Annotated in this window: 40 protein-coding genes and 2 pseudogenes (1 of these 42 running past the window's edge); 9 read left to right on the plus strand and 33 right to left on the minus strand. The window is 45.5% G+C overall.

Features of this window, described 5'->3' with window-relative positions; genetic code table 11:
- Window positions 1-209 precede the first annotated feature (209 nt).
- From E5355_RS06035 to E5355_RS06050, 4 genes are all read left to right on the plus strand, one after another.
- Entirely contained in the window at window positions 210-1,580 is a 1,371-nt protein-coding gene (locus E5355_RS06035) for a sigma-54-dependent transcriptional regulator (RefSeq protein ID WP_136009590.1), read from the plus strand.
- Window positions 1,570-2,877, plus strand: coding sequence for a sensor histidine kinase (locus tag E5355_RS06040; RefSeq protein ID WP_136009591.1), 1,308 nt, complete (start codon window positions 1,570-1,572; stop codon window positions 2,875-2,877). Before E5355_RS06035 ends, E5355_RS06040 begins: the two co-directional genes overlap by 11 nt.
- 95 nt (window positions 2,878-2,972) lie before the next feature.
- Complete coding sequence (locus tag E5355_RS06045) at window positions 2,973-4,424, plus strand: potassium/proton antiporter (RefSeq protein WP_136009592.1); 1,452 nt, start codon at window positions 2,973-2,975, stop codon at window positions 4,422-4,424.
- A 115-nt stretch (window positions 4,425-4,539) separates the two neighbouring features.
- A complete protein-coding gene (locus E5355_RS06050) occupies window positions 4,540-6,207 on the plus strand; it encodes a long-chain fatty acid--CoA ligase (protein WP_136009593.1) in 1,668 nt (555 codons plus the stop codon).
- A 220-nt stretch (window positions 6,208-6,427) separates the two neighbouring features.
- On the opposite strand, the gene E5355_RS06055 is transcribed toward E5355_RS06050, so the two are convergent.
- The 7 genes from E5355_RS06055 to E5355_RS06085 form a co-directional block, all read right to left on the minus strand.
- Complete coding sequence (locus tag E5355_RS06055) at window positions 6,428-8,581, minus strand: glycoside hydrolase family 97 protein (RefSeq protein WP_136009594.1); 2,154 nt, start codon at window positions 8,579-8,581, stop codon at window positions 6,428-6,430.
- Between the two features lie 21 nt (window positions 8,582-8,602).
- Window positions 8,603-11,101 (minus strand): glycoside hydrolase family 31 protein, encoded by a 2,499-nt coding sequence (locus E5355_RS06060; RefSeq protein WP_136009595.1) that lies wholly within the window; start codon window positions 11,099-11,101, stop codon window positions 8,603-8,605.
- Between the two features lie 33 nt (window positions 11,102-11,134).
- Window positions 11,135-12,940 (minus strand): glycoside hydrolase family 66 protein, encoded by a 1,806-nt coding sequence (locus E5355_RS06065; protein ID WP_136009596.1) that lies wholly within the window; start codon window positions 12,938-12,940, stop codon window positions 11,135-11,137.
- Window positions 12,941-12,953: 13 nt separating this feature from the next.
- Window positions 12,954-14,450 carry a SusF/SusE family outer membrane protein gene (locus E5355_RS06070; RefSeq protein ID WP_136009597.1) on the minus strand — a complete coding sequence of 499 codons (1,497 nt, stop codon included), beginning with the start codon at window positions 14,448-14,450 and terminating at the stop codon, window positions 12,954-12,956.
- A gap of 22 nt (window positions 14,451-14,472) precedes the next feature.
- Window positions 14,473-15,963 (minus strand): RagB/SusD family nutrient uptake outer membrane protein, encoded by a 1,491-nt coding sequence (locus E5355_RS06075; protein WP_168354288.1) that lies wholly within the window; start codon window positions 15,961-15,963, stop codon window positions 14,473-14,475.
- Between the two features lie 14 nt (window positions 15,964-15,977).
- Window positions 15,978-18,980, minus strand: coding sequence for a SusC/RagA family TonB-linked outer membrane protein (locus E5355_RS06080; RefSeq protein WP_136009599.1), 3,003 nt, complete (start codon window positions 18,978-18,980; stop codon window positions 15,978-15,980).
- Between the two features lie 249 nt (window positions 18,981-19,229).
- Window positions 19,230-20,888 carry a DUF6377 domain-containing protein gene (locus E5355_RS06085; RefSeq protein ID WP_136009600.1) on the minus strand — a complete coding sequence of 553 codons (1,659 nt, stop codon included), beginning with the start codon at window positions 20,886-20,888 and terminating at the stop codon, window positions 19,230-19,232.
- A 205-nt stretch (window positions 20,889-21,093) separates the two neighbouring features.
- Here E5355_RS06085 and E5355_RS06090 point away from each other — a divergent pair, with 205 nt between their 5' ends.
- Window positions 21,094-22,395, plus strand: a complete 1,302-nt coding sequence (locus E5355_RS06090) for a GNAT family N-acetyltransferase (protein WP_136009601.1) — start codon at window positions 21,094-21,096, stop codon at window positions 22,393-22,395.
- Window positions 22,396-22,425: 30 nt separating this feature from the next.
- Window positions 22,426-22,893: a hypothetical protein gene (locus tag E5355_RS06095; protein ID WP_136009602.1), complete on the plus strand. Its 468-nt coding sequence runs from the start codon at window positions 22,426-22,428 to the stop codon at window positions 22,891-22,893.
- Window positions 22,894-22,959: 66 nt separating this feature from the next.
- Here the strand turns inward: E5355_RS06095 and E5355_RS06100 are convergent, their stop codons facing one another.
- The 7 genes and pseudogenes from E5355_RS06100 to E5355_RS06130 form a co-directional block, all read right to left on the minus strand.
- Window positions 22,960-24,096: an acyltransferase family protein gene (locus tag E5355_RS06100; protein WP_136009603.1), complete on the minus strand. Its 1,137-nt coding sequence runs from the start codon at window positions 24,094-24,096 to the stop codon at window positions 22,960-22,962.
- A gap of 104 nt (window positions 24,097-24,200) precedes the next feature.
- Complete coding sequence (locus tag E5355_RS06105; RefSeq protein ID WP_136009604.1) at window positions 24,201-24,740, minus strand: methylated-DNA--[protein]-cysteine S-methyltransferase; 540 nt, start codon at window positions 24,738-24,740, stop codon at window positions 24,201-24,203.
- A gap of 29 nt (window positions 24,741-24,769) precedes the next feature.
- Window positions 24,770-25,002, minus strand: a pseudogene (locus tag E5355_RS06110) (type II toxin-antitoxin system mRNA interferase toxin, RelE/StbE family).
- Window positions 24,999-28,259, minus strand: a complete 3,261-nt coding sequence (gene carB, locus E5355_RS06115; RefSeq protein WP_136009605.1) for a carbamoyl-phosphate synthase (glutamine-hydrolyzing) large subunit — start codon at window positions 28,257-28,259, stop codon at window positions 24,999-25,001. The pseudogene E5355_RS06110 and the gene carB overlap by 4 nt, the downstream one beginning before the upstream one ends.
- A gap of 215 nt (window positions 28,260-28,474) precedes the next feature.
- Complete coding sequence (gene carA, locus E5355_RS06120) at window positions 28,475-29,683, minus strand: glutamine-hydrolyzing carbamoyl-phosphate synthase small subunit (protein WP_136009606.1); 1,209 nt, start codon at window positions 29,681-29,683, stop codon at window positions 28,475-28,477.
- A gap of 113 nt (window positions 29,684-29,796) precedes the next feature.
- Window positions 29,797-31,680, minus strand: a complete 1,884-nt coding sequence (locus E5355_RS06125) for an amidophosphoribosyltransferase (RefSeq protein ID WP_136009607.1) — start codon at window positions 31,678-31,680, stop codon at window positions 29,797-29,799.
- Window positions 31,681-31,792: 112 nt separating this feature from the next.
- Window positions 31,793-32,279, minus strand: a pseudogene (locus tag E5355_RS06130) (glutamine--fructose-6-phosphate aminotransferase); the annotation flags it as partial.
- Between the two features lie 368 nt (window positions 32,280-32,647).
- Here E5355_RS06130 and gltB point away from each other — a divergent pair.
- The 3 genes from gltB (at window position 32,648) to asnB (ending at window position 40,536) form a co-directional block, all read left to right on the plus strand.
- On the plus strand, window positions 32,648-37,198 hold the full coding sequence (gltB, locus tag E5355_RS06135; protein WP_136009608.1) for a glutamate synthase large subunit: 4,551 nt from the start codon (window positions 32,648-32,650) through the stop codon (window positions 37,196-37,198).
- 210 nt (window positions 37,199-37,408) lie between these two features.
- The gene (locus E5355_RS06140; protein WP_136009609.1) at window positions 37,409-38,767 is read left to right on the plus strand and encodes a glutamate synthase subunit beta; all 1,359 of its coding nucleotides are present in this window, start codon (window positions 37,409-37,411) and stop codon (window positions 38,765-38,767) included.
- Between the two features lie 41 nt (window positions 38,768-38,808).
- Window positions 38,809-40,536: an asparagine synthase B gene (gene asnB, locus E5355_RS06145; protein ID WP_136009610.1), complete on the plus strand. Its 1,728-nt coding sequence runs from the start codon at window positions 38,809-38,811 to the stop codon at window positions 40,534-40,536.
- 68 nt (window positions 40,537-40,604) lie between these two features.
- On the opposite strand, the gene E5355_RS19370 is transcribed toward asnB, so the two are convergent.
- From E5355_RS19370 to E5355_RS06230, 19 genes are all read right to left on the minus strand, one after another.
- Window positions 40,605-40,697 (minus strand): smalltalk protein, encoded by a 93-nt coding sequence (locus E5355_RS19370; RefSeq protein ID WP_168354289.1) that lies wholly within the window; start codon window positions 40,695-40,697, stop codon window positions 40,605-40,607.
- A gap of 40 nt (window positions 40,698-40,737) precedes the next feature.
- Complete coding sequence (locus E5355_RS06150) at window positions 40,738-41,241, minus strand: HU family DNA-binding protein (RefSeq protein ID WP_136009611.1); 504 nt, start codon at window positions 41,239-41,241, stop codon at window positions 40,738-40,740.
- 210 nt (window positions 41,242-41,451) lie between these two features.
- A complete protein-coding gene (locus tag E5355_RS06155) occupies window positions 41,452-42,795 on the minus strand; it encodes a UDP binding domain-containing protein (protein WP_136009612.1) in 1,344 nt (447 codons plus the stop codon).
- A 37-nt stretch (window positions 42,796-42,832) separates the two neighbouring features.
- Complete coding sequence (locus E5355_RS06160; RefSeq protein WP_191857952.1) at window positions 42,833-43,879, minus strand: NAD-dependent epimerase/dehydratase family protein; 1,047 nt, start codon at window positions 43,877-43,879, stop codon at window positions 42,833-42,835.
- A 154-nt stretch (window positions 43,880-44,033) separates the two neighbouring features.
- Complete coding sequence (locus E5355_RS06165; protein ID WP_005837266.1) at window positions 44,034-44,621, minus strand: sugar transferase; 588 nt, start codon at window positions 44,619-44,621, stop codon at window positions 44,034-44,036.
- A complete protein-coding gene (locus E5355_RS06170) occupies window positions 44,605-45,834 on the minus strand; it encodes a DegT/DnrJ/EryC1/StrS family aminotransferase (RefSeq protein WP_136009613.1) in 1,230 nt (409 codons plus the stop codon). Before E5355_RS06170 ends, E5355_RS06165 begins: the two co-directional genes overlap by 17 nt.
- A 15-nt stretch (window positions 45,835-45,849) precedes the next feature.
- Window positions 45,850-46,173, minus strand: a complete 324-nt coding sequence (locus E5355_RS06175; protein WP_191901220.1) for a hypothetical protein — start codon at window positions 46,171-46,173, stop codon at window positions 45,850-45,852.
- Between the two features lie 2 nt (window positions 46,174-46,175).
- Window positions 46,176-46,310 carry a hypothetical protein gene (locus E5355_RS20125; RefSeq protein WP_005837269.1) on the minus strand — a complete coding sequence of 45 codons (135 nt, stop codon included), beginning with the start codon at window positions 46,308-46,310 and terminating at the stop codon, window positions 46,176-46,178.
- Between the two features lie 85 nt (window positions 46,311-46,395).
- Window positions 46,396-47,187 carry a glycosyltransferase gene (locus E5355_RS06180; RefSeq protein WP_005837270.1) on the minus strand — a complete coding sequence of 264 codons (792 nt, stop codon included), beginning with the start codon at window positions 47,185-47,187 and terminating at the stop codon, window positions 46,396-46,398.
- A gap of 33 nt (window positions 47,188-47,220) precedes the next feature.
- Window positions 47,221-48,354: a glycosyltransferase family 4 protein gene (locus tag E5355_RS06185; RefSeq protein ID WP_005837271.1), complete on the minus strand. Its 1,134-nt coding sequence runs from the start codon at window positions 48,352-48,354 to the stop codon at window positions 47,221-47,223.
- Between the two features lie 4 nt (window positions 48,355-48,358).
- Window positions 48,359-49,339, minus strand: a complete 981-nt coding sequence (locus E5355_RS06190; protein WP_136009614.1) for an acyltransferase family protein — start codon at window positions 49,337-49,339, stop codon at window positions 48,359-48,361.
- On the minus strand, window positions 49,339-50,427 hold the full coding sequence (locus E5355_RS06195) for a glycosyltransferase family 1 protein (protein ID WP_136009615.1): 1,089 nt from the start codon (window positions 50,425-50,427) through the stop codon (window positions 49,339-49,341). The genes E5355_RS06190 and E5355_RS06195 overlap by 1 nt, the downstream gene beginning before the upstream one ends.
- On the minus strand, window positions 50,424-51,494 hold the full coding sequence (locus E5355_RS06200) for a glycosyltransferase family 4 protein (protein WP_005837276.1): 1,071 nt from the start codon (window positions 51,492-51,494) through the stop codon (window positions 50,424-50,426). Before E5355_RS06200 ends, E5355_RS06195 begins: the two co-directional genes overlap by 4 nt.
- The gene (locus E5355_RS06205) at window positions 51,491-52,675 is read right to left on the minus strand and encodes an O-antigen ligase family protein (protein ID WP_005837277.1); all 1,185 of its coding nucleotides are present in this window, start codon (window positions 52,673-52,675) and stop codon (window positions 51,491-51,493) included. The genes E5355_RS06200 and E5355_RS06205 overlap by 4 nt, the downstream gene beginning before the upstream one ends.
- Complete coding sequence (locus tag E5355_RS06210) at window positions 52,672-53,592, minus strand: ATP-grasp fold amidoligase family protein (RefSeq protein WP_225982683.1); 921 nt, start codon at window positions 53,590-53,592, stop codon at window positions 52,672-52,674. The genes E5355_RS06205 and E5355_RS06210 overlap by 4 nt, the downstream gene beginning before the upstream one ends.
- A complete protein-coding gene (locus E5355_RS06215) occupies window positions 53,531-54,721 on the minus strand; it encodes a CapA family protein (RefSeq protein WP_005837280.1) in 1,191 nt (396 codons plus the stop codon). The genes E5355_RS06210 and E5355_RS06215 overlap by 62 nt, the downstream gene beginning before the upstream one ends.
- Window positions 54,718-55,830 carry a glycosyltransferase gene (locus E5355_RS06220; protein WP_225982682.1) on the minus strand — a complete coding sequence of 371 codons (1,113 nt, stop codon included), beginning with the start codon at window positions 55,828-55,830 and terminating at the stop codon, window positions 54,718-54,720. The genes E5355_RS06215 and E5355_RS06220 overlap by 4 nt, the downstream gene beginning before the upstream one ends.
- A 3-nt stretch (window positions 55,831-55,833) precedes the next feature.
- Window positions 55,834-56,889, minus strand: coding sequence for a polysaccharide pyruvyl transferase family protein (locus E5355_RS06225; RefSeq protein ID WP_005837283.1), 1,056 nt, complete (start codon window positions 56,887-56,889; stop codon window positions 55,834-55,836).
- Window positions 56,886-57,671: the 3' portion of a Coenzyme F420 hydrogenase/dehydrogenase, beta subunit C-terminal domain gene (locus tag E5355_RS06230; protein WP_005837285.1), read on the minus strand. The gene runs 360 nt beyond the window's last position; only the last 786 of its 1,146 coding nucleotides appear in the window; its start codon lies off the right edge, out of view — the gene reads right to left on this strand; it ends in the stop codon at window positions 56,886-56,888. Before E5355_RS06230 ends, E5355_RS06225 begins: the two co-directional genes overlap by 4 nt.

A 57,671-nucleotide genomic window follows, 5' to 3' on the forward strand; every position in this document is an offset into this window, starting at 1 on the left:
GACAGTTGTTGAATTATCGTCCGACAGCTGTCGGACGATAATTCAACAACTGTCGGACGATTAATTCTTAGTAAGCAAAAATATAGAATAAAGCGGCATAAGGATTTGCTAAATGAGAAGGAGAATCTTAATACTTTGAAAACTGAGAGATTTGCCGAATATAATGCAGATAAATCATTAACTTTGCCCACAGAAAACAGAAATAGTTTATGGCAAAAAAAAACGGAAACATCCTGATTGTCGATGATAACCGAGGCGTACTTACCGCCTTGCAACTTTTGTTGAAGCCATATTTTGAAGGGATAATCACACTTCCCTCTCCCGTAACCCTGCCCAGCGTATTGCGGGAAAAGTCATGGCAAGTGGTTCTTCTTGACATGAACTTCACCTCGGGCATCAATACCGGCAACGAGGGATTATACTGGCTCCATGAAATAAAAAAGCAATGTCCCGCCCTGCCCGTAGTGCTGTTTACCGCCTATGCCGACATAGACCTTGCCGTACGGGGAATCAAGGAAGGAGCCACAGACTTCGTCGTGAAACCCTGGAACAACCGGAAACTGGTGGAAACCTTGCTGAACGCCGTATCGGCTTCTGAAACAAAATCTCCGGCCAACGGCCCAAATGCCGGACGTACGGCAGAAAACAGCCACCCGCTTGCGGATACCCGCAACATGTATTGGGGAAACAGCCCCGCCATGCAACAGCTTCGTCTTTTGGTGGAAAAAGTGGCCTCTACCGATGCCAATATTCTTATTACAGGCGAGAACGGTACCGGTAAAGAGATGCTGGCACGCGAAATACACTCCCTCTCATCCCGCAACCGGCAAGACATGGTAAGCGTGGATATGGGTGCAGTCACCGAAAGCCTTTTCGAAAGCGAGCTGTTCGGCCACATGAAAGGCTCTTTCACCGATGCCCGTGCCGACCGTGCCGGCAAGTTCGAAGCAGCCAGCCACAGCACCCTCTTTCTCGATGAAATAGGCAATCTTCCCTATCATCTGCAAGCCAAACTGCTGACTGCCATCCAACGCCGCAGCATTGTCCGGGTAGGCAGCAACACTCCCATTCCCGTAGACATACGGCTGATTTGCGCTACAAACCGCAACCTGCCCGAGATGGTGGCAAAAGGCGAATTCCGCGAGGATTTGCTGTACCGCATCAATACGATACACCTCGAGATACCCTCGTTGCGCGAGCGGCCCGAAGACATCATCCCCCTTGCAGAACTTTTCATCGCCCGCTTCTGCAAGCAATATGACAAACCCTTCGTCAAGCTGACGGACGGCGCCCGCGAGAAGCTTACACTCCACCCTTGGTACGGCAATATCCGCGAACTGGAACATGCCATCGAAAAAGCCATTATCATCTGTGACAACGACACCCTTCCCGCAGAACTGTTCCAGCTGGCACGGCGAACCGGCACTCCCGAAGCTTCCGCATCCACGCTCGAAGAAATGGAAATGCAGATGATACGGAAAACACTCGACAAATGCAGCGGAAATCTCTCTGCCGTTGCCGCACAGCTGGGCATCACCCGACAGACGCTGTACAACAAAATGAAGAAGTATGGCCTCTAATTATACATTCCGTGTTGCCGTCAGTCTGGCAGTAGCGCTCCTTGCAGGGGTGATGTGGACTGTCGACATATTTTGGGGCGCTCTCTGCACCGCGCTGCTTCCCATAGTCTTGTACTGGCAGCAGAAGCTATACCGCCATCACGTGCGGAAGGTGCTTTTCATGCTCGACGCCATCGAAAACAACGATAATGCCATCCACTTCTCCGAAACGGAAAACACTGCCGACGCACGCCTTGTGAACCGTGCATTGAACCGGGTTGCCCATATACTCTATAATGTGAAAAGCGAAACAGCACAGCAAGAAAAATACTACGAACTCATTCTGGACTGCGTGAATACCGGTATCCTTGTGCTGAACGATAATGGTGCCGTATATCAGAAAAACAGCGAAGCCCTCCGCTTGCTGGGCCTCAATGTCTTTACCCACGTCAGCCAGCTGAATCGCATAGACCCGCGTCTTTCGTCCCTCCTTGCCAATTGCCGGCCGGGAGACAAACTGCAAATGCCTTTCAACAACGAGCGAGGCACTGTAAACATGTCCGTCCGCGTCAGCGACATTACAGTCCGTAAAGAGCATCTGCGCATCCTCGCCTTGAACGACATCAACAACGAACTGGATGAAAAGGAAATAGATTCCTGGATCAGGCTCACCCGCGTACTGACACACGAAATAATGAACGCCGTCACTCCCATAACCTCCCTGAGCGATACACTGCTGGAACTGACCGAGGCACAAGCCTCCAAAGAAGAAATCAGAAACGGCCTGCAGACTATCAGCAGTACGGGCAAGGGCCTGCTCTCTTTTGTGGAATCATACCGGAAATTTACCCGTATTCCCACCCCCGAACCATCCTTGTTCTACGTAAAAAGCTTCATCGAGCGGATGGTCGAACTTGCCCGTCACCAGCACCCCAATGTCCGGGCCACCTTTCATACGGACATCGCACCAAATGACCTTATTCTATATGCCGACGAGAACCTGATATCACAAGTGGTCATCAATTTACTGAAAAATGCCATGCAAGCCATCGAATCGGATAAAAATACAGATAAAGAAGGACATATCAACATACATGCCTACTGCAATGAAGCAGAAACCATACTGATAGAAATTTCCAACAACGGACCTGCCATTCCCAATGACATCGCTGAACACATATTTATCCCCTTCTTTACGACCAAAGAGGGCGGAAGCGGTATTGGACTGAGTATTTCCCGGCAAATCATGAGGCTGTCCGGCGGAAATCTATCTTTATTACCAGGTAAAGAAACCACATTTATTTTAAAGTTCAATTGAACTATTTTAGATTTGTATTTGTTAAACACATTGCATATCTTTGTACTATTATACATTAAGAAAGAGCACATTGCAAACTATATAGCATAGAATTTATGATATTTACAGCAGGAAACATACTACTTATAGGTTCCATATTACTTTTCGTCAGCATCATTGTCGGCAAGACCGGATACCGTTTCGGGGTACCAGCGTTATTACTTTTTCTTGTCGTCGGCATGCTGTTCGGCAGTGACGGATTGGGGTTGCAGTTCCACAACGCCAAAGAAGCACAGTTCATCGGCATGGTTGCCCTCAGCATTATTTTGTTCTCCGGCGGTATGGACACCAAGTTTACGGAGATAAAACCCATATTAACTCACGGCATTGTTTTGTCAACTGTAGGAGTACTACTCACGGCCCTCTTTACCGGATTATTTATCTGGTGGCTGTCTGGCATGAGCTGGACCAACATCCACCTGCCGCTGATAACCTCCCTTTTGCTTGCATCCACCATGTCATCTACCGACTCAGCCTCTGTATTCGCCATTCTGCGTTCACAAAAAATAAACCTGAAACATAATCTGCGCCCCATGCTGGAGCTGGAAAGCGGTAGTAACGACCCGATGGCATATATGCTGACCATCGTGTTGATTCAATTCATCCAGTCCTCCGGAATGGGAGTTCCCCAGATATTAAGCTCTTTTGCCATACAGTTCATTGTCGGCGCTGCAACCGGTTATTTCCTCGGAAAGCTGGCCATCCTTATGCTAAACCGGCTGAATATAGACAACCAAGCACTCTATCCTATCCTATTGCTGTCTTTCATATTTTTCATCTTCTCCATCACCGACCTGCTGAAAGGCAACGGTTACCTGGCCGTGTATATTGCCGGAATGATAGTGGGCAATAACAAAATCATGCACCGGAAAGAGATTTATACCTTTATGGACGGACTGACCTGGCTTTTCCAAATCATCATGTTCCTCTGCCTCGGTCTGCTTGTCAACCCCCATGAAATGTTGGAAGTTGCAGTCGTGGCATTGCTCATAGGCATATTCATGATTGTTGTGGGACGTCCTCTCAGCGTTTTTCTCTGCCTGCTGCCCTTTGGCAAGAGAATCACCCTCAAGTCACGGCTGTTCGTATCGTGGGTAGGATTACGTGGCGCAGTACCCATTATCTTTGCCACCTATCCCGTGGTAGCCAATGTGCCCGGTGCCCATGTCATCTTCAACATTGTATTCTTTATAACCATCGTCTCGCTAGTCATCCAGGGTACCACAGTCTCCCGGGTGGCCCGGCTGCTAAACCTCTCTACCCCGCTGGAAAAAACCGGAAATGATTTTGGAGTCGAACTGCCCGAAGAAATTGACTCCAACCTGCACGATATGACCATTACACAAGAAATACTGGACCAGGCAGATACTCTAAAAGATATGAACTTGCCCAAAGGTACACTGGTGATGATTGTAAAACGCGGAAATGAGTACCTTATTCCGAACGGGACATTAAAGCTTCATGCCGGTGACAAGCTGCTTCTTATTTCGGAAAATGGTAAGGAATAAGAATTACGGATAGGTTTCTATCCGTCCCAAGACAAGAAAAAAGCGGAAACTATTTGCTTTGCATCACTATAAGACCTATCTTTGCGCAGTTTTAACTAAAGTGTGCAACAGCTGAATGGAACAAGAACAAGGGTTCATCGATTATATAGAACAAAGCATTATTAAAAACTGGGATCGCAATGCCCTGACAGACTACAAAGGAGTTACACTACAATACAAAGATGTGGCAAGAAAAATAGCCAAATTCCATATCGTATTGGAAAGTGCCGGTATACAGCCCGGAGACAAGATTGCCGTTTGTGGACGTAACAGTGCACATTGGGCAGTCGCTTTTCTGGCAACGGTTACCTATGGAGCCGTCATTGTTCCCATTCTGCATGAGTTCAAGGCTGACAATATCCACAACATCGTCAACCATTCCGAAGCCAAATTGCTATTTGTCGGCGACCGCGCATGGGAGAATCTAAATGAAGAGGCAATGCCCCTGTTGATGGGAATTGTACTGCTGACGGATTTCACTCCGGTGGTTTGCCGAAATGAACAACTGATGGAGGCTTTCGAACACCGCAACGTCCTCTATGGCGCACGCTTCCCCAAGAATTTCCGTCCCGAGCATATCAGCTACCGCAAAGAGGAGTCGCCCGAAGAACTGGCTGTCATCAACTACACTTCAGGGACTACGGGATATTCCAAAGGGGTCATGCTCCCTTATCGTAGCCTGGAGTCCAATGTAGCCTATTGCCATGAAATGCTTCCCGTACGTCCGGGAGACCATATCGTATCCATGTTACCTCTGGGACATGTCTTTGGCATGGTGTACGATTTCCTGTACGGTTTTTCCGCAGGTGCCCATCTGTACTTCCTTACCCGTATGCCGTCTCCCAAGATTATCGCACAGTCATTCTCCGAAATCAAGCCACGGGTCATTTCATGTGTACCGCTCATCGTAGAGAAGATTATCAAGAAGGACATTCTGCCCCGGATAGACAATAAAATAGGCAAGTTGCTGCTGCGGATGCCCATTGTCAACGATAGAATAAAGGCTGACATGCGCAAAAAGGCAATGGAGGCTTTTGGCAACAATTTCGATGAAATCATTATCGGAGGAGCACCGTTCAATGCGGATGTGGAACGTTTCCTGAAGCAGATAAGTTTCCCCTACACCATCGCATATGGCATGACGGAATGCGGTCCCATCATTTGCTCCAGCCGTTGGGAAACACTGAAACCGGCTTCCTGTGGCAAAGCAGCCACCCGCATGGAAGTGAAGATTGCCTCCCCCGATCCGCAGAACGTGGCAGGAGAAATAATCTGTAAAGGTGCCAATCTGATGCTGGGCTATTACAAGAATGCCGAAGCCACCTCCCAAATCATCGATATAAACGGCTGGCTGCACACTGGTGACCTTGCAACGATGGATGCCGAAGGATATGTCACCGTCCGCGGACGTAGCAAGAACATGCTACTCACAGCCAGCGGCCAGAATATCTACCCCGAAGAAATTGAAAGCAAGCTGAACAACATGCCATACGTATCCGAATCACTCATCCTATTGCAAAAAGACAAACTTGTGGCCCTTATCTATCCCGATTTCGACGATGCATTCGCCCACGGCTTGGAGCAATCGGACGTTGAGAAGATTATGGAGGACAACCGGAATGAATTGAATCTGCAATTACCGGCCTACAGCCAGATTACAAAAGTCAAGATACACTTCGAGGAGTTCGAGAAAACAGCCAAGAAGAGTATCAAGAGATTCATGTATCAAGAGGCAAAAGGATAAGGGGAATGGGGCAAACTGCTCTTTTAACGCTTTCTTTTTGTTAACAAAAATAGAAGCAAAGGAACAAACAGCTAATAAGTGTTATAAAACACACTTTTTTATTTGGATAATTTGCACATTCTCCCAATATCCGTATCTTTGCAATGTGTTTTTCATAGTATTAGATTTAAGGTTAACAAAGGTTGGAGTACAGCGGTACTCCTTTTTTTATGCCCGTAAATCAGATATTCCCGGAAAGCCTCTTCAGTCCCTTCAATACAGATTTATCTTTCACCTCCATGATGCTGATGGCATAGCCTCCACCGGAAGCAGCTTTCAGTTTCAAGACCGTTTTGGGAGAAACTATACCTTCACGGATAACATAAGCTTGCGGATTTGTCTTATAATCAGCATCTTTTGCATCGGCATAGACGGTTGCAATATACTGCTTGTCTGCATCCAGGAAATCCAGTTTCATAGTTGAAGCATGTCCGTGCTCACTGCTGGTGCAACCGATAAACCAATCATTCGTACCTTTTGCCTTACGGGCAACAGTGATGTAACGTCCCGGCTCAGCTTCCAGATAGCGGCTGTCGTCCCAATCCACAGCCACATCTTTGATGAACTGGAAAGCATCCATGAAACGTTCATAGTTCTCAGGAAGGTCGGCAGCCATTTGTAGAGGGCTGTACATAGTGACATAGAGTGCCAGCTGACGCGCCAAGGTAGTATTGGCATGCGTATGGCTGTTCGGATTCAATTTATTGATGTCCATTTCAAAGATACCGGGCGTATAGTCCATCGGGCCGCCTTGCAGACGGGTAAACGGAAGTATCGTTGTGTGGAAGGGCTTGTTACCGGAAAAAGCCTCATACTCCGTGCCTCGGGCAGATTCATTGCCTATCAGGTTGGGATAGGTACGGCATAAACCGGTCGGACGTACCGCTTCATGGGCATTGACCATTATCTTGTGTTTGGCAGCTTCGGTCACGGCGTATAGGTAATGGTTGTTCATCCATTGTCCATAGTGATGCTCGCCACGGGGAATCATATTGCCTACGTAGCCACTCTTTACCGAATTATATCCGTATTTGTTCATCAGCCGGTAGGCGGCCTCCATGTGCCGCTCATAGTTACGGACGGAAGCCGATGTTTCATGGTGCATCATCAGACGGACACCCTTGGAATGGGCATATTCATTCAGATACTTGATGTCAAAATCGGGATAAGGAGTCACGAAATCGAAAACATAATCCTTGGAATTACCGAACCAGTCTTCCCAACCCGTATTCCAACCCTCCACCAATACCTGGTCAAAACCGTGTTCGGCAGCAAAGTCTATGTACTTCTTCACATTAGCCGTGTTGGCCGGATGAATGCCGTTCGGTTTCATCTTGGAATAGTCCGTATCATCCAGTTTCACAGAAGGGAGGTCAAAAGTATATGCCCAGGGCTTTCCCCCTGCAATCATTTCCCACCATACGCCGACATATTTCACCGGCTTAATCCAGGAGGTATCATCATACTTGCAAGGCTCATTCAGATTGAGAATCAAATTGGAGGCCAGTATCTCGCGGGCATCATCACTGACCATGACCGTACGCCAGGGAGTATGGCAGGGAGACTGCATATATCCTTTATTTCCTTGGGCGTCCGGAGTCAGCCAGGATTCAAAAACGAGGTTCTTGTCATCCAGGTTGAGATGCATGCAGGAGTAGTCCACCAAAGCTGCCTCGTGCAGGTTAAGGTACACTCCATCAGCTGTTTTAAGCTGTATGGAAGTCTGGACACCCGTCGGCGAAAAGACAGTTTGTGACGCATTGTCGCTCACAGCTCCCTGCAGCAGTCCACGGATTTCAGAGAGCCTGGACTCCGTGTAATCATATTCCTGGGTATCATAATCTCCCGGAATCCACCAGGCAGTATGGTCGCCGGTCATGGCAAACCGGGAATGCTCTTCCTTTATCACAAAATAAACCAGATTCTTCTGTTGCGGAAACTCATAACGGAATCCCACGCCGTCATCATATACCCGAAAACGGATATTCATAAAACGAGTGGTAGACGGTTGTTCAAGTTCTACCAGCAATTCGTTGTAGTGGTTGCGGATATCTTTTGTTTCCCCCCACACCGGTTGCCAGGTTTCATCGAAAGTGGAAGTAGAAGTCCTTACTACTTTGAAACCATCCATCAGGCTGGTAGCTCCTTTAAGTTCCAGTCCCAACGTACTGAGATTGATGACAGGGGCCCCTTTATAATCCACCTGATAGGCTGGTCTCCCGTCTTTTGTCAGTTCAAAATCCAGCTTCACCATGCCCGAAGGGGATGAAATGCCTTCAGCATTCCCCGCTAGGGCAGAAAAAAGCAAAGCCGCGCTAAGTACAAATTTCTTCATAATAATGATATGTTTTTTGTGTTAATAGATAAACTCAATGATATGCTCCTTTCCATCATCCGGTAACCTCAGCAGGCAGGTCTCCTGCTTCTTGTCGGGACACCAGGCAGTTATCGTAAACTCTGTCTCCCGATTTTCTTCCAGCTTTCCGACATTCGTTTTCTTGATTTTCTGACCGTCCAGCAAAGCCGTTTTCGGCATCTGTTCCGTATAGATGCAGAACATCAGGTTTCGTTGGCCGGGTAAGCTATATTTCTCACCGGTCCGTGTACCTACTTTCAGCGTATAGCCTTTGTCGGTAGTCTGGCAAGTAATAGGAGTGCGCATGAACTCTCCACGCAAATATCCTAAATCAGTTCCTGCATCTTCATAAAGCGAGAAGGTTGTTTCACTGCCCGCTGCAGCAGGAAATATCTCAAACGTAACCGGATAGACAAGTTTCTCGTCCGTATAGTTCATGACCGGCATTTGGGGTATGATGCTTCCTTGCTTTACAAACATAGGAATAGTATTGAGGGGAGCATCCACCGTCATCCATTGCTCACCGCTATATGCTGTGTGTTTGTTGTTGTAGTCAATCCAAGTTCCTTCAGGAAGATAAACATTTTTATTTCTCGCTCCTTTTTTTACTACCGGAGCAACCAGTAGCTCACTGCCAAACATAAACTGGGCATCCGTAGAGAACGTTTCCATATCTGCCGGATATTCCAGAAACATCGGTCGCATGAGGGGCAACCCCGTTTCGTGTGCTTCGCGGGCATACGTATAGATATAAGGCAAAAGGCGATATTTCAATTCGATGGCTGTCTTGGCATTCTTCTCGGACTCTTCGCCGAACAGCCACGGCTCCACAGCCACGTTGCCCTCATGATGAATGCGGCTCAGGGGATTGAAAGCGCCCATCTGTATCCACCGCGTATAAAGTTCAGCCATCGCAGGATAATCCTCTATATCTCCGCAATAACCGGTAATGTCACAAGTAGTAAAAGGAATAATTCCTAAACCGGCAGACAACAATACCGGAATCTGATTGGCCATCTGCCCCCAGCCCTGCGTCACGTCATCACCGTTTCCACAGTCACCAGTCCAGCCGAAGGTATAGCGTTGCAAGCCCGCAAAAGCGGCACGTGTCATCTGAAATACGCGACGGTCAGGATTCCGTTTTTCAAACTGCTCCTTCACCACCTTATCCCACGTAAGACCATAAACATTGTGAATCTCATCATGCATGCCCAAATGGTGTTTCATCACCAGCCGTTCCGTCTGCTCCTCATTGCTCCAGGCAGGTTCACCCATATCAGTCCAGAAACCGGCAATGCCATCATCAATGGGCTTCTGCTGATAAGCTCCCCACCAGTCTGCCACAGCAGGAAGGGTGAAGTCTACTACGCCACAATTACCACCCCAGGGCCAGGGCATGTCATAACTCCTGCCGTCGGTGGAGTCCTTTACCAGATACCCTAACCTATCGGCTTCCTCCCATTGCCGCTTATTGGCTTGTGAAATGACCGGATCTTGCGAAACCACCACCTTGAAGCCCATATCCTTGAGGTCTGCAAGCATCTTTTTCGGATTCTCGTAGTTCCCTTTCCGCCACTCGAAATCCTGCAAATATTGTGTCCAGCCGATGTCTTGGTAAATAACATCACAAGGAATTCCACGCTTACGATAGCCTTCAGCTATTTCATAAGACAATTTCTCGCTCGTCAGCAGTCCCCGGCATTGTGCAAAGCCCAATGCCCATTTAGGAGGCATTATGGGTTTTCCCGTCAGGTCGACATATTGTTTCATGATTTCCTTATAATCCTTCCCGAAGATGAAATAATAAATCATCTCTCCCCCAGGAGCCTCGAAACTGTAGTAATCGCGGCTTTCCGTACCAAACTTAAATTCGGTTTTATACGTATTGTCCAGGAAAATACCATAACGATAACTGCTCATAAAGAACGGAATACTCTTGTAGAGCGGATCCTCAACGATGCTATAACAAGGCTTGTCGCTATTCCACATCTTGTAGGCTTCACCCCGACGATCCAGCTTGCCGGTCTTTTCTCCCAGGCCGAAGAAGTGTTCATCGCGACGAAGAATCTTGTATTCCAGTTTGCGTTGTCCGTCACTGATATGTCCTTTATCGGCATAATCACTGAACAGCAGTTTCTGATACTTGTCGAATATCTGTAAGTTAAACGGGGATTTGTTTACCCGAATGCGAAGCTTGGGAGTAAAAATCTCGTAACAAGCATTCTGCTCGTCCACATGAACAGTACCCACATCTTCCAAGTCCTCATTAACAACGGCAAAAGAAGGATTATTGCGCTGGAAACTTCCATCGGGAGAAAACCAGATACGCACCGTAGACTGGCTGCACAGGCGCAATTGTATGGCAGAACTGTCATTCAAATGAAAGGTCACACTCCGCTCGTTGCTGGTATAGGACGTACAGTCTCCAGTACGGCTCTGCGCATATGCACAGACCGTAAATGCACAGACCGTGAAAAATAAAAGTATATATTTCTTCATTACCATAATCTGTTTGTTCCTTAATAAAATATTTTACTCCATCACAAGCATTGTCCAGTACTTCAGCAAAGGCAAGGTAAAGGTAACCGTACCGTCTTTCTGTTCAAACACCAGTTCCTGCGAAGCACCGGCATGGAAATCGGGCGATGCAACCCATATCTTGTTCACTTTGCCGGAAACATTCATCTTCAGCGGTACGTCAGATACCAAGCGCGGTTCAGGCATTGTCCCATTCAAATCCCTCCAACTCAAATTATCTGCATTGAGGAAGTTAAGCAAATGAATGACTTGCCTGCCATTTACATTTTTGGCATAAACAGTGATGGCAGACTTCTGCGGTGGCCACACATTCAGAGAAAGATTCTGTGTGGCATCCGTACAAGTCAAAGAAACAGCTATCTCCGCCTCCGTATCCTTGTCACGAAGTAGATTCTGATAAGCTGTCATAAAGTCATAATAACGAATCATGGCTGTTTTCAGTACATCGTTCATTTGCAAAGCCGTGCTTGGAAAGTACTCGCGGCATAGCATGTGGTCGCCCAATTCCAAATGTGAACCACCCAATGCAAACATCACGGCATCCGTCAGCAGCACACCCGGTGTATTGAACTCACCGGTACTGCTACCTGCCTTGTCATAGTTCATGTATGCGGCAAACACCGTTTTCAAGGTATGGTTGCCATACTGGTCGTTCGCCTTGATAATGGTGTGCAAATCCTTGAAGCCTGCCTCATCGCCCCATACTTCATTATAAAGGAAATCCACTTTACCCGTACCAGCTATCTGGGAAGCTCCATAGCTGGAGACGGCATTCATCACCAAACGCTTGTCCGGATGCTTCTGTTTCATGGCTTCGATGAACGAGGCATATCCCTTAGGCAGATTTACCTTATTGCCATCATAGTCATAGCGGTCACCCCGGTTTCCCAGTTGGTCTATCTGATAACCGTCAAAGTCCAGATTGGCATAAACATCATCGTTTTTCTGGGCAATATATGCCTGCCATTCCGTATTGGTGGGATTGAGCAGGAAGATATTACTTTTCCAACTGGAGGGCAAGTCATGCGAATCCTTATCCATACGTCCCGTGTTCTTGAATATGTACCATTCTTCCTTTACTCCGTCGGAAACGGCATCGTCCAAAGCTCCGAAACATAGATTGTAAAACATGGACTTCATGCCCAGGCTGTGTTGTGTAGAGATATACTTCTTCACTACCTCGGTATAGACCTCCCGGTTGGCAATGTCCTTATAGAGCTCGTCCAGATGCTCACGCGTACCACCTAACGGCCAGTGATGCTTGTTGTGCCAATCCTGAAACTGTACCCCGTTAATGTGGCAACGGTTCAGGAAAGCCATCTCCTTCTCTATCACTCCATCCACCTTTTTCGAAGCATCAAAAGTGGCAACGAAACCATAACGTGGAAAACGTGTCCAGTCACTGGATACATCTACGGCAATAGTACCAAGAATAACCTCTGTTCCATTCTCTTTTGTACGGTATACATCCACCAGATAACCGGTATAATCGGTTGCCGGAGCAGTCCAAGTCCAAGTAGTACCGACAGCAGCCTGCTCCGATACAACCTTGTCCATTGTCCGGTAGCGGATTTTAGCTCCGGCAGGAAGGGCGTCAGCTGTAAAAGAAACACTCTCGCCCGGCCGGTAACATGCCTTGTCGGTAGTGAGATTGACCGTCAAGTCCGAGGTGACTGGGGTTACTTCCGTAACCCCTCCACTCTCTCCGCCTCCACCGGTACCGCTACCGGTATCATCACTCTCCTTGCTGCATGCAACCAGCAGCAAGGCTACCATTGTTGTATAAACTATCTTCTTCATCTATTGTAGATACCTATTGTTTCACGATTGAAATTGTCTCTTCCAGCTGATTCAAAGTAATCAGATAGGAACCTGCTGTCGTAATCTTCCACTTCTGGTCGATGCCGCCTACCATCACGTCCAGATATTGCGCTTTGAACGCTTCGTCTGATTTATCAAGGAAAAGCATCGGTTCAGTTTCTCCGGCAGGCTGTTTGTCTGCTACAGCCGGCATAAACCAGGCTCCATTCCAATCTTCCTGCTTATCACAAGTAAATTTCAACTCACCGGCATTCAGCGTACCTTTCCAAGTGAACACATACGGATTATCCGTTGTCTGCATCGGCGTAGCATCACCAATCGTCCAACCGGCCGGAGTAGCATCACCTACCATATAAATCATCTCATACGGAGTAAATTCGCTCATCATCATGCGTTCCTTACCACTACGGATATCCATGCAAATCTTGTAGGCCTTGCCGCATTCCCCGTCTTTCAGCACCCATTTATTGTCCGGGTCGAACCCTTTCACAAACACCACTTCTGTATCGGTATAAGCAGCATCGGCGTTCTTGGCCTTATACATATTCTCCCAACTTCCATCGGAGGTTCCGAACTTGAATTCCCCTCCTTTGCCCACTTCGAAGAACTTGCCGAAGCGGAACAAGTATGGGTCGAGCACATCTTGTTTCATCTTCACGAATCCCCAATCCGTAGCGTTACCCACAAAATAAAGCTGGTCATAGACAGGTGCCAACGTCTCTGTCTGGGTCAATGTAAGAACACCGGTAAACAGATTGGCCTCGACGATGTAATTATGATCTTCTTCGACAATAAAAGGTATGTCCGGCTGGTCATCACTGCTACGAAGCATCAGCAAGCCGTCTGTTCCCTTGTTGTAAGAGGGCAGGAATGAGCCTAAGGTCGTGATGAACTTAAATTCACCCGCAACAAGTCGGCCCGTCCATGTAAAGATACCATTGTCCTTGCGGATCATTTCTGTCGCATCATCGGCACTCCATCCGCCCGGAGTGGCACTACCTATAAGATAAAGGGTGGATGTAAGCGGTTTATAAGCAGTAACGCTGAAAGCAGTGATAGATACCTGCTTTTCGTCCCGTTCCGTTACAACAGCTGTCAACCGCGCCTCCAGCGAAATGTTCTCCCCAGCAGTTGCCCCAAAATGGTTGCGCAGGATGTCATTCAATTCCTCCACGTTCTTTTTCCATGAGTATTCTTGTACGGCATTCTCCACAGCCACATAAGAGTTTGCAAAATTACTGCCGGCCTTTGCCAGTTCCAACGTATAGGATATTTTATTGCCCGTCCCATAATTGGTTCCCGTAGTCCAGGAAAGCTCCAGGGCATCATCGGCATGTGCCTGCTCATTCAAAACAACTTCCGTCTTGCTGACCGTCAGTACAAGTTCATTCTGTCCTTTATCCAATTCCATGTAATCATCATCTACACAAGCAGATAAGGCTGCACAGCCCAGTAAGGCAAATACAAGGTGTGAAATATATTTCTTCATATTATTCTTCTGATTAAATTAATTAATAACCCGGGTTCTGCACCATTAAGGTATTAGCATCCATCTCCGTCTGCGGAATAGGGAACAGCAAGCGGTTCTTGTTCACGTTGCTCTTTCCAATGGAATGCAGGAATTTAATGGCATACTCTCCATTGTTGACACGAATCATGTCGAACCAGCGATGCCCTTCGAAAGCTAGTTCCATGCGGCGCTCATGGATAATCTTTTCACGCATGGTTTCCTGTGACAAGCCCGAAACCTCCGGCAGTCCGGCACGCTTACGTACAATATTCAAAGGAGCGGCAGCCTGGTCAGGGCGTCCCATTTCATTCAAAGCTTCGGCCTTCTTCAGCAGGACGTCCGCATAACGATAAATTACGAAGTTCGCAGGATTGGTGTTATACTCCGGAGAAACCGTTTTCGACACTAGGAACTTGCGTACATTGTATCCCGTATTGGAATAAGAGCTTTTGTAAGCCTTACCGTCAAAGTCCGGACATCCGGCATAAAGCACGGTCAAATCCTTACGTTTGTCACCGCTCTCATATTGCCCCACAAATTCTTCTGTAGGCTGGTTCCAGCCATAACTTCCGGCAACAAAATCCGAATTACGGGGCCCCATGAAAGTGGAAAGCCAGGAAGACTGCGGGTTGTTCCCCCAGAAATCATATTCCGTATTTCCCGAATACTGGACTTCGAATAAAGATTCCGGCCCGTTATTGACCAATGCATCGAAATTGTCCTCATACTTGCAGGAAGAAAGGTCATACCCCAAATTTGTTATCTCATCACACAAATCAGATACCTCCTGATAATATTCCGTATGATTAGGAGCCAGCGTCAGATAAATATCTGCCAACATGGCCAAAGCTGCATCTTTGCAAGCACGTCCCACATTTTCGTCGTCGTAAGAAGACTTGGCAGGAAGCAGGTCAACCGCATTCTTACAATCGGAAATTATCTGGGCATAAGTCTCTTCGACTGTAGCGCGTGCAATGTCTGTCGGTTCTCCCGGATTATAAGGAGCCAAACGCAGTGGAACACCACCGTACAGACGTACCAATACATAGTAATAATGTGCACGGAGAAAATAAGCCTCTCCCAGACAGCGGTTCTTGATTCTCTCTGACACGGCTTCAGCCTCCAAAAGACTATTCAACACAATGTTGCATTGTCCTATCCCCACCCAGGGAGAACGCCACATGTACAATGCCATGCCATTGTCGCTCTGCGTTATGAAGTTAGAAGCTTGTATCGTTTCAAGACCATCAGTACCGCCACCGGCACCAACCAAGCTATTGCCTGCCACAATATCCAATGTCCAGATACGCTGGTTGTACATATTGGAAGACTGAAGGGTGCGATAGCAGGCATTGGTCAGAGCAATGGCCACATCATCGGTCACCGTCGTTTCCGGGTCAACCGTATTTTTAGGAGACTTGTCCAGGAAGTCGCTGCAGGAAGCCAGCAGCAATACCGCCAGCATATATAGTAAATTTGTTATCTTTTTCATATCCGAGTCAATCATTAAAAGTTAAAGTTTAATCCTACACTGAACGTACGGGAGATGGGGTAACGATTCTGATCTATTCCGTTAATACCCACTTCGGGGTCGAAACCGGAATATCCGGTGATGGTAGCCACATTCTCACAAGAGAGTGAAAGGCGTGCATTCTCAATCCGGGCTTTCTGCAACCACTGCTTCGGGAAAGTATATGAGAGTGTGATATTCTTCAAGCGCAGATAAGAACCATTCTCCACAAAGCGATCTGATACGCGTGTATTCTGATTGGGGTCGCCGAACACGGCACGCGGCATCGAATTACTGGTGCCCTCTCCTTGCCAACGCTCCAGTACGTCGATAGTCTGGTTATAGGCAGCTGCCATACCGGTATTGTCGATATTGTTGGCATTGTATATCTTATTTCCGGCTATACCTTGCAGGAAAACAGAAAGTTCGAAACCCTTATAGGAAAGGCTGTTGTTCATGGAGAACAGCCAACTTGGGTTCGGGTTACCGATGACGGTACGGTCACTATCATTGATGACACCATCGTTGTTCAAATCCCTGAAACGGATATCACCCGGCTCAGCTCCCGGCTGCACGGCATGTGTATTCACTTCAGACTGGTTCTGGAAGATTCCGTCCGTAACATAGCCGTAGAAGACATTAATGGGATAGTCCTTTGCTAGCATCGTTACATAGGAGTTATTGATTTGGTTAATGTAATAAGGAACGTCGCTGTTCAAATCCTTAATTTTATTCTTGTTGTAAGTGGCGGTCAGATTCGTTTCCCATCCCAGTTCACCCGTCAGGTTGATGGTATGCAGGCTCATTTCAATACCTTGATTACGTACTTTTCCGGCATTGGTATACGTGGTTGTAGTATCTTCAAATCCCGATGTGATGGGGATAGACGCCTTTACCAGCATGTCTCTCGTCTCCTTCAGATAAGCATCGAACGAGAACATAACGCGTGAATTGAACAGTGAGGCATCAAAACCGATGTTGGTTTGTGCCACCTCTTCCCAATGGATATACGGGTTGGCAAGAGTAGAAGAAACCAGCGCTGTCTGATTGCCGCTCGAAATGCCAAAAGGATATACACTGGTATTGTAGGATGCCAGATAGCTGTAGTTTCCAACACTTGCCTGGCTACCGGTCACACCGTATCCCGCACGCACTTTCAGGTCATTGATATAGTCGTTTTTTGGAAACCACTTTTCCTGAGAGGCACGCCATGCCACAGATACGGAAGGGAAAGTACCCCAGCGATGTTTCTTACCGAAACGGCTGGAACCGTCACGACGAATGGTTGCAGTCAGCAAATAGCGGTCTTCGTAAGAGTAGTTGACACGTGCCATGTAAGAGAGCAATGCCCACTCTGTCTCGTTTCCACCGATGGCATACATTTCCTCGCCATTATCCATTTCGTGCACATTGTCGAACATAAACACATTCTTCTGCGCATTCAGGTAGTCGTTGGTGTTCCATTGGGCAGACATACCAGCCATCAATCCCACACGATGTTTTTCTGCAAAAGTATGGTCGAATAGGAAATAGTTGTCCCACAAATAAGTGAACGACTTGTTATCGCTCTTATAACGTGAAGTCTCCTCTGTGGGAGTGGGTTTCCAGTTATACTTGGGGGTAAAGTTGTCTATGAACCAGAATTTGGCATCATAGCCGAAAGTACTTTTAAACTTAAGCCATTTGGTAAAAGTAAGTTCTGCCGTCAAGTTGGCCAGGAAGTTATATCCATCAGTCTGACTCTTGTTCAGTTCCGTCGGTCCAATGGGGTTGCGCGTGCTGCCATACCATTCCGAGTTACCATCAGGGCCACTCCAACTGCCATCTTCATTCTTCACCGGATAAATGGGGAGCGCTTTCAGTGCGTCGCCTATATTATAGCTGCCCGACTTCTTCGTATCGGCACTGAACGTAATGTTATTGGAGAACTTCAACCATTTCAAGACTTGCGCATCACTGTTGGACTGGAATGTGAAGCGACGGTAATTCACACTCTTCACGATACCGGACTGATCCAGAAAACCACCGGACACATAATAATGGGATTTCTCGTTACCGCCGGAATAACTTACCGTATAGTTCTGCATCACACCCGTACGGAGCAATTCATCCATCCAGTCGGTACCTGCACCCAATTCAGAAGGATTGGCCCATTCCGGATTAGGATTGCGTCCACTGTTCACCATCATGTCATTACTCAACTCGGCATACTGCGCCGCGTTCAATAAAGAAGGTACGTTCGTAGCATTCTGGAAAGAGTAATTGGCAGATACAGCAAGTTTTCCTTTTCCTTCCGTACCGCGTTTGGTGGTAATCATCACAACTCCATTGGCTCCCCGAGAACCGTAGATGGCTGTGGCCGAAGCATCCTTCAATACATCCAAACGTTCCACATCGGCCATATTCAAGGAAGACAAGCCCAAGTCGGTAGGCACTCCGTCAATCACGACCAGCGGGTCGCAGTTGTTGATAGAACCCAAACCACGAATCTTGATGGATACATTGTCTCCCGGTTTACCGGCATCTACAATCTGTACACCTGAGATTTTTCCCTGGATGGCTTGTCCCAAATTGGATACGGGGGAATCCTTGATATCCTTGTTGCCAATGGAGGACACTGCTCCTGTAAGGTCGCTTTTCTTCATGGTACCATATCCTATCACCACGACTTCATCCAGCATTTCGGTGTCTTCAGACAAAACTACCTGAAGCTGTTTCTGTCCTTTCACCTGAACCTCCTGGGTCTTATAGCCTACAAATGAAACGACAAGGGTACCGTTCGGAGACATGTTCAAAGAGAAATCACCGTCAATACCGGTTATTGTCCCATTTGTGGTTCCTTTTTCCATTACACTGGCGCCAATAACCGTTTCACCGGTCTGGTCTTTCACTACACCTTGTACTGTAATTTGCTGCGCGAACATGCACATCGGAAGTAACATCCCTATCAGACAAACCATCATCCGTAGCCTGCCGATTGGCATTTTGTACTTTTGCATAATATAAGAATTAAAAGTTAATAATAAAAACATAAATCACATGTGTCACTCTTTCCGAAGAGGAACAATGCAAATGTATCAGATAAGAGAGGTCAATAGTGGGAGAAAGAGTAAAAAAGTAGTGTATTACACCATTAAAACAGATTTAAAATTCTATTTATCAATAACATATAAAATCATTATACAACTAAAAAAGTAGTGGAAATATAAACGTATAAGAGACACTTTCAGGCTTCAAAATCCCAAATTTCAGTTCTTCGACTTGCCAATTTTCATCACTTCCTGTTCCAATAAGTCGCGGTCACCGGCAGCTTTATTGCGGACTTTCGTACGATAGTTATAAATAGTAGTAACGGAATACCGAAGGAATTGGGCTATCTTCACGCTGTCAGTAATACCCAAACGTATCAATGCAAAGATACGCAACTCTGTATTCATCCGTTCGCCATTTTTCAGGGATATTTGCTCATTATCGGCAAGCAGGGCATTGAAGTCTTCTACAAAAGTAGGAAACAGCTGCAGGAAAGTATTGTCAAAGTTGGTATAGAATTCCTTCAATTCTCCTTCTATAAATTTGGAAGACTTGATGTTCTTGTAAAGCTCTTCCACATTTCCGGTAGCGGCAATCTTTCCCAGCGACCGGCGGTAATTGTCCATCTTTTCCAAATAGACCGAGCACTGATCCATATATCGGCCGATATACTCCTCCTTCAGATAAGAGTTTTCAGCAATGCTATGGTTCGCCTCCTTGAGCTGTGCATTGGAGAGATGAAGCTCATTGTTCAGCTCCTTCAGCCGTTTGTTGGCATCAATCACTTCTCTGCGGGCAGCAGCCACTTTCTTCATCTGCTTGTACACATAGAATATGGCAAGCAACAGAAAAAGTGAAAGCAGGCTGATAGATACCAGTGCCCATTTCATCTGCTCTTGCTGCTTCTCTGTCTTTTGCTGGTAAGCATCATTAATGATAGGAAAGATTTCCAGAATCTCCAGCTTGCGCAATCGGGCATTGCAGGCGGCTGCGTCTTCCATACATATCTTCACATAAGAATAGGCACGCTCGATATCCCCTTCCTGGTAAAGCAGTACCGCGAGCTTGCGCAAAGAGACATATTCACGGACAGCGGTTTTCATATCCGCTATAGCAGAAACAATCAGGTATTCCTTTTCCTTCTCCTTGTCACCTTTCAGACGGTAAGACTCTGATAAAGTATAGGCACAAATCGCAACGTCGTGTTCATAGTCCTTCTGCTGTGCCAGATAATCTGTCAGCAAACGGATGGCCTTGTCACATTCATTGCGTACATTATACTGGTCGGACTGAATCAAGGTATGTATCAGAAGATTATCTTTATTGACCAGCAACAACGAATCACGATATCTGTCCGTAAGCTCCGCATAAAGCTTCTTTTCATATTCCGTCACAGCATAATCGGCCATAAGGCCATAGACCGTACGATAGATATGGTAATAATATGGACGGATAGCCTCCGATAACCGATTTGCATGAATATTCTGCATTAAATCCATACCCTCCTTATACATACCGGTCATTCCCAAAACATCTGCTTTATTCATGCGAGCATTGTCTATGTATTCCGGGTTTCCAAGACGTATGGCTATCCGTTCCCTCTCCTCGGCCACGTGCAATGCAGAATCCGTATTGAACGAACGGTACTCATCCAGCAATGTGCCAAGAATGGCAAAACGTTCTTCAGCCGGTATCTGCCGATACAACTGTCTTTTCAGCTCCACCAGCTTCAGCTCTTTCTGCTCCATATATATGGGACGCTCCTTTATCACCCGGTCCAGTTTCAGCAGCAAAGAATCCGCCCGGCTGCTGTTTGCAGCATAAAGGCGGCACATATAGATGGTACAAAGACACAAGAATATAATTATATTTTTCATACGGCTTTCTGATTAGTCAAAGGCAATACTTTTTGAGAATCCTCATGCAAAAGTAATTAAAATACCATAAAATCCTATTCTACTATCATTAAAAGCTCGAAAGCAGAGTGATAAAAGGGCATACTGCAAGCAAAAGATTTAAAATATTGAATTACCTTTACGGAGAATTCAAAGATAGACCATATCATAATATCATCCGATTATCATGGATATACACACATTCATTGCCAATTATCAGGAAGCTTTCGGCCAACGTGCCGAACTCCCCATCGCCTTTTGGTATTCAGACCGAATGGAGGCATCTACAGAGAAAGTAACCGGTTGTCTCTTCAAATGTATGAAACAAGTCAGAGACGGTAGAACCGTCAGTCTCAGCAACGAAACAATCGCCTGCGGAGGAGGTAAGTTCTATACCGGATTTACAGAAATGCCCGAGCGCGTCCCGGATTTCGTCTCCTTGAAAGAGAAATACAAGAAGACTCCCGAAATGGTGGTAGATTTTATCAGTGAACTACAGATTCCCAGAGCCGACAAGACCTACCTGCATTTTGCCCGCATAGACAAGATACCTTCCTTCGACGAAGTAGAAGGCGTGCTGTTCCTGCCCACGCCCGATATACTATCCGGGCTGGCGACATGGGCTTCTTTTGACAACAATGCATTAGATACCGTGGCAGCTCCATTCGGCTCCGGCTGTTGCTCCGTCATTACCCAAGCCATCATTGAAAACCGGAAACAAGGGAAACGTACTTTCCTGGGATTCTTCGACCCCTCCGTCCGCCCATACTTCGAAGCTGATTTATTAAGCCTCACTATCCCCATGTCGCGGTTCAAGGAGATGTATCACACCATGCGTGAAAGCTGTCTGTTCGATACACATGCCTGGGGAAAAATCAAGGAAAGGATACAGCTTTCCCAATCAGGAGACGTGCATATTCTCCCCTCTCCCATTTCCTTCCCCCTCCTTCCGGACATTTATCTGCAAGAAATCAGAATAGAAGATGCCGCAGCCATCTACTATGCCATCGACACACACCGGGATTACTTAAGAACATGGCTGCCATTCGTGGATAATATGCGTACGATAGCTGATGAAGAAGCTTTTTTACGCCAGGCACTATCCGCTCCTGCCGAACGGTATGAACCTATATTCGGCATTTGGAACCAACAGCATGAAATCTGCGGACTGATAGGTTTCCATTTCTCCGATTTCGACAACCACCGTACAGAACTCGGCTATTGGCTACTGCCGGAATACCAGCACCGGGGCATCATTACTGAAAGTGTCCGCAAGTTGTGCCTGTGGGCCGTACAAGAAAAAGAGATGAAACGGATACAAATTCGCTGTGCCGTGGATAACGCAGCCAGTAATGCTGTACCGGTTCGCCTCGGTTTCATCCATGAGGGAACAGAACGTTGCGGAGAACTGCTGGCTTCCGGAGAATATACAGATATACATATATACAGCATCTTGAAAGAAGAAGTGCTAGCCCATCTCAAACGATAATATATATATCAACGACTATTGAAATTATACATGGAACAACAACCTCATCTCAATGACCACAACAAGCAGGAGTACCCTCCCATGCACACAACGGAGCATATCATCAACCAAACCATGATAAGGTTATTCAGTTGCGGCCGCTCCATATCAGCACACATCGAACGGAAGAAGAGCAAGCTGGACTATCGTCTTGCCGACTGCCCTGCCGAAGAAGAAGTAAAGAAGCTGGAAGAAGCCGTAAACGAGGTTATCGCCCGGCATCTGCCCGTCACAACAGAATTCATCACGCAAGAGGAAGCACAAGGACGTTTCGACCTGAAGCGCCTGCCCGACAGTGCCTCCGAAACGGTACGTGTCGTGAAGGTAGGCGATTACGACGAATGTCTCTGCATCGGAGCACATGTAGAAAATACATCGGAAATCGGAACTTTCAAAATCATCAGCCACGATTGGGACGAAGAAGCAAAGCGCTGGAGAATGCGTTTTAAACTAGTCTGAAAAGAAAATCTCCCGCTGCACAAAACAATGCAACGGGAGATTTCATATCCATAGACAAATGTGGAACTATTTCTTTTTCCCTTTCAGGAAACGGTCTGTCAGCCACCTGCGCATCGGTTCGTCGTACAGTTTCAAACAAGCATAAGCAAGGACAACGGCTCCAACGAAAGTTAGTATCATATAAGGAATACCTTCCACCATTGTAGCGTTATTATTGCATACCCAAGCCGTATAAGTATATACCAGCGGATAATGGGTGATATAAATCGGATAGGAAATATCTCCCAGGAACTTACATACGGCAGTAGAGCGCTTACCGGTCACCTTGCCGCCCGCTCCCATTGAAACAATAACCGGAAAGATGCAGATAATGCAGAAAGCCTCGTAAAGCCCGTTCATCCAATAGCCGTCCTCACCTCCGATGCGGGGAATGGAAAGAACCACCACAATCAGCAGGCTACACCACCAGAAAGCACGCTTTTCAAGCCGTATCAGCCAGCCGAGGCGTGACAGAAGTAATCCGCCGAAGAACGGATACATCAGCCGGACCATCCCCACATACTGCTGTTCCCAGTTCAAAGCCCAACCACCCACAATATCGCCGGCAGGAGCAGTCAGGCAACGGTATATCGTGAAACAACCTGCCACAAACACCAGCACCGATAAGGCCACCTTATTGAACTTGCGCACAAACAGCGCATACAGAATATTACCGATATATTCATAATAGAGCGACCATGCCGGGCCATTCAACGGGTGCATCTCCGTCCAGCCGCGAATGTCGAACTTCAACGGAAGGGGAAGCAATGTGCAGCCCAGCAACATCACCAGCAGCATTGTTCCGATGGACGTATTCTCGATAGGCGGAAAACAAGGCGATTCCTGCAAATAGAAAAAGGCAGCTCCCACAATACTCCCCATAATCACCATAGGATGCAGGCGGATGATACGGCGTTTGAAGAAAGTGCCCACGGTCATCCGGTTCCAACGGTCATCATAAGCATAACCGATAACAAAACCGGAAAGCATGAAGAAGAAATCTACGGCCAGATAACCATGATTGATGATTTGAGCAAGATGGCTGCCTCCCGCATGTGCTTCAAAAAGATGGAAGATAATAACCATGACAGCTGCCACGCCACGAAGTCCGTCAAGAATCTCATAATGCGGTTTCGAGGCAAGATAAGTAGTCCGTGTATTCATTTTGATGTAAGATGTTTATTATTTACGCACAAAGATAGGAGTTTTTTCCAATAATAAAGCTGATAAATATCAGATAAGCTCCATCAATAAATTGACAGGAACGGCTATCCTATACGGGAGCCTGATGGTCGGTCGCAAGAGTCGGCTTCCAATGCCAGCATCCCCTGTTTGGCTGCCAATCCACCGGCATAGCCTATCAGCCTATGGTTGCTGCCCACCACCCGATGGCAGGGGATGAATATCGAAAGGGCATTCGCCCCATTGGCAGCCGCCACCGCGCGCACGGCTTTCGGATGGCCCAGCTTTCGTGAAAGTTCGCCATAGGACATGGTCTTTCCGTAAGGGATGTTCTGCAACTCCTGCCACACCGTCTGCTGGAATTCTGTTCCGACAGCAAGCAGTGGAACATCGAATATGGTCCGCTTACAGGCAAAATACTCATCCAACTGGATGATTGCCCGCGAAATAACTTCCGAAGTGCCTTCCTCATAATCGGCATGCAGTGCCTGCCGTATGCGCTTATCAATGGTCATTCTACGTTTCTCGTTCAGCATCCAGTCGCATAGGCAGAGTTTATCGCCGGAAGCGCCGAGGAGCAGGTCGCCATAAGGAGATTGATAGTATTGGATTAAAATTGTTTCCATCGAACTAATATTAAAAACACAATTGGGTATTAAAATAAATCAGAATGTGTTCCTGTATTGAGCAGAAGCAATGTTAATTCCTTATCATCCTGCTCCCATATCAATAACCCATCCGGCTTGACATGGCACTCCCCCCGCATCGCGCAAATTGCCCGGGCAGAAGATGAGGTTTGTATTCTGAAGGTAAGCTTCCCGTTTCTTGTAGAATTTCAATAACCTTCTGCAACAACAAGAGATTCAGCCCCCGCTTCTGGCATCTCATTTGTAGTCCGCCCACGACTTAATGGCCAAGTCGTCCGGCGTCATCGTGCAGAATGCATTGATGAACGCACTTGCCAGACGGGCATTCGTTATCAGCGGAATATTAAGGTCGATGGCAGCGCGGCGTATCTTGTAGCCGTTATCCAGCTCGCCTGCGGTGAGGTTCTTCGGGATATTGACCACCATGTCTATTTCCTTGCGGTGCAGCATGTCGAGTGCCTGCGGCTGTCGTTCGGGTTCGCTGGGCCAGTAGACGCGTGTATTCTCCACGCCATTCTCCGTAAGGAAGTTGCTGGAACCACCTGTGGCAAATATCTTATACCCCTTCTTCTGAAGCATACGCGCGGCAGAAAGCATGTCCACCTTCTGCTTCGGAGTACCGGTAGAAAGCAGGATATTCTTCTCGGGAATGCGGTAGCCCACGGAGAGCATCGCCTTGAGAATGGCGCAGGAAGTATCGCTGCCGATGCAACCCACCTCTCCCGTGCTTGCCATATCCACACCCAGCACCGGGTCTGCCTTCTGCAGACGGTTGAAGGAGAACTGGCTCGCCTTGATGCCTACATAGTCCAGGTCGAACAGATTCTTGTCCGGCTTCTGCACGGGGAGGCCAAGCATCACTTTCGTAGCCAGCTCAATAAGGTTTATCTTTAGCACCTTGCTGACAAACGGGAACGAACGGCTGGCACGGAGGTTACACTCAATCACCTTGATATCGTTTTCACGGGCCAGGTACTGGATGTTGAACGGACCGGAGATATTCAGCTCACGGGCTATCTCGCGGCTGATGCGCTTGATGCGGCGAACCGTCTCGACATACAACTTCTGCGGCGGGAACTGGATGGTAGCGTCGCCGGAATGTACCCCGGCAAACTCGATATGCTCACTGATGGCGTACGCAATAATCTCACCGTCCTGCGCCACAGCATCCATCTCCACCTCCTTGGCATGCTCAATGAACTGGCTTACCACTACGGGGTGTTTCTTGCTGACATTCGCTGCCAGCCTCAGGAAACGTTCCAGTTCCTCCCGGTTGGAGCAGACGTTCATCGCGGCACCGGACAATACATAGGAAGGCCGAACCAATACCGGGAAGCCCACTTTATCCACAAAGGCGTTGATATCCTCCAGAGAGGTCAGCGCCCGCCATTCGGGCTGGTCCACACCGATGCGGTCGAGCATGGCGGAGAACTTGTCACGGTCTTCGGCATTGTCGATGCTCTTGGCGCTTGTACCGAGGATAGGTACCTTCTGCGCATCGAGGCGCAAGGCTAGGTTGTTAGGAATCTGGCCGCCGGTAGAAACAATCACTCCGTGGGGATTCTCCAGTTCGAGAATATCCATCACGCGCTCGAAGGTAAGCTCGTCGAAATAAAGGCGGTCGCACATATCATAGTCCGTAGACACGGTTTCAGGATTATAGTTTATCATGACACTGCGGTAGCCCTCCTTGCGGATGGTGTTCAGAGCCTGCACGCCACACCAGTCGAACTCTACGGAAGAACCGATACGGTAGGCGCCGGAGCCCAATACGACGATGCTCTTCTTGTCGCCCAGATAATGAACGTCGTTGGCAACACCGCTATACGTCAGGTACAGATAGTTGGTCTGTGCGGGATATTCGGCGGCAAGAGTATCAATCTGCTTTACTACGGGCAAGATGCCTGCATGCTTACGATAGTTGCGAATGTACAGGATGCCGTTTTCCATGTCTCCTTCGAAGCCGATGGCACGGGCAATCTGGAAATCGGAAAAGCCTTGCACTTTTGCCTTGCGCAACAAGCCCACGGGGATTGTTGACAGTTGATGATTGACAGTTGATAATTCAGCATTGGAAGTTGACAGCTGGAAGGAGTGCAACTCCTTTGACGTCTTCATGATGTTCATCAGCTTTTCGAGGAACCATTTGTCAATCTTGGTCAGCTCGTGCACCTGGTCTACCGTATATCCGGCACGGAAAGCTTTTGAAATGACAAAGATGCGCTTGTCGGTAGGTTCGCGCAGAGCCTTGTCGATATCGGATATTACAAGTTCCTTGTTCTCTACGAAGCCGTGCATACCCTGGCCTATCATGCGAAGCCCCTTTTGGATAGCTTCCTCAAAAGTGCGGCCGATAGCCATTACTTCGCCGACCGATTTCATGGAAGAACCGAGCTCCTTGTCCACCCCGTGGAACTTGCCCAAGTCCCAACGCGGTATCTTGCAGACCACATAGTCCAGAGCAGGTTCAAAGAAAGCGCTTGTCGTCTTCGTCACAGAGTTGTTCAAGTCGAACAAGCCATAGCCCAAGCCAAGTTTCGCCGCTACAAATGCCAACGGATAACCCGTTGCTTTAGAGGCCAATGCGGATGAACGGCTCAAGCGTGCATTCACCTCGATTACCCGGTAGTCTTCGCTCATCGGGTCGTAAGCGTACTGTACGTTACACTCTCCTACAATGCCGATATGACGGATAATGCGGATAGCTAGTTCACGTAATTTATGATAGTCCGTATTGCTCAACGTCTGCGACGGGGCAATAACGATGGACTCGCCCGTATGGATGCCCAGCGGGTCGAAGTTTTCCATGTTACAAACCGTGACACAGTTGTCAAAACGGTCGCGTACCACCTCGTATTCCACTTCCTTCCAGCCCTTCAGTGATTTCTCCACCAACACCTGCGGAGAGAAGGAGAAGGCCTTCTCCACCAGCACATTCAGTTCTTCTTCATTGTCGCAGAAACCCGAACCCAATCCGCCGAGCGCGTATGCGGCACGCACGATGACCGGATATCCCAGTTCCCGGGCTGCGCGACGGGCATCGTCCGCGTTCTCCACAGCTTCGCTCTTGATGGTCTTTACGTCAATCTCATTCAGTTTCTGCACAAAAATCTCACGGTCTTCCGTGTCAATGATAGCCTGCACGGGAGTGCCTAGAACTTTCACCCCGTACTTCTCGAAAACCTTGTCTTTATAGAGGGAAACACCGCAGTTCAGCGCCGTCTGTCCGCCAAAAGCAAGCATGATGCCGTCCGGACGCTCTTTCTCTATCACCTTCTCCACAAAGTAAGGAGTGACGGGCAGGAAGTAAATCTGGTCGGCAACTCCTTCCGAGGTCTGCACCGTGGCTATGTTCGGGTTGATGAGAACCGTGTAGATACCTTCCTCCTTCAACGCCTTGAGTGCCTGCGAACCGGAATAGTCAAATTCTCCCGCCTCACCGATTTTCAGTGCGCCGGAACCAAGCAGCAGGACTTTCTTTATATTGTTTTCTTTCATTTGCATATCTGTTTATTAAAAAGTGTAACGACAGTAATAAAACCTTATCTTTTTTTTACTTTCACAATCAGTCGCCAATTGAATGGCATTGAGTCAGGGACTGAAAGGCATTCACTCAGGGACTGAATGGCATTGAGTCAGGGACTCATTATAGCATTTTCTTACACACTGATTACCAGACGGTTATGAACACAACCCATATTGGTAAAATTCTCTTACTGTAACAGTTTAACGAACTCGTCGAAAAGGAACTCCGTATCCGTCGGCCCGCTGGCAGCTTCGGGGTGGAACTGTGCGGAGAACCAAGGATTTCGCTTATGCCGGATGCCCTCATTGGAGCCATCGTTCATATTGATGAACAACGGTTCCCAGTCTTCCGACAGCGTGTTGTTGTCTACGGCGTAACCATGATTCTGGGAGGTGATGAAACAACGCTCAGTACCCACCATGCGCACCGGCTGGTTATGGCTGCGGTGTCCATATTTCAGTTTGTATATCTTGGCGCCCCCCGCCTTGGAAAGCAGCTGGTTCCCCATACATATGCCGAAGATAGGCAGTTTCTCGTTTTGCATCGCCTTGCGGATATTCCGTACGGCAGCATCGCAGGTATCAGGGTCGCCGGGACCGTTGGAGATGAACAGACCGTCGAACTCCAGCCCGTTATAATCGTAGTTCCAGGGAACACGGACCACTTCGACACCACGCCTCAGCAGACAACGGATGATGTTGTGCTTGACACCGCAATCCACAAGCACTACGCGTTTCCGTTGAGAACCGGCAGTTGACAATTGACAATTGAGCTGCGCCGTGGGGGTGCCGGTGTCAAAACGACGGCTTTCTGTTCCGCCATATACGATGATGTCCTTGCAACTGACCTTATCCACATAGTTTATCTCACCATAATCGTCCTTTGGCAATTGTTTATTGTCCATTTCATCGTCGAAAACTATACGCCCCATCATCACCCCGTGCTCGCGAAGCACTTTGGTCAGTTCGCGGGTATCAATGCCCATAATTCCCGGAATCTGTTCGCGTTTCAGCCAGTCGCCCAGGCTTTCCACGGCATTCCAGTGGCTGTAGTTTTCGGAATAATCGCTGACGATAATGGCTTCGGCATGGATATGCTCACTCTCCATGAAGGTAGCAAGCCCGTCCGGTTCGAGCGTGAAAGGCGGCACACCGTAATTGCCCGCCAACGGATAGGTCAGGGTCATCAACTGCCCGGCATACGAAGGGTCGGTCAGGCTTTCGGGATAACCCGTCATGGCCGTATTGAAAACGACCTCTCCCGCTACCGGCTTTTCAAAGCCAAACGATTTGCCGCAAAACACGGTGCCGTCATCCAGGAGAAGCCTCACTCCCTTTCCCTCCCCCCGTAGGCAGGAGGAAGAAGTTACATTCACTTTGTCATTGTTGCTATTCATAAATATATTGTTAATCAAATAATTATTCCATTACAATTCAATCATCCTCTCCCCATTGCCGTTCTATCTCCTCCCCCTCCACTACGGGAGAGGGGAGTTGGGGGAAGAGGCTTTTAAAATTGATAGACTTGTTCTACATAATCAATAAATGCCTTGTTCAGCAGTTTCACACCGCCCAGCGTAGGATAATCGCCGCTGAAGTACCAGTCGCCAGCATGCTTGGGGCAGGCCTCATGCAGCCCTTCGAGAGGCTGGTAGACAATCTGTACCTTGGCTTTCGTCCCTTTGGGAGTGAGCAGTTCCACCATCTTGGCAGAGATTTCTTCGTCTGTGAAAGGAGCATAAATCTCCTTCACATAATTCACCATCTGCTCTTTGGGCAGTCCCACCTGCTCTTTGGACTTGCGGTAGGCGGCGGCTATTACATCGCGCATCTCACGCTCCTTCAGCAGTTCCACGGCAGCCTTGAAAGCGATGAATTCACTCATCCGGGCCATGTCGATGCCATAATAGTCGGGATAACGTACCTGCGGTGAAGAGCTCACAATGACTATCTTCTTCGGACTCAAACGGTCGAGAATACCGATGATGCTCTGTCTCAAGGTGGTTCCGCGCACTATCGAGTCGTCGATGACCACCAGGTTATCCACTCCCGGAACGAGGCTTCCGTAAGTGATGTCGTACACATGGGCGGCAAGGTCGTTCCGGCTGTTTCCTTCGGCAATGAAGGTACGCAGCTTAATGTCCTTGATAGCCACCTTCTCGCTCCGTATGCGCCGTGACAAGATATGCTCCAGCTCTTCATGGCTGGGACTATGCCCCAAGGCGGCAATCTGCTGCACCTTCTCCTCGTTGAGGTAGTTGTCCAATCCTTGCAACATTCCGTAGAAGGCGACTTCCGCCGTATTGGGGATGAAAGAAAAGACGGTATGATCCACATCGTTGTCGATGGCTTTCAATATGTTGGGTACAAGTTTCTCGCCCAACAGTTTACGTTCCCGGTAAATATCCGTATCACTGCCCCGGCTGAAGTAGATGCGCTCGAAGGAACAAGGCTTCATCTTGCGCGGCTTGTTGATTTGCGCGGTACGCACCTTGCCGGACTTGTTGATAAACACGGCTTGTCCGGGTTGCAGCTCCTTGATGGAACCGACAGGAACATTAAGGGCTGTCTGTATCACGGGACGTTCACTGGCAAGCACCGCTATTTCGTCATCCTGATACCAGAAGGCAGTACGGATGCCCCACGGGTCGCGTACGGCAAAAGTCTCTCCGCTTCCGGTGAGCCCACACATCACGTATCCCCCATCCCACTCCTTGCTCGAAGTGCGCAACACGTTGGCAAGATCGATGTAGCCTTCTATGTAATGGGTGATGTCCATACCTGCCAGCCCCTCTGCTTCGGCAAGGTTGAAGAGGCGCTCCACTTCGCGGTCAAGGCGATGCCCCAACTGCTCCAGTATGATGTAGGTATCGGCATATTTGCGAGGATGCTGTCCGATGGCGGTAATGCGTGCGAAGATTTCATCTACGTTCGTCATGTTGAAGTTGCCGCAGAGGGCAAGATTCTTGGCACGCCAGTTGTTTCTCCGGAGAAACGGGTGCACATACGAGATGCCGGACTTGCCGGTAGTGGAGTAGCGCAGGTGTCCCATATAAACCTCCCCGGCAAAAGGCAGCACGCGCTTGGCATATTCCGCATCATGCAACTGCTCCTTGGTCAAGTCCTTGAAGTGACTCTGCACCGTACCGAAAATTTCGGTAATGGCACTCGGACCGAGAGCACGCTCACGGAACATATATTCCTCGCCGGGACTGGCTTCCAGTTTCACACAGGCCAGTCCGGCACCCTCTTGCCCGCGATTGTGTTGTTTCTCCATCAGAAGATAGAGCTTGTTCAGTCCATACATCCATGTTCCGTACTTCTCTTCATAGTACTCCAACGGTTTCAGCAGGCGTATCATGGCAACGCCACATTCATGCTTCAGTTGTTCCATCTTTGCATTTACAATTTACCATTTACAATGTACAACTTTAAGTGTACAATTTTCTTTTTCTATATAGCGTACATATTTACATTTACATCTCCCCAAGCGCAGCCCGATTGCAAATGGCATACGCCCCAGTCACTTCCTGCAAGGCAAGTCGCACCGCCGTCAGTAAGTCCAATATGGTTTGTCACCTGAATATGTTCAATGAACTGTACCGGCACCTCGGTATCAGTGCTGCTTTCAAATAGATAACCTTTGGCTTGAAGTTTTTCTTTAAGGACGGCGTAGTTTTCAATGATGCCGTTATGGATGAGGGCGAGGCGTTCGGAAGAGGAATAATGGGGATGGGCATTGACGGAGCAAGGTTCTCCATGAGTAGCCCAACGTGTATGTGCAATATCAATGCTACCGGAAATATCTTTTTGAGCAACGAAAGCTTCAAGTTCCGAAACCTTACCTTTCGCTTTGTATATGTTCAACTGTCGGTTATCACTGATTAATGCTACCCCCGCACTATCATATCCACGGTACTCCAACCGCTTCAGACCTTTGATAAGAATGGGGCAGGCTTTCCTTTGACCTATATAGCCTACTATTCCACACATAATGTATCAGTATTTGATTTTGCGCTGCAAATATATATATTCTTAAGAACATAAAGTTAACTTTTCCACTATTTATTTATCAGAAGAATAGGAAAAAGTTGTTTTTATATCAAAAAGTTAAAGAAATCATTATTTTATAAGCAAAAGGCTTAATTTACAAATCAAAACCAAACCATCCGATTTTGATTTAGGATTAAAAGAAAACATAGGGTATTTTCCGTCAATTCATAACATTATCCCCTATCGCAGGAATTTTGCAAGAAAGAAGGCAGGGATTTATGTTATCATTTTGCAGTTAATACAATATATTTGCCAAACATTTTGACACCACAAATAATATTATCCAGCAATAAAGAAAGTTTATAGTCATGAAACAAGAACTTTTTAACAGCAAAACAAAAGTAGAGGATTACCAACGACAGCCCAAACAGTTGGGCTTGTATGAGGCATCCCATGAGCATGATGCCTGCGGGGTAGGCATGCTGGTCAATATCCAGGGAGGGAAATCACACGAACTGGTAGAATCGGCATTGAAGGTACTGGAAAACATGCGCCACCGTGGAGCGGAAGGAGCGGACAACAAAACCGGAGACGGCGCCGGCATTATGTTGCAGATACCGCACGAATTCATTCTGTTGCAGGGCATTCCCGTTCCCGAGAAAGGGAAATACGGCACCGGCCTGCTTTTCCTTCCCAAAGACGAGAAAGACCAGGCAACCATCTTGAGCGTCATTATCGAAGAGATTGAAAAGGAGGGATTGACCCTGATGCATCTGCGCAACGTGCCCACTTGCCCCGAAATATTGGGAGAAGCGGCTCTTGCCAACGAACCGGACATCAAGCAAATTTTCATTACCGGATTTACGGAAAGCGAAACTGCCGACCGCAAACTCTATATAATAAGGAAAAGGATAGAGAACAGAATACGCAAGTCGGACATCCCTACCCGCGAGGATTTCTACATCGTCTCGCTCTCTACGAAGAATATCGTCTACAAAGGCATGCTCTCTTCCTTGCAGTTGCGCAACTACTTCCCCGACCTCACCAACAGCTACTTCACCAGCGGGCTGGCACTGGTACACTCCCGTTTCAGCACCAACACTTTTCCCACCTGGGGACTGGCACAGCCTTTCCGCCTGCTGGCACACAACGGCGAAATCAATACCATCCGTGGCAACCGCGGCTGGATGGAAGCCCGTGAGAGTGTACTCTCCTCTCCCGCCCTGGGAGACATCCGGGAGATACGCCCCATCGTGCAACAGGGCATGAGCGACAGTGCCTCGCTGGACAATGTGCTCGAGTTCCTCATCATGTCAGGCCTGAGCCTGCCGCACGCCATGGCCATGCTCGTACCGGAATCGTTCAACGAAAAGAATCCCATCAGCGAAGACTTGAAAGCTTTCTATGAATACCACTCCATCCTGATGGAGCCGTGGGACGGACCGGCGGCACTGCTTTTCAGCGACGGGCGCTATGCAGGCGGCATGCTCGACAGGAACGGACTGCGCCCTGCACGCTACCTGATTACGCAGGGCGGCATGATGGTAGTGGCCAGCGAAGTCGGCGTGATGGATTTCGAGCCGGGAGACATCAAGGAAAAAGGACGACTGCAACCGGGCAAGATACTGCTTATAGACACCGAGAAAGGCGAAATATATTATGACGGCGAACTGAAGAAACAACTTGCCGAAGCCAAACCATACCGCACCTGGCTGGCCGGCAACCGCATCGAGCTGGACGAACTGAAAAGCGGTCGGAAAGTCTCCCATAGCGTGGAGAACTACGACAGCATGCTGCGCATCTTCGGCTACTCCAAAGAAGACGTGGAACGGCTGATTGTCCCGATGTGTACCACCGGTGCCGAACCCATCAACTCCATGGGCAATGATACACCGCTTGCCGTACTATCGGACAAGCCGCAACTGCTGTACAACTATTTCCGCCAGCAGTTTGCCCAAGTCACCAACCCTCCCATCGACCCGATACGCGAAGAACTGGTAATGTCGCTGACCGAATACATCGGAGCCGTAGGCATGAACATACTGACACCCAGCGAAAACCATTGCAAGATGGTGAGGTTGAACCACCCCATCCTGAACAATGCTCAGCTGGATATTCTCTGCAACATCCGGTACAAAGGCTTCAAGACCGTGAAGCTGCCCCTGCTCTTCGAAGTGGCAAAAGGGTGTCGGGGATTGCAGGAAGCATTGGCAACCCTCTGCAAGCAGGCAGAAGAATCCGTCAACGAAGGGGTGAACTACATTGTGCTTTCCGACCGCGACGTAGACGCCGCCCATGCCGCCATTCCGTCACTGCTTGCCGTGTCGGCAGTACACCATCATCTTATCTCTGTGGGCAAACGGGTGCAGACGGCACTGATTGTAGAAAGCGGTGAAATCCGCGAAGTGATGCACGCCGCACTGCTACTGGGTTTCGGAGCCAGCGCACTGAATCCGTACATGGCTTTTGCTGTCATCGACAAACTGGTGAACGAAAAGGAAATACAGCTCGACTACGCCACTGCCGAAAAGAAATATATCAAGTCCGTCTGCAAAGGCTTGTTCAAGATTATGAGCAAGATGGGCATCAGCACCATCCGTTCTTACCGGGGCGCGAAGATTTTCGAGGCCGTAGGACTGAGCGAGGAATTGAGCAATGCCTACTTCGGCGGATTGAGTTCACGCATCGGAGGCATACGCCTGGATGAAGTGGCACGTGATGCCATCGCCTTCCACAAGGAAGGGATGGAGGTTATTAAAAAGAAGGGGGAAGCGGAGCTATTGCCGAACCGCGGACTGTATGCCTTCCGCAAGGATGGTGAGAAGCATGCCTGGAACCCGGAAACCATCAGCACACTGCAACTTGCCACACGACTGGGAAGCTATAAGAAATTCAAGGAGTTCACTGCCATGGTAGACGGCAAGGAAGCTCCCGTCTTCCTGCGCGACTTCCTCGACTTCCGCCGCGCTCCTATCAGCATAGACCGGGTGGAACCGGTAGAGAACATCGTACAGCGTTTTGTCACCGGCGCCATGTCCTACGGCTCCATCAGCCGCGAAGCCCACGAAGCCATGGCTATTGCCATGAACAAGCTGCACGGCCGGAGCAATACGGGCGAAGGAGGCGAAGACCGGGCACGCTTCACACCACGCGAAGACGGCACCAGCCTGCGCAGCGCCATCAAGCAGGTGGCTTCAGGACGTTTCGGTGTCACCGCAGAATATCTGGTGAATGCGGACGAAATACAGATAAAGATTGCCCAAGGCGCCAAGCCGGGCGAAGGCGGACAGCTGCCGGGCTTCAAAGTGGATGAAGTGATTGCCAAGACCCGCCACTCCATCCCGGGCATCTCGCTGATTTCCCCCCCGCCCCACCACGACATTTACTCCATCGAAGACTTGGCACAGCTCATCTTCGACCTGAAAAACGTGAACCCACGGGCGAAAATCAGCGTAAAGCTGGTGGCAGAAAGCGGTGTGGGCACCATTGCCGCCGGCGTGGCAAAGGCAAAGGCTGACTTGATAGTCATATCGGGTGCGGAGGGCGGCACGGGAGCCTCTCCTGCATCATCTATCCGCTATGCCGGCATCTCGCCCGAACTCGGTTTGAGCGAAACGCAACAGACACTGGTGCTGAACGGCCTGCGCGGGCAAGTGATGTTGCAGGTGGACGGACAGCTCAAAACAGGCCGCGACATCATACTGATGGCAATGCTCGGAGCCGAAGAATTCGGTTTCGCTACAAGTGCCCTGATTGTACTGGGTTGCGTAATGATGCGCAAATGCCACCAGAACACCTGCCCCGTAGGGGTGGCGACACAGAACCAAGAACTGCGCAAACGCTTCCGCGGACGCAGCGAGTATCTGGTGAACTTCTTCAAGTTCCTGGCGCAGGAAGTACGCGAATACCTGGCGGAAATCGGTGTGGAACGCCTGGATGACATCATTGGACGCACAGACCTTATCGTCCGCAAGCCGGATGACGGAATCAGGAAACATCAGTTGATAAGCTTCGACAAACTACTGGCACGCGTGGACAACGAAGCCGCCATTCGCCACGTCACCGACCAACAGCATGGCATCGACCATGTAAAAGACGTGGAGATGCTGCATGCAGCTGCCGAAGCCGTAGAGAACCAGAAGGAAATCTCACTGGAATACACCATCGCCAATACCGACCGTGCCTGCGGTGCCATGCTCTCTGGTACCATTGCCTCAAAATACGGAGAAAAAGGACTGCCCGAACATACGCTGAACGTGAAATTCAAGGGCTCTGCCGGACAAAGCTTCGGCGCCTTCCTTGTGTCGGGTGTAAACTTCAAGCTGGAAGGCGAAGCCAATGATTATCTGGGCAAAGGTCTGAGTGGCGGACGCATCGCCGTCCTGCCTCCGGTACGGAGCAACTTCGAGGCAGAGAAGAACACGATTGCAGGCAACACCCTGCTTTATGGCGCCACAAGCGGCGAGGTTTACATCAACGGCCGTGCAGGCGAGCGCTTTGCCGTCCGCAACTCCGGTGCCATAGCCGTAGTGGAGGGAGTAGGCGATCACTGTTGTGAATACATGACCGGCGGACGCGTGGTAGTCCTCGGACAGACGGGACGCAACTTTGCCGCAGGCATGTCCGGCGGTGTTGCCTACGTCTGGAACCGGGACGGCAACTTCGACTACTTCTGCAACATGGAAATGGTGGAGCTGAGCCTCATCGAAGAGGCCTCCTACCGCAAGGAACTGCATGAACTCATCCGCCAGCACTACCTCTATACCGGTTCCAAACTGGCACGCACCATGCTCGATGACTGGCCACGCTATGCCGACCAGTTCATCCAGGTAGTCCCTATCGAATACAAAAAGGTGCTGCAAGAGGAGCAGATGCAGAAATTGCAACAAAAAATTGCAGAAATGCAGAGAGACTATTAAAGCCTCTCCCTCCACCCCCTCCCCCGTAGGGAGGAGGAGGAAATAGTACTGAGAAACAATGAACGACCTACAATATATATGTAGATACAGAAAAAGAGATTTACATCAAATAATACTAACCACTTAAACAAGCGTTACCTCACGCACACCCTCACAGCGCAGCCCTCCCCCTCCCTACGGGGGGGAGGGGGCCGGGGGGAGAGGCTTTATATGGGAGACCCTAAAGCATTCCTCAATATCCCCCGCCAAGAGGCGGGTTACCGTCCGATACACGAACGTATCACAGACTTCAGCCAAGTGGAACAGACACTGAACAGTCACGACCGCAAGCTCCAGGCCTCACGCTGCATGGACTGTGGCGTACCTTTCTGCCACTGGGCATGTCCGCTGGGCAATAAAGACCCGGAATTCCAAGACGCACTCTACCGGGGCAAATGGCACGAAGCCTATCAAATACTGAACAGTACGAATGATTTTCCGGAATTTACGGGACGCATCTGCCCTGCCCTTTGCGAGAAGTCGTGCGTACTGAAACTCTCGTGCGACGAGCCGGTCACTATCCGCGAGAACGAAGCCGCCATTGCCGAAGCTGCCTTTCGCGAGGGCTACATCACACCGTGCAAGCCCGAACGTAACGGAAAGAAGGTAGCCGTTATCGGGGCAGGCCCTGCCGGATTGAGTGTCGCCGTACGGCTGAACGCCAAAGGTTACGAAGTTACCCTATTCGATAGCAAACCGATGCCGGGAGGACTGCTGCGTTATGGCATTCCCAACTTCAAACTGGACAAAGCCGTCATCGACCGCCGCATGAAAATCCTCGAAGCCGAAGGAATCTTGTTCAAGATGGGAGTCCATGTCGATGTACAGAAACTGCCCGCCGGATTCGATGCCTACACCATTTGTACCGGTACGCCCACCGCCCGCGACCTCTCCATTCCGGGCAGGGAGCTGAAAGGTATCTACTTTGCCCTCGACATGCTGGCACAGCAGAACCATATTCTGGATGGAGATACCTTCCCGAAAGACCAGCTCGTCAACGCCCGCGGCAAACGGGTACTCGTCATCGGCGGCGGCGATACCGGGTCCGACTGCATAGGCACCAGCATCCGACAGGGAGCCGTCAGCGTAACCCAGATTGAAATCATGCCCCAACCGCCCATAGAACACAACCCGGATACTCCCTGGCCTCAATGGCCCGTCGTACTGAAAACCACCAGTAGCCACGAAGAAGGCTGTACCCGTCGATGGTCTCTCGCCTCCACCCGGTTCATCGGGAAGAACGGCAGGGTATGCGGTGTGGAAGTGGAAGAAGTGGAGTGGCTTCCGGCAACAGACGGTAGCCGCCCTACCATGAAACCTACGGGTAAGAAAGAGGTCATCGAAGCCGATATGGTACTTCTTGCCATGGGTTTCCTCAAGCCCGAGCAACCGAAGTTTGCAGAGAACGTATTCGTGGCAGGCGATGCCGCCCACGGTGCCAGCCTCGTGGTACGTGCCTTGGCCGACGGACGACGAGTGGCAACAGAGATAGACCGTTACCTCAATCCCCTAAAAGAAAACAAGAAATGATTTCCCTTTCTTTAATTTTTAACCTTTAATTTTTAATTCTCATGTGTGGAATAGCAGGAATCTTCAACATACAGTCTCAAACTCCTGAGTTGAGAAACAAAGCGCTACGGATGGCGCAGAAAATCCGTCATCGCGGACCGGACTGGAGTGGTATCTACGTAGGCGGCTCCGCCATCCTCGCCCACGAACGCCTCTCCATTGTCGACCCGGAATCCGGTGGACAACCCTTATATTCACCCGACCGCAAACAGGTGCTTGCCGTCAACGGCGAGATTTACAACCATCGCGACATCCGTGCCCGCTATGCCGGAAAATACGCCTTCCAGACCGGTTCCGACTGCGAAGTCATCCTTGCCCTTTACAAAGACAAAGGCATCCGCTTCCTCGAAGAGCTGAACGGCATCTTCGCCTTCGCCCTCTATGATGAAGAAACGGACGATTACCTCATCGCCCGCGACCCCATCGGCGTAATCCCCCTTTATATAGGACGCGACAAGGATGGACACATCTACTTCGGCAGTGAGCTGAAAGCCCTTGAGGGTTTCTGCGACGAGTACGAGCCTTTCCTTCCCGGCCACTACTATCGTGGGTGCGAAGGCAAGATGCACCGCTGGTACACCCGCGACTGGATGGACTATACCTCTGTGAAGGACAACTATACCCCTGCCGCCGAACGCAACGCCGCGCCGGCTTCGATAGGCCGGACAGCCTACGGCACACAAGTCACTGCCGTGCACGACGCCCTTGAAGCCGCCGTACAGCGCCAGTTGATGTCCGACGTCCCCTACGGTGTCCTGCTCAGTGGCGGACTCGATTCTTCCGTCATCTCTGCCATCGCCAAGAAATATGCCGCCAAACGCATCGAGACAGACAACAAGGCAGATGCCTGGTGGCCGCAGCTCCATTCCTTCGCCGTCGGCTTGAAGGGTGCTCCCGACTTGATTAAAGCCCGCGAAGTGGCCCGTCATATCGGTACCGTGCATCACGAGATAAACTATACCGTTCAAGAAGGCCTCGATGCTGTCCGCGACGTCATCTATTTCATTGAGACTTACGACATAACCACTGTCCGCGCCTCCACCCCCATGTATCTGCTGGCACGTGTCATCAAAAGCATGGGCATCAAGATGGTACTCAGCGGCGAAGGTGCGGACGAGGTGTTCGGCGGTTATCTTTACTTCCACAAGGCGCCCACACCGCAAGCCTTTCACGAAGAAACCGTGCGCAAGCTCTCCAAACTGCATCTGTACGACTGCCTCCGTGCCAACAAAAGCCTTGCAGCCTGGGGAGTGGAAGGACGTGTCCCCTTCCTCGACAAAGAATTCCTGGATATTGCCATGCGCATCAATCCGGCAGTCAAGATGTGCCCCGGCAAGGAGATAGAAAAGAAAGTAGTCCGCGAAGCCTTTGCCGACATGCTCCCACAGAGCGTTGCCTGGCGGCAGAAAGAACAGTTCTCCGACGGTGTGGGCTACAGTTGGATTGATACGCTGAAAGCCGTCACTGCCGCTGCCGTCAGCGACGAACAGATGGTACATGCAGCCGAACGTTTCCCGATACATACCCCGCAAAACAAGGAGGAGTATTACTACCGCACCATCTTCGAAGAGCATTTCCCCAGTGAAAGCGCAGCCCGGAGTGTTCCCAGCGTACCCAGTGTGGCATGCTCCACCGCCGAAGCGCTGGCATGGGACGCCTCTTTCCAAGGAAAGAACGACCCCAGCGGACGAGCAGTAGCGGGGGTACACGAAGAAGCATACAAGGATTAAAAAAAGAGCTGCCGACAGATTTCCTGCCAGCAGCTCTTCTCATTTTTTATTTATCAAATCCTATCGGACTAAAATATCATTGTCTGTCTGCCAATCACACCTGCCACAGCACTCGCTACGGCAATAATAAGTTTCAAAATCACATTCCACGTTTTCTTCATAAAGATTATCCATTATCCAATTAATAATTCATAGCTACCGTTATCCCAGTGGATTCTCACCTTGGTCTCCATCCGAATCCGAGCCTCCTCCTTCCGAACCGGAGCCGCCATCTGTAGAAGTCTTCCCCTTAAGATAATCATCCAAACTCACCAAATCCAGCCTTTCTCCAGCACGGGTGGCAGACTTCGATATCTTCAGTTCCCTATTCGCCTGAAAACAGATACGGACGCTCTCCACACTCTTGGCTGTCACGTCATCAGCCTTTTCCTCACCTTTCGATTTGGCTGCCAGTATAAAGACACCCAGCCCGGCTATATTAACCGTCTTTCCTTCCAGCAGCTGCTCTTTCAGCTTTTCCACAAAGTTCTGCATCGTACTCTTAATGTCACCGATAGACAGAGAAGAGCGGTCCTGCATCTTCTGTGCAATAAATGCCAAATCCACGCTTTGCCCCAATGTCACCAACTGCGGATAATACTTCTTGGGAGAGTTTTCAACCCTAGGGTCCGACGGTCTCTCCACCGTCCTGAAAATTACACTCATACTTTTTTTCTTTAGAGATTTAAATTCGTTTTCCTATTCACACGTTTCGTTGATCAACGATGCAAAGGTGAGGATTAAAAACTATGTAGCCAAAGAAAAAAGACGCTTGGGAGCAGTTTTTCTGAGAAAAGTGATAAAGTATTAGTTATAAGACAATTGATATAAAACAAAGAATCTCTTCATGAAACAGATATAAATAAGATACCTTATTTAATCACGTTTAAAAATATCCCTCGTATAGACTTTGTCAGCCACATCATCCAAACATGCGTCATAGCGGTTGGCAATAATGGCCTGCGAGATACGTTTAAATTCCTCCAAGTCATTCACGATAAGCGAGCCGAAGAAAGTACTGCCATCTTCCAATGTAGGTTCATAAATCACCAGCTTGGCACCTTTAGCCTTGATACGTTTCATCACCCCTTGAATGGAACTCTGGCGGAAATTATCCGAGTTTGACTTCATGGTCAACCGGAATACACCAATGGTCACCTCCTTTTCTTTCTCCGCATCATATACACTATTACTTCCGTATGCACCGGCAATGTGCAGCACCCTATCGGCTATAAAGTCCTTACGCGTACGGTTACTCTCCACAATTGCCGACATCATATTCTGAGGCACATCGTTATAGTTGGCAAGCAACTGTTTGGTATCCTTGGGAAGACAATACCCACCATAACCGAAAGAGGGATTATTATAATGTGTACCGATACGGGGATCCAGACCTACACCATTGATTATGGCTTGCGCATCCAGCCCCTTCATCTCGGCATACGTATCCAGTTCATTAAAATACGACACACGCAGTGCCAGATAAGTGTTGGCAAAGAGCTTCACCGCCTCTGCTTCTTTCATGCCCATGAAGAGCGTGTCGATGTTCTCTTTCAATGCACCCTCATGCAACAGCCGGGCAAATATACGTGCAAGTTCTTCTGCTTCAGGATTTCCAATGGCACGAACTGCCGCATTCTCTTCCGCTGACACCCGCCCTTCCAAATCAATCATCTTCGGATAACCAACGATAATACGCGAAGGATACAAGTTATCATAAAGTGCTTTGCTCTCCCTTAGAAATTCCGGAGAAAAAAGCAGGTTAAATTTCTTTCCTTTCAATTCCGGCTTATACCGGAACATTGGGGCATACTTCACGTAAAGCGAACGGCAATACCCTACGGGAATGGTTGATTTAATCACCATCGCGGCATCTGGATTCACCTCAAGGACAAGATCTATCACATCTTCTATATGGTGTGTATCGAAGAAGTTTTTCTGAGGATCATAATTGGTAGGTGCCGCTATCACTACAAAGTCGGCCTCCTTGTAGGCAGACCTGCCATCCAGCGTAGCTGTCAGATTGAGTTCCTTTTCCGAAAGGTACTTCTCGATATATTCATCTTGAATAGGCGACTTCTTATTATTAATCAGTTCCACTTTTTCAGGTACCACATCCACGGCAGTCACCTTATGATGTTGTGCCAGCAGTGTCGCAATAGACAGTCCTACATATCCGGTACCGGCTACGGCTATTCGCAGTTTCTCAAAATCTTTCATGTCAATTCAATTGGGTTATCATAAAATCAATAATGGATTATTCCATATAAAAGTCCTTATACCATCCGGCAAACTTTCTGAGGCCTTCCCGAAGCGGAGTACTTGGTTTGAAACCGAAATCCCGTTCCAAAGCAGAGGTATCCGCATAAGTCACCGGCACATCACCCGGTTGCATCGGAACTAATTCCTTATGCGCCTCGAAGTCATAGTCTGCAGGCAATACACCTGCCCTTATCAGTTCCTCCTGCAATATTCGGACAAAATCCAGAAGGTTTTCAGGATGATTATTGCCTATATTATAAACTTTATAAGGCGGTACAGGCAGACCGTCTTCACCCACCTTACGTTCAGGAGCTTTTGCCATCACACGCATCACGCCTTCTACGATGTCATCCACATACGTAAAGTCGCGCTTACAGCTCCCATAATTAAATATCTTAATCTTCTCACCTTTCAGCAACTTATCGGTAAAACCAAAGTAAGCCATATCCGGACGACCTGCGGGACCATATACCGTAAAGAAGCGGAGGCCTGTGGACGGAATATCATAAAGTTTAGAGTAAGCATGCGCCATCAGTTCATTACTCTTCTTTGTAGCAGCATAGAGGCTCACCGGATTATCCACCTTGTCGTCAGTAGAGTAAGGCACCTTTTTATTCGAACCATACACGCTCGATGAAGAAGCGTAGACCAAATGTTTTACCCCCTCCCTGCCCTCATCATACGAATGGCGGCAAGCTTCCAATATATTATAAAAGCCTATCAGATTACTTTCAATATAAGCATCTGGGTTGGTAATACTATAGCGCACACCCGCCTGTGCTGCCAGATTCACAACGATTTGCGGCTGATATTCATCAAATATCTTATCGACAAGTGATTTATCGGCAATACTTCCCTTGATAAAAACAAACCGTTCTCTAAACCCGGTCAATTGCTCCAACCGCCATCGCTTGATATTCACATCATAATAAGCATTCAGATTGTCCAAACCCACTACAAGGGTATCGGACAGTTCCTCCAATAGGCGCATACAAAGATTACTACCGATAAAACCGGCAGCTCCAGTTACTAACACGTTCATGTTTATGATTGATGGATTAATGTGCTTCGCGCAATTACAGATAGAGAATAAAAAAAGAAATACACGCGAAAATAAGTACATAAAAAGAAAGGTTACTTATGCCATAGACAGTAAGGCACAAATAACCATTTCATTATCCTAATAAGATACCTAATCAACGGCCAATACTCCATATTGTCAGAAATATAATCTTGAAATATTCCATTACCGAACGATGTTCAATATACTTCATATTATAGTGTATCTTGTCCGGCATTATCTGTTCCACATACACTTTATCCGCATCTTCTGCCTGTCCCAATATTGTATTTTCATCCACGTATTCTATAGATGCATAATCAGTAATTCCCGGACGCACGGACAAGACTTTTCTTTGTTCATCCGTATAGAGGTCAACATACTTCCGAACTTCAGGACGAGGTCCAACCAAGCTCATATCTCCTTTCAAGACATTGAACAACTGAGGTAGTTCATCCAATTTATATTTGCGGATAAAATAACCTATGCGAGTGATTCGCGGATCACGTCCACCTACCGTTATCAATCCCTGTCTGTCAGAACCAATACGCATCGAACGGAACTTATAGACATAGAAATCCTTGCCGTTACGCCCTACGCGCAGCTGTTTATAAAAGCCACCACCTTTGCTTTCAAGACGAATGGCAATATACAAAAACAAAAAGACAGGAAACAGGAAGAGGATTCCTAAAAAAGAGAAAAGAATATCAAAGAAGCGAATCATTATTGACAACTTTACAATATGCCTTCTTTACGACTTTTATAATAAACTGAAGTTGTTCCTCATTCAATTGCGGATAAATAGGCAGGGAAATTTCGCCTTTAAAGTTCTCGTATGCCTGCGGATAATCCTTGATATCATAACCCAATGAATGAAAAAAGGAAAGCATCGGCATCGGAATAAAATGGACATTTACGGCGACTTCACTTTTGGCTATTTCATCAATCATGCGGTCACGTTGTTCTTCAGTAAATCCCTTGATACGTAACGCATAGATGTGATATGAACTCTCTTTTTCCCTATCCACAGAAGGAGGAAGAAGTGCCCAGTCACAATCAGCAAACCCTTCCGAATAGATATTGAACACCCTTTTACGTTCTTTCAACAATTCGGGATATTCGCGGATCTGTGCCAAACCAATAGCCGCATTAACATCCGCCATATTAATTTTCATTCCCAAACCGACTATATCATAACGCCAACCGCCAGCCTTCGATTTGGAGAAAGCGTCTTTAGTCTGGCAATTCAGGCTCATCATGCGGAGTTCTTTATAAAGTTCCGCGTTATCAAACGGTTCGGGCAAGTTCAGACAGATAGCCCCACCCTCTGCTGTTGTTACATTCTTAACAGCATGAAGAGAGAAAATCGCAATATCAGTTTCACATCCTGTACGTTGATTTCTAGTATAATAAGCGCCCAAAGAATGTGCCGCATCATTCATGACAAGGATACGCCCTAATTTCTCCTGAACGGGAGAAGAGGCTTGAAACAAATCATGTATTTCCGGTTCGTTGACCAGCTGCATAATACGGTCATAATCGCAAGGGAAGCCTGCTATGTCTACCGGAATAATGGCTTTAGTTTTCGGTGTAACAGCATTGCAGATAGCTTCTACAGAGATATTAAAATCTGTTCCGGAATCTACCATAACAGGCTTTGCACCTGCATGAAGCACAGCCAATGCTGTAGCACTATAGGTATATGCCGGCACTATCACTTCGTCACCTGCCTTCACTCCTAACCAGCGGAGCATCATAATGGCACCCGAAGTCCAAGAGTTTACACAAAGCACTTCTTTAGCACCGGAAAACACTTTGATTTCTTCTTCCAATGCTTTCACTTTAGGACCGGAAGTAATCCAGCCTGAACGTAACGAATCAACGACTTCGTTGATTACTGCCTTGTCAATATAAGGGGGCGAAAATGGAATTTTCATAATTTATATATTAAACTATTTTAAATGAATCAAATATGTAAGGCCACAAGAAAAATGTTTTCCTTCCTGCATCATAGCTTGCACAGAAAAATAACGAAAAAAAAGATAATTCGCACCAACTAAAATGTCATGTGAATCATGTTCTACAATTTTTACAATTAATTTCATATTGGGCAATATAGAAGGGGAATAAGTTATTCCTCCGGCAATGCCATTCAGATGATAATCTTGGCGACGATTATAAAGATACGATACATGTATTCCAAACTCTTCTTTATTCACTGGAATATGTTTGTAATATGTTTCTTTGATCAAAGAAACATATTCAACAAGTTGCATCCTCACATTGGCTCACGATACAATTGTTCACAAATGACGGACAACACACGACCGTATTTGCAACGCATATCAGTGAAGCCACATAATCTAAGAAAGATGAAGCTGTCCACCTTGACTTCCACTATTTTGTTGCACATACCTTTATGTCATTTATAAGAAAGACAAACTCATAGCTCCCAAATGCCTCATATAAATTCGAAGTATAATTCTTTCATTCGCAACCTACTTTCTCGCTGTCTTATAAATCACATTCAACATGCATATCGGCATCATCTTAGCTCCTGCGTACGCTAACGCCCAAAAATCTGCCATTACACCATAGTGTAACATTTTGTTCACCTTATGGCGAAGTGTGAAGATACCTTTAGCATGCTTCCAACCCCTTCTACGCTTAAAGAAGTTATCATCCAATCGAAACCTAAACAGATATTCAGGTACATTAGCAAACACACAACCTGCCACAAATCCTTGCGCCCACATCATAGTATCTTCACCAAAGTAAGTGTCCAGCGAATACAATCCCGATTTCTCAATATACGAACGTCGAAAAATGACCGTAGGATGAATCATGCAGTCGCGCTTGCGGAACAGTTTTTTGCAGTCCTCATGACTCTCAGGCATCTGCTTGCGGTAGTACTCACCACCATCACCCATTATCTCCACAGCCCAAGTACCAAGACATTCTACCTTTGGATGCTCATCAAAGTACTGTATCTGTCTCTCAAAACGATTCAGCTCGCTAATATCGTCAGCATCCATACGAGCGATGTACTCGTAACCAGCAGACATCACGATATTGAGCAAATCATTCAGTGATTGTGCCAATCCCTTATTTTCTGCACGCTTCTGAATCCTCATGCGCTCATCCTCCAAACCAGATAGATAACTATCTACCTCTTCGCGAATAGGGCCATCATATTGCACATAGAAGTCAAAATGTTTATACGTCTGATTGAGAATACTCTCAACCGAAAGTTTTACAAATTCAAATCTGTCGTTCTTATAAAGCGACATAATTACGGCTATTTTATGTAGCATAGACAATTCTCACATGTTCATACAGCTATATGGCTTATAGTTTATTCTAAGGGCATCCATAAAGCTTTCTGCGGATTTAATAGGGCTGAACTTTGCAAGCTGTTCTGGAATATTTTGGACGTATTCGAGATACTGCTCTTCCAAAGTCTTAAACCCGAAAGCTATTTCATCTATCTTGTATGGATTTATTTTGACTCCAGCTCTGCCAACTACTTCAGGAAGGCTTGCCATATTTGAGGTCAATGCAGGTTTTCCATATCCAAAACCTTCAAGAGGAGGAATGCCAAAACCTTCACAGAAAGAAAGTAATACTGTACCACTGCAATTCTTCAGCAACCAATTTACATCGTTACGCGAAAGATATCCGAGATAGAACACATTATCAAAGTTGCTAATGTAATGGCTCATTTCTTGACCATAGGAAGAAGACTTTCCTGCAATTATAAGTTGTATATCAGAACGAGTATTTGCATACTTGACAAAACCATCAACCATTCCTTTAATGTTCTTCCCTGGTTGTAAATCTCCTACGTAAAAAAAATACGGTTTATCCATGTCAATCTTTCTACCATTAACATCTTCGAGTTTGTCTGGTCTTTTGGGATCAGTTGTATTATTATCTATAAAATTATACGTAATAAATAACCTATCTTCAGGAACTTTCAGGTATTTACGAATCTCATTATAGCTAAATTCAGAAACAGTCAAAACGGTATCACACAGTTTGCAATAAAGTTTCGTCATCCAAGTTAAATAAGTTCTCTGAAGAAATCCGTATCTTTCTTTAGTTGTCAAATAATATACATCATGCAACGTGAATACTTTCTTACAACGAGCCAACAAAGGCATTGATGTACAGTAGCTATAAAGAACATCTAAAGGCTTTAAATATAAATAGAACAAAGTTTGTTCAAACAATATTCGCCTTATGCCAAATCCCAAATTGGGGACATCCACGTATTCTACATTTAGAGAAGAAGGAACAGCAAGATATTCTATAGATATTTGTTTTTGCTTGTATATAATAAAGCTTACATCTATTAACTCATATTCTGCAATCTTTTTGAGAAGCATCTGAAAATAACGAAAAGGTCCTCCTCCACTTTGAGCAGGGAGAGCAATCATGTTTATTCCGATAATCATATTGTTATTTTGCCTTTATTCCAAGAAACAGAAATGCTGTTATTTTATTACTCTTCACTGCAGTTGTAATAAAGTATGCCAGAACTAAAATAACAAGTGTACAAATAATTGTCAATGGATAATAATAGAAGGAGTCATTCAATTGTTTCCCTCCCATGGCTATAGTGCACAATCTTAATGGGTAATAATGGAACAAATAGATACCCAAAGTACTTCGACCGATATTCAAAATTATATTTTTCGAAAAAAGTACTTTGAATCTTTCTATTAGTAACAACCAGAAATGGCAACCCACAAAATTAGTAACAAACCATATTGCAAAATCAAAATTGGAAGATATGTCCTTTACAATAAATATGTAGTAAAGAGACATTGTTATATAACAAAGGCTTGAATATGGTAAAACCTTTCTTAAAACAACAGTATCAACCTTCCAATAGCTATTTACGATATAACCATAAACGAAAAATAACCAATAACGTCTAAAACTCATTAAAGAAAAATAGCCTGCAATTTCATAAGGAAGAATACTGCATAATATAGTCACAATAAAGAAAGGCGATATAAGCACCAATATCTTAGCAGTAATACTATTTATATTTTTTATTAATATAGTACAGAATTTTGTTGTCAGCAGGAAGCAAAACAGCGAAAATATGAACCAAAAACCTGATTTAGAATCATCAATAGACTTCTGCGACCATATTGATGAACCCTCAAGAAAATGATAATAAAGCCTATTGAAAATGAAAATACAGATGAATGGTATTAGCAGCTGTACTGCCTTCATTTTTAGCCAACCCTTACATTTAACTTTATCGTCTTTTACTAGTAAGCCTGAAATAAAGAAAAACAAGGCTAAAAAATAAGTGTCGATAAATGAATGTATAATTTGATTATAGAATATAATGTTTATTACATGATACACTATAACAGATACTATCGCCCAACATTTGGCAATATCATATGTATTATTTCTTTGCATTACTGATTACTATATACTTTCTCTAAATACTTTACGGTACTATCAATAGAAAATCCTGCTCTTTCCAGGACATTGACTGTATTTCGGTCATGATTATTATGGCATTTTTCCAGAATTAAGTCAGCCCAGTCAGATGGAGAATCGTTCAGAGATTTGAAACAAAATGTATCTAATATACATGCGTCTTTATTTACACTGTCAGAAACTACACAAGGAAGACCTGCAGCTTGTGCCTCCACCAAAACAAAGGGCAACCCCTCATATAAAGATGGCATTACAAAGATATCAAATGACTGCATCCACTCATTTACATTATTTTGCTGACCAGCAAATATTACGTTGTCTTGCAATTCAAAATTCCGAACCTTTTGATGTATTGTTTCATACTGTTCTCCAATACCAATAAATATAAGTTTGGAATCTTCTTCAATTTTCTGAACTTCCTTAAAGACATCAACCAGGAATGATTGATTCTTTGCATCTGTAAAACGCCCTACATGACCTATTACAAGTGTCTCATTACTTATCTTTAATTTAAATCGAATTGCTTTTCTCCACTCTTCATTATAAGCGAATTTTTTCAACATAATTCCATTTTTTATAACAATAGAATTTGTATTATTAAAAAAGAAGTCTGAAGCCAAAGAAGAGCAAGCAAAACGATGAGTGCAATATTTTAAATTGAAGTTTTTATTAAACCAATGTTGGATCTGTCTAAATAGTCCATTAGTATTTGAATTATGAGCATGAATAATTCTCACTGGCACCTTATACTTCCATGCAAAAAAGATTGGAGCCAATGTTGTCATTTCTCCTTCATTCCAATGAACAGCATTATACTTACCTTTATGATTTCTAAAGAATCTCAATAAAGTTCTGTAATAAATGAGCCCCTTCCTGCGTTGTGGTAAACGATAAATAGTAGCCCCATAGCTTTGAGCTTCTTTAGAGTTTTCGGTTTCACCTTCTGAAAATATCAAGAAATCTGCATGATAGGATTTTCGATCAAGCCCTCGCAGAACATTCATCATGAATTCTTCGGTGCCATTTTTCTCTAGTGAAGATGATATAAATAAAATATTTATCATAGATTCTTTAGATATTTATGCCACAGGTTGAATACTTTTTCCTCAGTAAAGTCTTTTGCTCTGTTTTTAGCTGATTTACTGAATTTGATACGAAGTTCAGAGTTTTCAGCCAAAACATTCAGCCTATCAAGAAACTCATCAATATTGCCAACCTCATAAAGGAATCCGTTATTTCCATTATTAATTAACATCTTAGGTCCTCCACAAGGACAATTACTTGATATACATGGAACTCCTACAGCCATAGCTTCCATCAAGGCGTTAGGAGATCCCTCAAATTGGGATGTCATAACATAAATTGTTGCAGAAGATATTGCATTAGCCACATTATCAGTACGCCCCTTTAGTATTATTTTATCAGCCAAACCTACTCGTTTAATCTCTCCAGATAGTTGTTCTTTCAATTCTCCGTCTCCATAGATATGTAGTTTCCAGTCTTTATGAGCATCTGCAAAAACCTTAAATCCTTTTATTAGAAAAAAATAGTCCTTTTGTTCGCTTAGTCGTCCAACAGCAACAATAAGTTTATCCATGGGGATATAATTTGTGTTATAGAAAGAACTACTGATGGGATTGAATATTATTGTTGACTTGTCCTGTAGTTGTTTAGGGAACCAAGCTTTCGCATCTTCTGTCTGAAATACTGCTCCTTCGCTCAAGGGTAATATTGTTTTAGCCAGAATCTTTTGTAGAATGGTTTGATAGTCAAAGTTAGGGTCATTTCTGACAGAAATTATTGATTTTGTTTTTAATCCTCTTGTTGTAAGGACGCCATGATATAAGGCACTATTTAGAAAAGACACGAGATACTGAGGCTTTTCTTTCTTCAAAATGGATCGAAGTCTATATAAACGGCGAAAAGGTCCAATTAGCTTTGATGTATGGTATGCATTCCCCTCTGTCGTAAAGCGCCTCACATTCTCGCTTAAGGAATACTCACCTAATCTGCGAATTGTGGTTATCATGATAACTTCATGATTATGTTTGGCAAAAGAATTTGCCAAATTTGTGATGACACGTTCTGCTCCACCATTGCTAATATGCTCAATAAAAAAAGCTATTTTCATATTGTCAAAGATTTTGTTGTATCAATTCTTGAGATACAGTAACCAAGACAGAGGTTCACCATAATATTATAGTCTGTATAAGACATTGAGAACATGGTTTTCGCAAAATAACCAATAAAAATCATCTTGATTACTATGCTACAAGTTTTATCCAAATTTGTCCTAAATGCAGTTCTAAAAAAGGACTTCCAATACATAAAAAAGACGAAGATGCCTAAAATACCTTGATTTACAAGAATCTCAATCCAATCATTATGTGCATAATTATTACTTACGGTCAAAGTGTAGTTTGCCCCCCCCCCCAATAGTTGTTGTAGTGGAGTAGCACGATAAAGAAAATACTCCCAGAAATCGTCATACAAACTATCTCTTCCACTGGTATCTCCATCTAAGGTATCCTGAATACGCTCTAAGAAATACAGGTTTTCCATCATGTACTCTGAAATAAAGTAATACAATCCAAAGAGCAAAACAGAAAACGAAACCAAGAAGCCCAATTTCTTTTTTATTGAAATACCCAACAATGAATTATTGAAGTAAACTAAAAGCATTAATCCTGCAAAAACGGTCGCACCACGTTTCATTGAGTAAATAACAAAAATCAAGCATGTTAGTAGATACACATATTGAATCAATCTTTTTTGTGAAAGGAACATAGCAAATGGTATTAGAGATGCAATATAGTATCCTCCATTGTTCGTCACGCTATCATCCATTAAATGCCTTAGCATTGCTGCTTGCATTTGATCAAAATAGAAAATCACCGCTACAACAAAAAGAGGAATAATCCAAATCTGAATGAATTCTGACGTAATTTTCCCTCTTTTACTATAGTAGTATATCGGAAATAGCGGGGATAGCGATTTCAGAATTGTTGTTGTGTAGGAGAGTTTATGCATACGCTCTCCACTAGCTGGGCTAATATAAATAGGGCCATATAAGTAGTATAATATTCCATATACAACAAACATAAACAGCAAAATATAAACCCATTTAATAAAAGAATGATATCTTACTAAATATAGCAACTTTATTGCATAAAAAAGCGATATTCCCAAAAGACTCCAAAATACCAAACTGTTAAGTGGTGATTCTACTGCGAAAATTGGTAATAAAATCTCTATGCAACATAACAATAAGAACAATCCTGCTTCACTAAAAACAGCTTTTAATGGATTCATAGTTTCAGATAAGAACCTAATTGTAAATCAATATTTTCATCAGTGAAAGTTCCCATTCCACTTGCGGGATAGAAGGTTAACTCTCCAAAGTATATCAATCCGTTAATGTTATAGAAATCAACGCGTAGGAAAGATTGTTCTACACTTAATTTTTCAGCCAATTGAATCATTTCTGCGAGATTTTCAGGCATATTCTCCACATGGCTTGGAACTGGAGGTAAATCGGCCTCTCCGAAAGGTAGCAATTTCCCATCAGGAGAATAGTAATTAGCATGGTGCTCCACAAATCTGTCAAAATCAATCTTAAAGAAGCGAACCTTTCCATTGAAACAGAAAAATTTATAATCCTTCAAATCGGAACCTTCTTCTGCATTCTCTACCTGCATGAATTTTTCAGCAATAATCCTTTTCGGAACATTTTTGTATGGCCATTCTCGGAATTTTTTAAAAAGGTCAGATGTAAGAGAGGTTGTCAGTTTGACAAGAGCTGCTTCTTTATCAAATTTTCTTTTGTCTTTACAAACAATAACGTCACATCCACCTCCTCCATGTGTAGTTTTCAAAACAAATTGATTAGGAAGACAATCACAATCAATATCTTCTGTTTTCTCCCATACAGCCAATGTCGGAATTATATACTGCTTACCGATGATATTTGCAACATATTCCTTTACAGCATATTTATCTACCATTATCGTGTATTCAGGTTTTCGATTATTCATCTTTAACCACTGAATCTTTTCTGTAAATAATTGGGGATGTTTCAAGTTTGGCCATTTTCCCATGCGAGCACGATACCTAATTGTTAGATATGTATAATCGGGAATCCAAGAACCATACAATTCTACTAATTCATCAACGAATTTCCATGGTGATGTTATGAGTATTTTTATAGCTTTCAGTATACTTTTCATCATATTTTTTTAAAGCATAAATCAATTTTTCTCTATGAGATTCGCAAATAATATGATTTTCAATTCTCAATTTCTTCTCTCCTTTAAGAAATTTTGGTAGTAGTCCTCTTTTTGAAAACTGATACCAAATTGTATCTGTATATGGTTCCATCATCAATAATTCTTCTTTTGCTGACTCTGAATAGTATTTATCCAAATTATTTCGAAGAGCAAGTATATCCCCGATAATTACATTCAATTCTTTTATTTTATGGGCAAATATTTCTTTTTCTTCCGTATTCATTAATATAACTCCAACTGCATCCTCGGTACATTGTTTATACGGAGTTAGTTCAAACGAAATTTTTTCTTTCTGGAAATCAATACTTACCATATACCCTTCAGTCCAACATCCAGAACGCTTTGAAGCATGATCAAATAAAAGATTGCCCAAACCATAAAATACAGGCTTATCCTTATAAACCTCGTATCCACTATAACAATGCTGATGATGGTTTACTACAGCATCAGCACCTACATCAATAAAGAATCGATAAGTATCTTGCATTCGTATAGTAGGTAACTGAAAATGTTCATGACCACCATGAATGATGACTATTATATAATCAGCTTTCTTACGCGCTTCTTGTATAATATAGTATTGCCTTATAGGATTTAAAGGATTAGCACCTGCAGAGGTCTCATCAGCTATAGAAAACTCATGTTCACAGCAATTAATGATGGCGAGTGTTTCCCCACATAAATCCTTGTATAATACTCTTTCTGCCTCTGTCGCATTTTTTCCTGCTCCTACTGTATCAATACTTGAATTGCATAAAACCTCAATTGTATCCAAACAGCACTGCTTTCCTTGGTCTAAAATATGATTATTGGCTAATGTACAACAATTAAAACCAGCATATCGTATAGCAGCCACGGAACTCTCACTACCTAACAAGTTTGGTCCACATTTTGTAATGGGCCTAGCATAATTTCTGTTTTTTACAATTGGGAACTCAAAATTCACAATAGAATAATCCGCTTGTTCGGTTACTAAACAAATATTTGCAAATAATCCTTTAAAATTATTCTTTTGAAGAAAGTCGTTAATCCTATATGAGGGGCAGAAATCACCAGCTACAAGTATTTTCATTTCGAACTAATTTTATACAGTTCTCTAATTTTATTAATAACATACGAACACTTAAACTTTTCTGTGTCGCAAGCCTTTTTTTCACCTTTTGTTTTTTGATACCATTGTGAAATAGCATCCCCCCATTTTGCCGGTCCATCTGTCAATTTTAGGTAAGTAACATTACCGCAATTTGTAGTCAAAGGAATATTAGTTGACGCAAAGCATTTAAGGCTCATAGATTGAGCTTCGATTATAGCAATACCAAAACCTTCATGAAGCGATGGCATGATGAAACAATTTGATTTGTTCAATTCTAGTGGTATATTGGTATTACCTGGCAGAAAATCAACATATTCGCGCAAGCCGATGGATTCAATTTTTTCTTCAAGCAGTTTCCTATAACTAACATTCATATCAAATCCAATAATCTTCAACCGGGCAGGAATACCAACGCTTCTTATATATGCTAATACTTCAACTGAATATATCTGGTTTTTTATATCTGATATAGCACCTACTTGTACAATTGTTAATCCAGATATATTGGCAGGTGTAAAAAGACCTATATCAAAGCGATTGTCATCGTAAAAATTATTCAAGACAGTAAATATTGCTCGTTCTGAATACAACGAACAGCAAGCTTCATAAGAACATCCAATTAATTTTGTTGCATAAGTCCTAATTAGTCTGGTTCTAAACTTATTGAGTAAAGTACATATAACATTTGTTTTCCCATGAATAATATGTGCTTGACTTATACGTACAGAAACATTATATTTTGATGCAAGCATTAATAATGGCGCATTTTCATATTCACGATTGCAATGTATTACATCGTAAGGAGGCTCGTTTTTAAGTATTTTATTAACCTCTCGATAGGTGTAAAAATCACGCACATAATAGTCTGCCCTATGAAGAAGACAATTGCCTCCTTCATATTTTGGTACTCTAAATATTTTACCTCCATACTTTAGAAATTCATCATCATAATAACGTTTTTCAGAGGTAAAAAGAAGCATATCAAAATGACACTCAGTATACAGATTTCGGACAATCCCCATCATAATCGCCTGAACACCACCATTACCAAGTCCCTCACACGATACCATTAACACCCTTTTTTTCATGTGCTATTCTTTTTCGATAATTCGTTCCAAAATTAACCAAGACTCTTTACGAAGAGCGTTCAATTTAGGCATAAGTATTGAATAATCAATAGGATTTTCCCATGGTTTTGCGTTATCCAATTCCATTGTATTCTGATATATTCGATCTTGTAAATCCAACTTCGACAATAAGTTGTCTAAACGAGTACCTCTATCATTTCTACTTTTCAAAATGGCAAATTGTCTTTGGTATATCAAGCAAAAAGCCAAGCCATGAAAAGACCGAGTAATAACAAATTCAGAATATGCAATATTCCTAACCCATTGTTCAATACTGACCCTGTTCCAAATTAGTTTGTTAAAAATAGTTGTTTTTCTATTTGTATTTATAGCTGTTAAGCCTAGTTTCTTTGCAAGATTTTCACAATAATCTGTCAATTCCCAATCTTCGCTCAACGGATAGTACACCAATGTTTTCCTAATTTGACTATTAGGCACGAATTCATCATAGGAATCAAATAATAATGTCGGGTCAAGTACGGACGTTGCTTCAACGCCAAAAACATCACGCAATAACTTCATACCGGAATCCTCTCTGCAAGTAACAAATGAGAATTGGTTTAATGCAGATTTCACAAAATCGACATGCTCTGGATGGTTCCAATCTTTAATGCCAAAGCTCGATGAAAAAGATAATCTTTTCACTTTAGTTGTCCCAAAATCCAAAAAGAACATTTTCCAATATTCCTTTGTTATATCAGGATTCCAGACTTGATCACTACCTACTATGTATATATCGGCTTGTGGTGGGTCATTATAAAGTTCACTGACACTATTATATTTTTTCGTTTTTGGTATGTAATAACTCCAAAAACGTTCAAATTTTGTTGACGCAGGCAATAGTTTTTCTATAAAGTTGGCAATTCTCCCTAGAAAAGAAGGCTGTTCTTTAGAAGCCAAATGAATATTTATCATTTCAGGACAATGACCTAGGTGCTTTATAGCTTTTATAGTTGCATATGCTTGGAGTTCTGCACCGTAGTTCTTCTCATGCCATATAGTTAGCAATGCAATTTTCATCTTTGTACTATTTTTCTTAGTAAGTCCGTTAATGCTCTGATAACATATACCATTTTGTACCTCCATCCCAAATTTCCATACTTTTTTGCGACATAAAGGAAACCTTTGGTCTCATAGTCCCGAACAAATCTCAGATGTGCAGAATGAAGTGTAGAAGGTTGTTCCAATTGAGGTTGTATGCAATCTTGGAGCGTGATACTTTCTGCCTTTAGTTTAGCACACTCAAAAAGATACTTACCTTTCTCTGAATTTATCAGAATAAGTGACAATCCTTTACCATCTTCGTATGTGGAGTCTTTAGGAATACCCCACTGATCACCTACCGTTATGTCTCCCACTCGTTTGAAATTAGTGTAATAACAAACCGAGCAACTCTCTCGCATAGAAAAGCCTGAGAAATACAAATAATTGCTTGTTCTTCGAAACTCTTCCTTTCCATTTTCGAAGAGAAAGCTTTCACGAGCTCCATGCCAACCAAAACGTTTATCTCGGAAACATGCCTTTACAATCTTAGAATTTCTTAATTTCTGAAGGTATGCAAGATAGTCTTCCCAAATCTGAGGTGATGGGACTCCGTGGCAGATGATGTCTATGCAAAATAGGTTATCATGAAGACAATTTGGCAAGTATGACTTTAACCCTGCTACCTGACATGCTGTTCCTGAGAAAAGAACCTTAGTACCTTTTCTCAAATCTTCCTTTACTTGAGTAAAGCTCCCTCTCAAATCACTCTGAACATACTTTGACATACGGAGAGCAGAGAGAGTATGGCTACTGTTAGC

Origin of the sequence: Bacteroides muris (ex Afrizal et al. 2022) (assembly GCF_004793475.1) — a bacterium.
Lineage (GTDB): Bacteria > Bacteroidota > Bacteroidia > Bacteroidales > Bacteroidaceae > Bacteroides > Bacteroides muris.

Coding starts and splice junctions, on each gene's coding strand:
- E5355_RS06065 (WP_136009596.1), bottom strand. CDS start 12,940: ATGAAGAAGATAGTTTATACAACAATGGTAGCCTTGCTGCTGGTTGCA.
- E5355_RS06075 (WP_168354288.1), bottom strand. CDS start 15,963: ATGAAAAAGATAACAAATTTACTATATATGCTGGCGGTATTGCTGCTG.
- E5355_RS06070 (WP_136009597.1), bottom strand. CDS start 14,450: ATGAAGAAATATATTTCACACCTTGTATTTGCCTTACTGGGCTGTGCA.
- E5355_RS06035 (WP_136009590.1), top strand. CDS start 210: ATGGCAAAAAAAAACGGAAACATCCTGATTGTCGATGATAACCGAGGC.
- E5355_RS06040 (WP_136009591.1), top strand. CDS start 1,570: ATGGCCTCTAATTATACATTCCGTGTTGCCGTCAGTCTGGCAGTAGCG.
- carB (WP_136009605.1), bottom strand. CDS start 28,259: ATGAAAGAAAACAATATAAAGAAAGTCCTGCTGCTTGGTTCCGGCGCA.
- E5355_RS06095 (WP_136009602.1), top strand. CDS start 22,426: ATGGAACAACAACCTCATCTCAATGACCACAACAAGCAGGAGTACCCT.
- E5355_RS06195 (WP_136009615.1), bottom strand. CDS start 50,427: ATGATAAATATTTTATTTATATCATCTTCACTAGAGAAAAATGGCACC.
- E5355_RS06215 (WP_005837280.1), bottom strand. CDS start 54,721: ATGAAAATACTTGTAGCTGGTGATTTCTGCCCCTCATATAGGATTAAC.
- E5355_RS06060 (WP_136009595.1), bottom strand. CDS start 11,101: ATGAAGAAATATATACTTTTATTTTTCACGGTCTGTGCATTTACGGTC.
- E5355_RS06185 (WP_005837271.1), bottom strand. CDS start 48,354: ATGATTATCGGAATAAACATGATTGCTCTCCCTGCTCAAAGTGGAGGA.
- E5355_RS06105 (WP_136009604.1), bottom strand. CDS start 24,740: ATGGAAACAATTTTAATCCAATACTATCAATCTCCTTATGGCGACCTG.
- E5355_RS06220 (WP_225982682.1), bottom strand. CDS start 55,830: ATGAAAAAAAGGGTGTTAATGGTATCGTGTGAGGGACTTGGTAATGGT.
- E5355_RS06175 (WP_191901220.1), bottom strand. CDS start 46,173: ATGCAACTTGTTGAATATGTTTCTTTGATCAAAGAAACATATTACAAA.
- E5355_RS06090 (WP_136009601.1), top strand. CDS start 21,094: ATGGATATACACACATTCATTGCCAATTATCAGGAAGCTTTCGGCCAA.
- E5355_RS06225 (WP_005837283.1), bottom strand. CDS start 56,889: ATGAAAATTGCATTGCTAACTATATGGCATGAGAAGAACTACGGTGCA.
- E5355_RS06085 (WP_136009600.1), bottom strand. CDS start 20,888: ATGAAAAATATAATTATATTCTTGTGTCTTTGTACCATCTATATGTGC.
- E5355_RS06200 (WP_005837276.1), bottom strand. CDS start 51,494: ATGAAAATAGCTTTTTTTATTGAGCATATTAGCAATGGTGGAGCAGAA.
- E5355_RS06205 (WP_005837277.1), bottom strand. CDS start 52,675: ATGAATCCATTAAAAGCTGTTTTTAGTGAAGCAGGATTGTTCTTATTG.
- E5355_RS06150 (WP_136009611.1), bottom strand. CDS start 41,241: ATGAGTGTAATTTTCAGGACGGTGGAGAGACCGTCGGACCCTAGGGTT.
- E5355_RS06080 (WP_136009599.1), bottom strand. CDS start 18,980: ATGCAAAAGTACAAAATGCCAATCGGCAGGCTACGGATGATGGTTTGT.
- E5355_RS19370 (WP_168354289.1), bottom strand. CDS start 40,697: ATGAAGAAAACGTGGAATGTGATTTTGAAACTTATTATTGCCGTAGCG.
- E5355_RS06165 (WP_005837266.1), bottom strand. CDS start 44,621: ATGATTCGCTTCTTTGATATTCTTTTCTCTTTTTTAGGAATCCTCTTC.
- carA (WP_136009606.1), bottom strand. CDS start 29,683: ATGAATAGCAACAATGACAAAGTGAATGTAACTTCTTCCTCCTGCCTA.
- E5355_RS06050 (WP_136009593.1), top strand. CDS start 4,540: ATGGAACAAGAACAAGGGTTCATCGATTATATAGAACAAAGCATTATT.
- E5355_RS06190 (WP_136009614.1), bottom strand. CDS start 49,339: ATGCAAAGAAATAATACATATGATATTGCCAAATGTTGGGCGATAGTA.
- asnB (WP_136009610.1), top strand. CDS start 38,809: ATGTGTGGAATAGCAGGAATCTTCAACATACAGTCTCAAACTCCTGAG.
- E5355_RS06180 (WP_005837270.1), bottom strand. CDS start 47,187: ATGTCGCTTTATAAGAACGACAGATTTGAATTTGTAAAACTTTCGGTT.
- E5355_RS06140 (WP_136009609.1), top strand. CDS start 37,409: ATGGGAGACCCTAAAGCATTCCTCAATATCCCCCGCCAAGAGGCGGGT.
- gltB (WP_136009608.1), top strand. CDS start 32,648: ATGAAACAAGAACTTTTTAACAGCAAAACAAAAGTAGAGGATTACCAA.
- E5355_RS06170 (WP_136009613.1), bottom strand. CDS start 45,834: ATGAAAATTCCATTTTCGCCCCCTTATATTGACAAGGCAGTAATCAAC.
- E5355_RS06100 (WP_136009603.1), bottom strand. CDS start 24,096: ATGAATACACGGACTACTTATCTTGCCTCGAAACCGCATTATGAGATT.
- E5355_RS06125 (WP_136009607.1), bottom strand. CDS start 31,680: ATGGAACAACTGAAGCATGAATGTGGCGTTGCCATGATACGCCTGCTG.
- E5355_RS06055 (WP_136009594.1), bottom strand. CDS start 8,581: ATGAAGAAATTTGTACTTAGCGCGGCTTTGCTTTTTTCTGCCCTAGCG.
- E5355_RS06160 (WP_191857952.1), bottom strand. CDS start 43,879: ATGAACGTGTTAGTAACTGGAGCTGCCGGTTTTATCGGTAGTAATCTT.
- E5355_RS06155 (WP_136009612.1), bottom strand. CDS start 42,795: ATGAAAGATTTTGAGAAACTGCGAATAGCCGTAGCCGGTACCGGATAT.
- E5355_RS06045 (WP_136009592.1), top strand. CDS start 2,973: ATGATATTTACAGCAGGAAACATACTACTTATAGGTTCCATATTACTT.
- E5355_RS20125 (WP_005837269.1), bottom strand. CDS start 46,310: ATGTGCAACAAAATAGTGGAAGTCAAGGTGGACAGCTTCATCTTTCTT.
- E5355_RS06210 (WP_225982683.1), bottom strand. CDS start 53,592: ATGATGAAAAGTATACTGAAAGCTATAAAAATACTCATAACATCACCA.